This is a genomic window from Martinezella sp. CNPSo 3732 (assembly GCF_057784515.1).
Genome location: NZ_JBXSOO010000015.1, coordinates 1 through 57671 on the forward strand (window position 1 = coordinate 1; position 57671 = coordinate 57671).

Consider the following 57671-nt stretch of genomic DNA (forward strand, 5'->3'; position numbering starts at 1 on the left):
CAAAGTCATAAGACAAGCGGTTTTCCGCCAGGAATTGCGCGAAAACAAAGAGATAGAGCGGTTCAGAGATTCCATGAAAAACTGAACCGCTCTAGCGCATCTGTGTCGGGCTCGTGCCTGTCAGCCGGCGGAACATGGCAATGAAGGCCGACGCGTTGCTGTAACCCAGCTGCGTTGCAATCCGGTGCACGGGCTCTCCGGCCTCGATCATCGACAGTGCAGAAACGAGCTTCAGTCTCTGCCGCCACTCGTTGAAGGAAAGACCGAGATCGTCCTGGCATCGGCGCGACAGCGTGCGCTCGGTCGTCCCCATCCGGCGCGCCCATTCCGCAAGGGAATGCCGGTTACCCGGATCGGCCTGCAAGGCGCTCAATAGCGGGCCGAGCAGCGGATCGCCGGAAAGCGGCAGATAGCTCTCGCAGCGTGGTGCCAGGCGAATCTGATCGACCAGAACCTGTGCAAGCCGTAAGTCCGCAGCCGTTTCCGGCACCGTAACGTCCCGCGCAGCAAAATCCGCCAGGATTGCCTTGAGCAGCGGACTGATGCTGAGCGTCGATGGCTTGTCGGGTAGCTCAGCGCAAAGAGCGCGTTCGACATAGACGGTCGCATAGCGCAGATCGTGCTGGATCGCGGCGCCGTGCATCGTCTGCGGCGGCAACCAGATGGCATAATGTGGCGGCGAGAGATAGCGCATGCCTTCGATATCGAACTCGCAGACGCCGGTAATCGCATAATTGAGCTCGCCCCAGGGCTGGCTCTTTTTTGGGAAAACCGTGCCTGCCCTATAATTCTCGGTTCGGAAGGAAACAGGGTTGGGCGGATCACCCTCGATGCGTGGAGGTCTGCTGGACATGTCCTCATTTCGCTACTGCTTGTCTTATTTTCGCTATATACCAGAATTCGGACAGGCAGTACAAAGTCTTTAGGATGGCGAACCCAATTCGCCCTCCTTCGTTTCGCCCCAAGCCACAAGACGACGAGAGACCACTCACATGAGCACCGAGCAGAATGCCTTCGCATCCATCGTCAGCGCGGCGGGCCTTGCGCCCTTGCTGACGGTGCTGATCTGGTCCGGCAACACCGTCGTCACCAAGGCATCCGCGGGCGTGATTTCGCCGGGCTCGATTTCCTTCTATCGCTGGCTGTTGGCCTTTCTCGTGCTCCTGCCCTTTGTCGGCCGCGCGGCATGGCGCAATCGTTCCCTGCTACAGCAGCACTGGCTGAAACTCGCTATTCTCGGTGCCCTCGGCATGGTGATCTATCAGAGCCTCGCCTACGAGGCGGCCAAGACGACATCGGCCGTCAATATGGGTGTGACGATCGCTCTAATGCCGCTTCTCTCGACGGTGCTAGCCGGCCTGCTGGCGGGCGAAAAGCTCACCGTGGCGAGCCTGACAGGCGGCGCCATCTCGCTGATCGGGCTCGTCTATTTGACATCGCAGGGTGATCCGATGCGCCTTGTGAATGGCGGCGTCCACATTGGCGGCGGCCTGATGATCATCGCCGTTCTCTCCAATGCGCTCTATGGGGTCATGCTGAGACGCTGGGCGATGCCGATTCCCATGTGGCAGCAGCTTTTTTGGCAGATCGGCTTTTCGACCTTGCTGCTGATCCCGATCTTCCTGATGGGCGATATCTCGCCAATCACTACGGCCAACCTGCCGCTGATCCTTTATGCCGCGATCCCGACCTCTCTCCTCGCACCGCTCTGCTGGATGATCGGTATCCAGAGGCTCGGCGCGAGCCGCACCTCGCTGCTGATCAATCTCCTGCCAATCGTCGTTGCAGCGCTGGCCTGGGCGCTGCTTGGAGAACAGCTGCATTCCTATCATGCGATCGGCGGTGCGCTTGCCCTCATCGGCGTTGGGCTCGGCTTACACAAGCCTCGGGCGAAGAATGATCCGGCCGATGACGAAAGCTGGGAAGCCGAAGAAGCCTGACCGCCATTCCGAGAGGCCTCTTTCCTTTCGCCCGCCCTTCGTTCTACCATGAACGAGTCCCGATAAGTGGAGAGGAAGCAAGCGTGCGCATAGCCCTGGAACCGGTGTCCTCCAGAACGACGATCCAGGAGAGCGTCTATCAGCAGCTCCGAAACGCGCTCATGGTAGGCAATTTCGATCCCGGTCAGACGCTGACCATCGCCTCGCTCGCTGAAACCTTCGGAACCAGCAATATGCCCGTCCGCGAGGCTCTGCGCCGCCTCGCGGCTGAAAATGCTTTGGAAGTCGCAGCCAACGGCTCTGCCCGCATCCCGATCGTCACGCTTGCCCGGCTGAACGATCTTTGCCGCGCCCGCATCGCCGTCGAAGGTCTGGCCGCCGAGCTCGGTTTTCCGAACCTTACTGTCAGCGATATAGCGACGCTCGATCGCATCGCCGGGGAGCAGCATGTGATCGGCCGCGGCGCCAATGTCTATGATCTCATGGCCAAGAACCAGCAGTTCCACTTCACCATCTACCGCGCCTCGGGCTCCGAGGTGCTGCTGCAGTTGATCGAGACCCTGTGGCTGCGCTTCGGCCCCTATATGCGCATGCTCTCCGCCTCGGCAGAACCTTTGATGCGCAGCGGCGAACTCGATCCCGCCGGCGAGCATGTTGCCATCGTCAATGCTTTGAAGGCCGGAGACTTCGCCGCCGCCCGCGAGGGTATTGTCGCCGATATCAGCCGCACCCACGAAATCCTGCAGGATTACTGTCCGGCCACGCAGGACGAGCCCCGCAAGGGCTCAAGCTCCAGCCGCCGTTAGCCGCCAGAAAGAGGCCGATGAATTTGGTTGAACCTTAAAGTATTTTGTGATCAAATGATCAAAATAAGATTTCAATCCTAATATTCAGAACGAGATCCCATGAGCTCCGCCGCTTTCGTATCGCAATTCGCCGGCCACAACAGCTTCCCGGTTGACGAGATCCGCGCCATGTTCCCGGCCATCCGGAAGGCTGGCGATTTCGTCTTTCTCGATAATGCCGGCGGCGCGCAGGTGCCGCAGTCGGTCGTCGATGCGGTTGCCAATCACCTCATCGATTTCAACGTCCAGCGCATGGCGAAATACCAGCACAGCCAGGGCGTCGACCGCAATCTGGAAGAAGCCCGCGAAAGCGTCGCGATGCTGGTCAACGCCTATCGCCCGGAGGAAATTTCCTTCGGCCAGAATGCCACCTCCTTCATCCGGCTTGTGAGCCTCGGCATTGGCAAGCTGCTCGGCGAGCGCAATGAAATCATCGTCACCGACATGGATCACGACGCCAACATCGCCACCTGGATGGCGCTGGAAGCCGATGGCGCAAAAATCGTCTGGTGGCGCATGCGCGAGGACGGCACACTGCATGTGGAAGACCTGAAGCCGCTGCTCAACGACAAGACCCGGCTCGTCGCCTGCACCGTCACCGCGCATTCAATCGGCACGATCGTAGATGTCGCCAGCGTCTGCAAACTGGCGCAAGCAGCCGGCGCCGAAACCTTCCTGGATTGCGTCCATTACGGCCCGCATGGCCTGATCGACGTGCAGGCCTGGGGCTGCGACTATCTCGTCTGCTCCGGCTACAAGAATTTCTCGCCGCATATGGGCTTCCTCTGGGGCCGCTACGACGCGCTGGTCAAGCTTCCCACCTTCAAGGAAGACTTCATTCCGGACGTGCCGCCCTACAAGATCGAAGTCGGCACCTTCACCTACGAGAACGTCGCCGGAATGAATGCGGCGGTCAAATATCTCGAAGGCCTCGGCAGCCGTTTCCTGCCTGATGGCAATCATAGCCGCCGCGAGGCGCTTGCCGCCGCCATGGGCGCAATCCGCCAATACGAACTGATGCTGTCGCGCGAGATGATCGCGGTTCTAAAGCGCCACGGCGCCACCATCTACGGCGTCTCCGACGAGAACCGCCTGGAGCAGCGTGTGCCCACGATCTGCTTCAACATGCCAGGCATCACGCCGCAGGAATTCGCCGACGAGATGGGTAAGCAACGCATCGGCCTGCGTGACGGCCACATGTTTGCACCGCGCCTGATGAAGCGCCTTGGCTTGCCCATGGAAACGGGTGCCATCCGCGTGTCGTTGGTGCATTATAACAAGGTCGAGGAGATCGCCCGGTTCGACGCGGTCCTGACCGAGATCATGGCGCGGCGCAAGTAAGCCGTGCCTGTGAGCGGTGGCGGCGCCCGAACAACTCCGCCACCGCAATGCCTCCGTGCCGGTACCAGATCGGCACGGAAAACTGCTCTGAGCACGGAGCAGATTGCCGTTTCGCAGTTGTATCTTTCGACCTACCCCTCGTTGAGAAACCGCTAAAATGAGGATGACGATGAGCGATTTCCGCCGAAACTGTATCGAGCAGAAGCTGCTCGTCGGTACATTTGCGGCCATTCCGCATCCCGTCGCAATCGAAGTCACGGCAGCCTCAGGCGTCGATTTCCTCTGCATCGATTGGGAGCATTCGCAGATCAGCCGCGACCGCATCGAGGATCTGATCCGTGCAGCCGATGTCCATCGCGTTCCAGCCATGGTCCGCGTCCCCGGGCATGCGGCTGAGGATATTGCAGCCGTCTTGGACGCAGGGGCCGCCGGCGTTCTCGTGCCGCGCGTTTCGACGGCGGAGCAGGCGCGCTCAGTCGTGAAGGCCACCCGCTATCCCCCGGTCGGCGCCCGTGGCGTTGGCCCTGGCCGCGCCGCCGCCTATGGCTACCGCATTCCGGATTATCTGGCTAAGGCCAACAAGGAGCTGGTCCTCGCCATCCAGGTGGAGACAGCCGAAGGGCTTGCCAATATCGCCGAGATCGCCGCCGTCGATGGCGTCGACCTCATCTTCATCGGTCCTGGCGATCTCTCTGTTTCGATCGACGCCATGGGTCCTGCTGGCAAGGACAGGCTCGATGCGGCAATCAGAACCATTACGCAAGCGGCTCTGTCCACCGGTCGCGCGGTCGGTATCTTTCGACCTTCGGCAGACGATGTCGGCACATGGTCGGAAGCCGGCATCAGCTTCTTCATACTGGCAAGCGACACGATGTTTCTAGGCACCAGCCTGGCTGCCGGCATCGATGCCGCAAAACAAGGAAAGCATGCGCCAGGGAACAAGGAAAACTGATTTCTACCAGTACGTTACCATTTCAAAGGGCAAAGCGAAATTGAGCGGGAAGGTAGACTTTTTAAGCTTAAAATTTGTCCTTGAAATGCAGTTGTTTTTGGATAACCATTCGAAATTGAGGGGTTGCAAAAGCGAAAGTTGCCGCAGCCGTTTGAACCCCACGATGCAGAATTCCCAGGGGAAATTTCTTGTCTCTTCTACCGCAGCATAACCTGCCGAACGTGATGACGGGCCGCGATGCCCTCGAAGGCATTCGCGCCCAGATCCGCGACATGCGCACCGACAATATCGCCGTGCTTGCCAAGCGCGCCCGCGAACTCGGCGGCGTCATTCCACTCTGGTTCGGCGAAGGGGATGTCGTGACCCCGGAGTTCATCCGGGATGCTGCGAAGAAGGCACTCGACGACGGCGCAACCTTCTACGTCCCGAATATGCGCGGATTGGCGACGCTGAACGAAGCGCTGTCCGACTATCAGACGCACTGGCATAAGCGCCCTATCCCGATCGAGCGCACTACGGTCGCCCCCGGCGGCATGCAGGCGCTTTATATGGCGCTTGAACTGCTCGTCGATGTCGGCACCAATGTTGTCTACGTCGCCCCGCAATGGCCGAATATCCATAACGCCATCCACCTGATCGGCGGCGAGCCGCGCGCCGTGTCACTCGATTTCGATACCGACTGGCGTCTCGACTTCGACAAGCTTTTCGCCCGCTGCGATGCCCGCACCCGAGCCATTTTCCTGTCGACACCCTCCAATCCCACGGGCTGGACCGCCTCGCGCGAAGAGATGCAGGCGCTGCTCGATTTCAGCCGCCGCACCGGCATCTGGATCATCTCCGACGAGGTTTATGCCCGCCTCTATTTCGATGGCGACATCGCCCCGTCGATCCTGCAGGTGGCCGAAGACGGCGATCGCGTGATCGCGATCAACAGCTTCTCGAAAGCCTGGGCAATGACCGGCTGGCGCGTCGGCTGGCTGACGCACCCGTCTGCCGTCGCCGACCAGCTGGGGGCGATGACGCAGTATATCAACAGCGGCACCTCGGCCATGGTTCAGGCCGGCGCGGCGGCGGCTCTGCGCGAAGGCGAGCCGTTGGTTTCAGAAATCCGCGGGCGCATCAAGGCCGGCCTTGATCTCGCCTATGAGAAGCTGCCGAAGATACCGGGCATCATCCTGCCGGAAAAGCCGCGCGGCGGCATGTATGCCTTCTTCGCGCTGCAGGGCGAGCCCGACGCAACGGCGCTGTGCGAGCGCATTCTTGAAACGGCCCGCGTCGGCCTGGCGCCTGGATATCACTTCGGCGAGGCATCCCGGGCCTTCCTGCGCATGTGCACCTTCCGCGAAACCGAACAGATGCGCATCGCACTCGATCGCATGGTCAATGCGATGACATGATACGGCCGCCGGTCGGGCGGACGGAATAGCCCGCGGGTGAGAGGAAAAGCCCGCGGCCATAACCAGAGGGAGACTAAAGAATGTCCATGACTCGTCGCAGTCTGCTGGTCCTCGCGACCGCCGTCGGCCTCGCCGGCGGAAGCCATTTTGCCTATGCCGCCGATGTCTTGAACGTCGGCTCTTATCCCAACAACCCGCCCTTCGAATACAAGACCGCGAATGGCGGCTTCGAGGGCTTTGAGGTCGATATCGTCAACGAAGCGGCCAAGCGCGCCGGCATGACGACCAATATCGCAGACTACGGCTTTCAGGCTCTGTTTGCCGCAACCAGCTCCAAGCGCATCGACGTGGCGATCTCGTCCATCACGATTACGCCGGAACGCCTGAAATCGCAGTCCTTCACGCAGCCCTATTACGATTCCGACATGGGCGTCGCCACGAAGGACGGCAGCTCGATCAAGGCGCTTGCCGATCTCAAGGGCAAAACTATCGGGGTGCTTTCGGGTTCGACGGGTGAAAAATGGGCCAATGACAACAAGGCTGCTCAAGGCTTTGCCGACATCAAGGGCTACAATTCGCAGCAGGATATGTTCCTCGATCTCGGGGCCGGCCGCATCGATGCCGTCGTCAGTGACATCCCCGGCATGCAGTATCTCTTCGTCAAGACCAAGGGCTTTGCCATCAAGGATCGCATCAAGACCGGTGAACAATACGGCCTGATGATGACCAAGGATTCGCCGCTTGTCGCCAAGATCAACGATGCGATCACCGCGATGAAGAAGGACGGCACGCTGGAAAAGATCCACGAGAAGTGGTTCGGCGGCAAGCCGCCGGCAGGCTCCTCCACCGTCACCGAACTGCCTATCCCCAAGGCGTGATCAAAAGATCATTATTGAAATGAACTGCGCCGGTCGCAACGACCGGCGCGGATGCAGGAAACCTCGTCTTCGTTTCGCACGCGGGAGTGCCAATGTCTTTCGTCGACACCTTCCTCAATTCCGACGTCATGATCTCGGCTTTCCCGCAGCTGCTGCGCGGGCTTTGGATGACCATCGCGCTTGGCGTCGTCAGCATCCTGATCGGCGTAACCGGCGGCCTCGTCATCAGCCTGATCCGCCTCTATGCCCCCAAGCCTTTACAGCTCCTGACCATCGCCTACATCGACATCATGCGCGCCATGCCCATGCTGGTCGTGCTGATCCTGATCTATTACGCTTTGCCCTTCGTCGGTATCAGCTTTTCCGCCTGGTGGTCGGCCATCCTCGGATTTTCCATTGTGCTGGCCGCCTATTCGGCCGAAGTCTTTCGCTCGGGCATAGAAAGCGTGCCGCGCGGCCAGTTCGAAGCGGCCGCAGCGCTTGGCATCCCCTTCCTGATCACGCTCTACAAGGTGGTGCTGCCGCAGGCGGTGCGTATCGTCATTCCGCCGACGACGAGCAATTGCGTGTCGATGTTCAAGGATACGTCGCTTGCCTCGACCGTGGCGCTGCCGGAATTACTGAAAGAAGGACAGAACGCGCAAGGCTTCTACGCCAACCCCTCGCCGCTGATCATGGCCGCGCTGATCTATATCATCCTGCTCTGGCCGATGGTCCGCCTCGTCAGCATTCTTGAGAAGAAGTTCAAGGACGAGCGGGCGCGATAGGCAATTCAAGGAAAAGTGTATTAACAGTTTTCCGTTCGGAATTGCTGGAAACAGGCAAACGGCGCATCGATTAGTCGAAATCGGCACCAGAAAGATGATTGCTGACGGATGATTTCACCGCGCCGATATCCCGCCACAGCTCGCTGACGATTGCAGGCTCCACATCCGCCATCAGGTCGCGCAGCCAGCCTTCATGCGCCGCAGCCATGGCGCCGAACTGGGTCTCGCCCTTTTCCGTCAGCTTCGCGACCGTCACACGCCGGTCGCCATCGGGCGTCACGCGCTGCACAAGGCCATCCGCTTCCAGCCGTTCGACCAGCCCGGTGACATTGCCGTTGGTGACCATGGTGCGCTTCGAAAGCTCCCCGAGCCGCAAGCCCTCCCGCTCGCGATAGAGCTGCGCCATCAGGTCGAATTGCGGCAAGGTCGCCCCGAACTTGTTGCGCAGGCGGCGACGGATTTCCTGCGAGATCAGCTTCGTGGTCGACAGCATGCGCAGCCAGAGCCGCAGCTCCAGCTTTTTGCCTTCCTGCGCTCCCTGAACGATGATCTCCAGGTCAACGGTTGCACTCTCGGACTCTGTCATGACGTCGCCTCGGCCTATCATTCCGCATCATTAATCTAAGCGATCTAGGGGACGATATTTGAAATGTCAAAGGTTTGACCGTCAAGTCGCATAACTGTCACTTTGCCAGCATTTTCCCCAACATGAAGCCGGAGCCGGCGCCCGTTCCCGCGCCCGGCCATGTCGAAGCTCCGCACATGTAAAGCGATGTCACGGGCGTCTTGTATCGCGAATAGCCGGCGACGGGGCGGAACAGGAAATTCTGGTCAAGATGATGGCTGCCGGAGAGATTGTCGCCACCGACGAGGTTCGGGTTCTCGCGTTCGAGATCGACCGGCGAAAAGACCGAGCGCCCCAATATCTTGCCGCGCAAGCCGGGCGCATAGCGTTCGACGATATCGAGAACGCGCTCGGCATAGGCATCCTTGATCTCATCCCAGCCCGCGCCGCTGATTTGACCGGCGGCATCACTATGGAATTCCGCCGGTAGGACACGCACCTGTATCCAAAGCACATGCTGCCCGGCTGGCGCGCGTGACGGATCGATGGCCGTCGGTTGTCCGACCACGAGCGCAGGTTCGGTGGGCAGCAGGCCGCCCATAGCCTCGGCATAGACACGCGACATCATTTCGAGATCCGGCGCGATATGCACATAGGCGAAATTCTGCAATGCCTTGCCCGCGGCCCAATCCGGAAGGCCCGACAGCGCCAGATGGATCATCATCGTGCCGGGACCGGCCCGGAAGCGGGATACCTTGCCGTCAAACTCTTGGCGCGCCGGATCCTGATCCAGCAGCTTGCCGAACAGGATCTGCGGATGGACATTGGCAATCACGGCACGTTTCGCCTCGTAGCGGCGTCCATCGGCCAGCACGACACCCGTCGCTTTACCGCCTGCCGTGACGATCTTGTCGACGCGCGTTCCCAGCATCAATTCACCGCCCTTGCTTTTCAGCACGGCAGCCATGGCCTTGATGATGGTATCGGCACCGCCCTTGCCGATCACCATGCCGAATGCCTGATTGGCCATGGATTCGAGATAGGGAAAGAGCGCGCCGCCGGCGACATCCGGTGCAAAATCGAGATGCAGCCCCCAGGCAGCCATCATCGTCTTGAGTTTGGTATTCTGGAAACGGGCATCAAGAAAATCGCGTGGCGAGGCAAAGAGCATGCGCACCGTGTCGTAGACCCAACCCGTCCCCTTCTCGCGCCAGGCTTTCCAGACGACCTTGGCGGCGGCCATCGAAGGCATGGGCGAGCCGAGCAGGCCGAAAATGTGCGGGGCATCCGTCCCGAACGTAGAAAGCATAGTGCGCCATGCTGCGGCATCCTGCGGCGAGATATCGGCGATGGCTCCCGCGGTCTTTTCCAGATCGGTGCTGACACCGAGATAGGCGTTATCGCGAAAGACGCTGGCGAAACAATCCGCTGCAGGTACGAAGCCCAACCCTTCGGCCAAAAGTTCGTTCTTATACTGCGCGAAGAAGGCCGAGCCGGCGAACATGGAGAGGTTCATGGCACAGAGATCATGCCGGAAACCGGGCAGCGTCACCTCGCGGGTCTTGACGGCACCGCCGGGCTCTGCATTTCCCTCGATGACGGCGACCTTCCAGCCCTTCGCGGCCAAATGCACCGCCGCCGCCAGCCCATTGTGACCGGCCCCGACTATGATTGCATCATAGCTCATCGTCTGCCCCTTTTTGGTTTGTGATTATTATTATCACATGCATACATTTTGAGTTTTAAGCTTCAAGTACCTACCGGCGCGAACTTTAGGAAACAAAAGCAACTATTGGTAGCGATCTATCGAATTAACTCGAAGAATGCCGTCTTATTTCAGCAACTTACAAACTCATGACGGCGGCCGATTTTAGGCCAAAATTGGCTCCGCGAACCCGAGCGGAATGCTTGCAATATCATATATTGTGACATAGGCTCCCTTCATTCCGCCGCCGCGCGGATCCGGTGCCAGGAGGAAAGGCACCCCGCGCCGGGCGATACCGACTTCATGCCTGATCCTGAACAAAAGACCCGCAAAAAGGCTCTCTGCATGGGATCATGCGACAACAAGGGGAACTCAAAATATGACCGCTACCACTCTCGCCAGCCTCGCCTCGGCCCTGCTTTCGGGCTCTGTCAAGGTCGTCGATCTCACCGCGCCGCTCGGACCCGACACACCGGTGCTCTACCTGCCGCCGCAGTTCGGCAAGAACACGCCGAACGTCAAGGTCCATACGATCTCCGAATACAATCAGGACGGGCCCTTCTGGGCATGGAACTGGCTGGAACTCGGCGAGCACACTGGCACTCATTTCGATGCGCCCTGCCACTGGATTACCGGCAAGGACAACCCGAACAACACGACGGACACCATACCGCCGCAGAATTTCGTGGCGCCGGTCAATGTCATCGACCGCTCCAAGGAAGCCGCCGCCAATCCCGATTATCTGCTGACGGTCGAGAGCATCAAGGAATGGGAAGCCCAGAACGGCGCGATCGAAGCCGGCAGCTGGGTGCTGCTGCGCACCGATTGGTACAAGCGAAACGGTTCGACGGAAACCTTCCTGAATGCCGATGAAAACGGCCCGCATTCTCCCGGCCCGACGGCCGAGGCGATCGAATATCTGCTGACCAAGGGCATTATCGGCTGGGGTTCGGAAACGATCGGCACCGACGCCGGCTCCGCCGGTGGCATGAACCCGCCCTTCCCGGCGCACAACCTCATGCACAAGGCCAATCGCTATGGTCTGGCGAGCCTCTCGAACCTCGACCAGCTTCCGGCCAAGGGCGCCGTGCTGATCGCCGCGCCGTTGAAGTTCGTCAAGGGCACCGGTTCGCCGGTTCGCGCACTGGCATTGATTGCATGATAGGCTGAAGAGGCGGGAGCCTGGGGCAGGCTCCTCCTTTCTATTCATCTTTAGTGAGGGGCGGCAATGGGCGATCATGACTACATCATCGTCGGCAGCGGCATAAATGCGCTCGTCGCAGCCGCCATGCTCGGCAAAAAGGGCCACAAGGCTCTTGTCCTCGAACGCAACGACCGCATCGGCGGTTGCCTACGCACCGAAGAGATCACCGAGCCCGGCTTCATCCACGACGTCATGGCAACGACCATGGTGCTGTTCCTCACCTCGCCGGCCTATGGCGCCATCGGCAAGGATCTTGAGGCGCGAGGCCTGGAATTCGCCCATGCCGACCTCCCAACGGGCGTGCTCAGGCCTGACGGTTCGCATGTGATCTTTTCGAAGGACCGGCGGCGCAATATCGCCACCTTCGATGAACTGTCGCTCGGCGATGGGCAGACCTTCTCGCGTGAGATGGAAGCGCTGGCCGCAGATGCGCCATTCCTGTTTTCGCTGCTCGGCGGTGCATTGTGGTCGGGATCGATGCTCAAGACCATCGGCAAGCAGGGCTGGAATCGTGGCTTGCGCAAGCTCGCTGCCTGGTTTGGCGATGCTTTGACGCCGGCACGCGGCTATCTCGAAACCAGCTACAGATCCGAGGATATCCATGCGCTCTGGGCGCCGTGGGTGCTTCATTGCGGCCTCGGGCCCGAAAGCGCCTATTCCGCCGAAATGCTGAAAGTGATCGGCTTTGCATTGGAATTGGGCGGCGCGCCGATCGTCAAGGGTGGCGCCGAAAAACTGCTGACGGCCTTCGAACGGCTGATCACCGACAACGGCGGCGAGATTCGCGTGAGTGCCGATGTCGAGGCTATCATTCCGGACGCCAATCGCAGTGCCGATGGCATACGTCTTACGAATGGCGACACCTTGAGAGCAAAGGCCGGCGTGATCTGCTCGGTCACACCCAACCAGCTTTATGAGCGGCTGATGAAGGATTGGCCGGATCCGCTGCCGCCGGAGGTCAAATCAGGCGTTGCCAGCTACCGCTACGGCAAGGGCGATATGCAGATCCACTATGCGCTTTCCGAGCCGCCGCGTTGGAAGGCCAATGCCGAGCTCGGCAAGGTGGCGCTGCTGCACCTCACCTCCGGCCTCGACGGCGTCTCGCGCGCCGCCAACGAATGTGAGCGCGGGCTTCTGCCGGCCGAACCGACGGTCTGCGTCGGGCAGCCTGTCGCGCTCGATCCCAGCCGCGCACCGGAAGGAAAGTCGATCCTCTGGCTGCAGCTTCCCGAAGCGCCGCGCCATATCAAGGGCGATGCCGCCGGCGAGATCGAAACGCCAAACGATGGACGCTGGACGGAAGAGGTGCGCGAGCGCTATGCCGACCGCATCGAGGCGCTTCTATCCAGCCATATCGAGAACTTCTCCGGCATAAAACTCGCGCGCCGCGCCTATTCTCCTGGCGATCTGGAGGCGATGAATATGAACCTTGTCGGCGGCGATCCCTACGGCGGCTATTGCGGCATCGACCAGCTTTTCATCTGGCGTCCTTTCAAGTCATCTGTTAACCACCGCACCCACATATCGGGCCTCTACCACATCGGCGCGTCGGCGCATCCCGGTGCGGGCCTTGGTGGGGGCTCCGGCTTCCTGCTCGCATCATCGCTGAAGTAACACGTTTCCGGAGGAGGAGTTTCGTCGATGGAGGAACGGTTTTCAGGCACCATTTTGAGGCGCAAGCGGGATGAGAACGCAAAGCGCCCGACCATGGGCGAAATCGGCCTCAATCACTTCGCACCCTATCTGATGAATCGGCTGATGGCGCGCTGGAACGCCAACCTTTCGGAGGAGCTGCGCGAATACGACATGACGACCGCCAAGATGCGCGCGCTTGCCGTCCTCAGCGTCTCCTCCAGCGTCACCATCAACGAGCTCTCCGTCTTTGCGGTGACCGAGCAATCGACGATGAGCCGCACCTTGGATTCCCTCGAGCAGCAGGGCTATATCCGCCGCCAGCCCCGCGCCGAAGACATGCGCATCCGCGATGTCTCCATAACCGAGGAAGGCCGCGCCGCCTTCGAGAAGGTCTGGCCGACCATGTACGACCTGTTCCTGCAGATGTTCGACGGTGTCGACGAGGCCGAATACCGCACCTTCATCTCGACACTTCACAAGGTACTGCACAATATCCGCAAGCACGAGATCTGAAGAGATCGGGGTGTCTGTGGCCGCCTCGTCCTTCGAGGCATCTTTCCGCTGCGCTTCAAGATGCACCTCAGGATGAGGCGGAGCGAATTTCGTAACTAGCGCAAACGGTTAGCCCTCATGGTGAGGTGCGGAGGACCGAAGGACCGGAGCCTCGAACCACGAGGGCGAGTGGTTGAAACGACACCATCACAGCGTCTCCACAGTCTTCAACGCTCCATCAAGCGCCATACCTTGCTCATCCAGCAACGCCGCCTGGCGTAGCCGCTTCATCCACGCAGCGCCGTCTTCGCGATCACGCAGCAGTGGTAGCGCCGACATGACGCGGTCGAACTTGGAAAGCCCGCGCGCATGCGTATCGGAATAGCCCTTGACGAGGCGGCGGTTGCCGAGCACTTCGACGGCGAGATCGTAACTCACCGTCAGCAGATTGCACGCCTCCGCCAGCCACGCCTCTCGATGCTCCACCTCGCGTGCATGTCGCAGGGTGCCGCGACGGATGCGGCGCAGCGCCGAGACCATGTAGAGGCCGAGGAACCAGAAGAGCGTCCCGGTCTGAACGCGGCGCCCCTTGTTGACGAAGCGGTCGAGCCGGGCAAACAGGCGCGGCCGGCTTTCGATCCAAAGGCCCATGCCTTTCGGCATCGTGCCGCAGACCTCCTCCATCCGCGGATGCATGTATTCGGTCATGTAGACGATCTGGTCGTCCTTGGCGCCGACCTCCTTGCGAACGCGCTCGAAGCGTGAGCCACGCACCTTCAGATCGGCAACGCGAATGACGTCGTCGTAGGCCATGGCGACTGCGACATATTTTGCCGCCTGCACGGTGAAGGCAAAATCCTTGCTTGCGCCGCTTGCCTTGCGATCAAGCGCATGAAGTGCGGCAACACGGCTCAGATATTCGTCTGCATAGGCCGGGTCCTGATAATCCGTCAGCTTCTTGACACCGGCAAACAATAGCGGCCACGCAATTTCGGGAAATTCGGCGCGAAGACGATTGACCAGTCGGTCGAGTGCAGGATGACCGGCCGTCTCTGGCAGCGCGTCGAAATGCTTCGGCAGCGTTGCGGAAACCGCATCGCGCGGCTTCTCCTTGACGCGGTCGAAGGCAGCGTTGAACGCCTTCAGGCTGGGCTCGATGCCCTTGCCGCCGGCGCGGATCATCGCCTCGAAAGCCTGCTTGCCGAACGGCAGCGCACCGGAACCGGCCAGCGCACCGAACATGGAGGCCGAAATCACGCTGCCGTTCCTGACGGCCATCGTTTCCATATCGAAGGCGATAGTGCGCTTGGCGGCGAAATCCGTAGCATCGACCACCACTTCGGCATTGCCGATGCCATCACCCGGCTTTTCCTTTTCCGCAACCGCAAAGGAACGGTGCGTCGAGGCGATCAGCAACGTCTTGTCCGGCGTGACCAAGCCGCGCAGCACCGAGCGGCCGGCTTCCATCAGTTCGGCGGCCATGACGACATCGACATCGCCAGGCGTCGGCATCAGTGAAAAGATCGGCGCGTGACCATCCTTCGCCGGCAGCATCTCGATATAGTAGATCGTCGCGCCCGTTCGCTGGGCAACGCCGGGCACGGAGGTCGTCTGCGCCATCCAGCCCTCGGCCTCGGCAAGTCCGACGATCCAGTCGGCCAGGACGCCGCCGCCCTGTCCGCCCATGGCGAGGATGGCAAGCGACAGCGGTTTGTCCGTCGAAAGTCTGGCAGCGCCGAGATCACTCATGCTCACATGCTCGTTCATCTCGCCCTCTCAATCCGAAAAGACGATGCGGCCGGCACGGCGGCGCGCCTGCAGCCAACCGATGACGCGGGAACGCAGACCAGCAACGAAGCGATCCCAGCCCGTCGGATTGTGGATGATATCGGCACGGTAGAAGGAGGGACAGAGCACCGCCGCCTCCGAGACCTCGCCGCAATTGCCGCAGCCCACGCAATTATTGTCGATCGCCGCCACCGGATCGTCCTTCAGCGGATCGTCGGTATGTTTGACCGACAGCGAAGGACAGCCGGAAAGGCGGATGCAGGCGTGATCGCCGGTGCAGACATCTTCGTCCACGCCGAAGCGCTCCTTGACCACACGCTTGCCGTCCTTCACCGCCTTGGCGAATTGCGGCTTCACGCGTCGCTGCTTGTTGAGCATGCACTCCGAGGAGGCGACGATGATCTTCGGCCCCGGCTCCCTAGAGGTCAGCGCTTCGCGCAGCGTGTCGCGCATCTTGGCGACATCATAAGTCCGGTCGATCTGGCGCACCCAGGTCGCGCCGATGCCCTTGACCGCATTGACGATGGAATTGTTGGTCTTGCGGCGCGGGTTCTGCGCGCGCGAGGACGGTATGTCCTGCCCGCCGGTCGCCGCCGAATAATAGTTGTCGACGACGAGGATGACGCCGTCCTGCTTGTTGAAGACCGCATTGCCGACTGAAGTAGCAAGGCCGTTGTGCCAGAAGCCGCCATCGCCCATGACCGAAATCACGCGCTTGTCAGCCGCGACATTGAAGGCCGAGGCGGCGGCCGGCCCGAGCCCGTAGCCCATGGTCGTGCTGCCGATATTGAAGGGCGGCAGGATCGAAAAGAGGTGGCAGCCGATATCGCCTGATATGTGATGCTGGCCGAGTTCGCTCTCGACCATCTTCATGGCGGCGAAGATCGGCCGTTCCGGACAGCCGATGCAGAAACCGGGCGGCCGCGGCGGCACCACTTCGGCAAGCGCCTTGATCTTCGGATCGTTGAGGATCGGCGTCGGATCCGGTAGCGGCGGCTGGTTGCCGAGCAGCACGCGCTGGTGAACCTCGAGGAAATTCTTGATGCCCTTCATCAGCACAGGCGCGGTATATTCGCCGCCCATCGGCAGCACGTCCTTGCCCGCGACCTTGGTCTGGATATCGCGGCGGCGCAGGATGGTATTCAGGGACTGCTCGATATACTCAGGCGCCCCCTCCTCCACCATCAGCACCGCCTTCTTGTTGGCGCAGAATTCGGCGATCTGGTCATCCACAAGCGGATAGGCGACGTTTAGGACGTAAAGCGGTACGGCAGAATTGCCGTAGACATCGGCAAGCCCAAGCTGCTGCAGCGCGCGCAGCACGCCATTATACATGCCGCCGAGCAGGATGATGCCGACATCGCCTTCCGAGGGTCCGAAATACTCGTTGAGCTGGCGCTTCCTGATGAAATCGACGGCAGCGGGCCAGCGCTTCTCCAGCTTCTCCTTCTCATGCAGGAAGGATGCCGGCGGCAGCACGATGCGATTGACGTCGCGGACCGGATTTTCAAGCGCCTGCTTCAGCGTATAGGCCGGCCGCTTATTGTCCTTGGCGACGAACTGGCCATGCACATGACAGCTGCGGATGCCCACCTGCAGCATGACGGGCGTGTTCGACACCTCTGAAAGCTCGAACCCTTCCTCGACCGCCTGCACGATCGACGGCAGGTTCGGGCGCGGATTGAGCAGCCACATCTGCGATTTCATCGCATAGGCATGGCTGCGCTCCTGCATGATGGAGGAGCCTTCCCCGTAATCCTCACCGATGATGATCAGTGCGCCGCCGGTGACCCCGCCCGAAGACAGGTTGGAAAGCGCATCGGAAGCGACGTTCGTGCCCGCCGTCGATTTCCAGGTGACGGCGCCGCGCACCGGATACATGACGGAGGCGGACAGCATGGCGGCCGCAGCCGCTTCCGAGGCTGATGTCTCGAAGTGGACACCCAGATCCTGCATCACATCCTTGGCGTCGGCCAATACATCCATGAGATGGGAAATCGGCGAACCCTGATAGCCGCCGACATAGGAGACGCCGGATTGCAGAAGTGCCTTGGTGATCGCGAGAATACCCTCGCCGCGGAAGATGTCGCCTTCCCCGAGCTTCAGATCCTCGACCTCGCGCGCAAACGATCGCTCGGCCATGACGTTACCCCTTTGCCCTTGTGGGCTTGTTTTAAATCATTTGCAAAATCATATTTTGAACTTCCTTGAGCTGTCAACGAACAAATATGAAATCCAGCTCGATGGAGTAAGTTCGAAGCGGCAAGCCATTGCCTTCCTCCTTCCACATCGGAATCTTCGCTCCCTGTGTTGCAGCGCAGATATATGCGTACGCATTTAATATGGATGCCAAAAAAGCATCGGATTCTTTGCAAGCACCAGAGAAAGCGCTTGCCGCTCCAAAATATGTATTTTAAGATTAAAACATTCCGACAATAAATCGCCAGCGGCAGTTGGGCGTCACGCTTTTCTGTCGCTTAACAGGGGAACGGAGTGACCATGACAACGCTTACTCGGCGCGAGGCCCTGAGCCTCGGCGCAGCCGCATTCGTGACTGGGATTCTAGCCGGCAGAACGCCTGTCGAAGCAGCCGAAGCCGGCACGCTGACCATCGCCTTCAACGTCAATTTGCCATCCTTCGATCCGACGACCGGCCCATCCGCCGTCAACCCGACGATCCAGGCGATCTATCGCTCGATCTTCGACCAGTATATCGGCCAGGGACCGGACCTGAAGTTCCAGCCGGGCCTTTTGACGGCCTGGGGCTGGAACGACGACAAGACGAAGGTCTGGATGGATGTCCGCGAGGGTGTCACCTGGCACGATGGCTCCAAGTTTACGCCCGACGACGTCGTCTGGTCTCTGGAGCGCGCCGCGAAGCAGGAAACCGGCAATCCGATCCAGTTCATCTGGTCGACCGCGAACAATTACAAGGTGGAAGGCAACCGCATCACCGGCGATGTCGTTCGCTTCGAACCAACCTATTTCAAATGGATGGCCTTCCTCACCGGCTACGTCCTGCCGAAGGATTATTATACCAAGGTGGGCGCACAAGGCTTCGAGAAGAAGCCGATCGGCACCGGCCCTTATATGGTCGATGCCTATGAGGGCAACTCCTATCTGCGCCTGAAGGCAAACCCGACCTATTTCGGCGGCAAGCCGGCCTTTGACACCGTCATCTTCAAGTTCGTGCCGGACACCACAAGCCGTGTCGCTGAAATCGAATCCGGTTCATCCGACGTGACGCTGGAAATCCCCTATGAGGATTTCGACCGGCTAAAGAAGAAGCCAGGGCTATCAGGCGTCGCCACGCCGATCTCCGACATCGGCATGATCTTCATCAGCAATGTCGACCCGATGCTCGACAAGAACGTCCGCCTTGCCGCCAATATGGCGATCGACAAGGACGCGATCATCAAGCGGCTGCTGCGCGGCTACGGCAAGCCGCTATCGACGCTGGAAGCGCCGGAATATGAAGCCTACGACTCGTCAGTCAAAACGCCTTACGATCCGGAACAGGCCAAGAAGCTTCTGGCCGCCAGCGGCTATTCGCCGGAAAAACCGGTAAAATTCGGCATCAAGACGACCCGCGGCTTCAAGCCGAAGGATTACGAGATGATCCAGGCGATCGTCGGCATGTGGCGCAAGGTCGGCATCGAGGCTGAAATCGAAGTCTACGAAATCGCCAAGCACTACGAGCTGCGTGCCGCCCACCAGCTCGGACCGGCCGCCTTCTACAATTGGGGCAACGCCATCGGCGATCCGACGACCTCGACCGGCTTTGCCATGTTCGGCCCCTCGCCGCACTCCGCCTGGAAGACCAAGGATGTCGACGACATGCTGGGACCGCTCTGGGTGGAAAAGGACGAAGCAAAGCGCATTGCCGGCTGGAAGGCGGCGATCAAATACATCGCCGAACAGGGCTATGTGATCCCGCTGCTGCAATATGCCCAGCCGATCGTCTACAAATCGAGCCTGAAGGTAACGCCAAACGTCTCCGGCGCCCTGCAGCCGACGCTGGTGTCGAAGGCTTGATGCATCAGGCTTTGAGTATGTGGCTGCCCCTCACCCTAGCCCTCTCCCCGTTTTGACGGGGAGAGGGGACGACCCCTGTGCCCTCGTCTGGAAAGACGCTCGGAAGGAAGGCCGCGGGTGCGTCTATCCCCTTCTCCCCGTCAGAACGGGGAGAAGGTGGCCGATAGGCCGGATGAGGGGCCTGTACTCTCCATGTTATAGTCAGCACATGCGATCGGAACTCATAACGCATGATAGCAGTCTCCATATTGAACCGCCTCATCATGGCAGCAATCACCCTCTTCGGAGTGGCGGTGATCGTCTTCGTGCTGTTACGCGTCGTGCCGGGTGATCCGATCGCGATGATGATCTCGCCGGGCGCAAGCCCCGCCGATATCGCAGCACTCCGCGCCCATTACGGCCTCGATGCAAACCTGACCACGCAATTCTGGCTCTGGCTGAAATCGGTTCTGATAGGCGATTTCGGGACATCGATCTCCCTGAAGCGCGATGTGCTCTCCCTGCTCGGCGAGCGCCTCCCGGCAACGCTGGAGCTTGCCTTTGCCGCGTTGGTGCTGGCCATTCTGCTCGGCGGCGCGGTCGCGATCATCGGCACGCTCGCCCGCCGTACGATTTTCGAGCCTTTGATCGACAGCCTCAACGGCCTTTTCCTTGCCGTTCCGGATTTCGTCTGGGCTCTCGCACTTGTTCTTGTCCTTGGCGTTCTCTTTCCGCTTTTCCCACTCTCCGGACGCATCGATCCGAGCATCGACGCACAATTCGCTACCCCTTTCTACCTCATGGAGAGCCTGGTAACGTTTCGCTTCGGTATCTTCGTGGACATCTGCGCCCATATGGTCATGCCGGTCATGGCGCTCGGCCTGCCGCTAGCGGCCATCATCGCCCGCGTGCTGAAGGCAGCGCTCTCCGAGGCCATGGTGCAGGACTATATTCTGCTCGCCAAGCTGAAAGGCATGTCCGAGCTGCGGCTGGTGCTGCAGGAGGCGCTACGCAATGCCGTCGGCCCGACGATCGCGCTGACCGGCGTGCAATTCACCTTCCTGATCGGCGGCACCGTCATCGTCGAACGCATTTTCGCCTATCCCGGCATAGGCAACATGGCGATCGATGCCGTGATCAACCGCGACCTGCCGCTGATACAGGGCCTAGTATTGGTCTTCGGCGCTCTCTTCATTCTCGTCAATCTGGCGGTCGACCTTCTCGTCGCGGCCTTCAATCCGAGGCTCGCCCATGGCTGAAGTCACCTCGCCTGCCATGCCGCGACCATCCTCCAGAATGGCGAAGCGCGTCCGGGCGCTGCTTTCCGAGCCAAAGGTGATCTTCGGCGGCGGTTTCATTCTCATCCTCCTCATCCTCGCGATCTTCGCGCCTTATATTGCGCCGAAGGATCCGCTCGAGCAGGATCTGATGTCCGGCACTCTGCCGCCGGCATGGATCGAGGGGTCCGATCCCGGCTTCCTGCTGGGCACGGACGATCTCGGCCGCGATGTGTTGTCTCGCGCCATCTTCGGTACACGCATCGCGCTCACGGTCGCCTTCGTCGCAGCCGGACTTGCGGCATTGATCGGCACGTTGCTCGGCCTTCTCGCCGGCTGGTATGGCAGCTGGATCGACAAGGTGATCTCCCGCCTCGTCGATATCTGGATGGCCTTCCCGCCGGTGCTACTGTCGATCCTGCTCGTGGCCGTCTTCGGGTCCGGCGTGCACTCGGTCATCGCGGCCATCGTCATCATCGACTGGACACGCTTCTGTCGCGTCGTGCGCTCGGAAACGCAGGCACAGGCGCGGATGGACTATGTGACCGCAGCCCACACCATCGGCTTTTCGCGGGCCAGAATCCTCTTCAGCGAAATCCTGCCCAATGTGACGCCCGTGCTCATCGCCCTTGTCAGCCTGGAAATGGGCATCGCCGTCATCGTCGAAGCCATTCTGTCCTTCGTCGGCCTGTCTGTCGCATCGGACACGCCGACCTGGGGCGGCATGATCGCCGAGGGGCGGCAGATGATCTATCAAGGCTGGTGGGTGCTGGTCGTGCCGCTGATCGCGCTCTTCGCGACGGTGCTTGCCTTCAATCAACTCGGCGACGGCCTGCGCCGCGCCCTCGATCCGGTCATGCGCCGATGACATCTCCGCTTCTCTCCATTGCCGGCCTCAGCGCCATATCCGACCGTGACAGCGGCGCACCGATCCTGCGCGACGTTTCCGTCACCCTGAAGCGTGGCGAAGTGCGCGGGCTCGTCGGCGAAAGCGGCGCTGGAAAATCGACTATCGCCAAAGCCGTACTCGGCATTCTGCCGCGCAGCGTGCGCATCATGAGCGGCTCGATCCTGTTCGAAAGCCGCGACCTGCTCACGCTTTCTGCCCGCGAATTGCGTGGCATCATGGGCAGCGAAATCTCGCTGATCCCGCAGGACCCGCAAACCGCACTCAATCCCGGCCGGCGCATCGAGGCGCAACTGACCGATGGCTTGCGGTTGAAACGGCACATGTCATCAGGCGATGCACGCCGGCGCGCGCTGAAGCTGCTTGAGGAAGTGCATATCCGCGATCCAGAACGCGTGCTGCGCGCCTATCCGCATGAATTGTCTGGCGGCATGCGCCAGCGCATCCTGATCGCCGCCGCTTTCGCGCTGGAGCCGAAGCTGGTCGTCGCCGACGAGCCGACCACAGCGCTCGATGTCACCGTGCAGAAGCAGATCTTGCGGCTGATCCGCGGACTGCAGGAAGCGCATGGCACCGCCGTCATCTTCGTCACGCACGACCTCGGCGTCGTCGCCCAGATCTGCGACAGCGTGACGCTGCTCTACGCCGGCAAGGTGATCGAAGATGGATGCACGAGCGACGTGCTGACGCATCCCAAGCACATCTACACAAAGTCCTTGATATCGGCCGGGCCGCGCTACGACCGGCCGAATGCCGGGCTGACGCCGGTGCCGCAGGCCGTTTTCGAACAATTGCGCCGCGAAATCGGCATTCCGGAGGGCGGCCGATGAGCGTTTCCGACAATCTCCTGTCCGCTAGGGGCATCGAGGTCACCTATGGTGCCAAGCGGCATTTGTTCGGCCCGCCGGGCCTTGGCATCAAGGTACTGCACGGCGTCGATATCGATATCCGCCGCGGCGAAACAGTTGGCATTGTCGGCGAAAGCGGCTCGGGCAAGACGACCCTCGGCCGCGCCCTACTGCGGCTCGTCGATGTGACGGCAGGCAGCATCCATTTCGACGGCAGAGACATCACGCGTCTGCCGGCTACAGACATGCGGCCGCTGCGCCGTCGCATGCAGATGATCTTTCAGGACCCGATGGCCTCGCTCAATCCGCGCCACACGATCCGCCGCATCCTCGTCGAGCCGTTGCTACTCCACAAACTCGCTTCTGATCGGAAAGACGCCGAGCACCAGGTCGCCGAAATCCTTGAGCGGGTGACGCTGCCGCAGGCCTGCCTCGACCGCAATCCGCATGAACTCTCGGGCGGCCAGCGCCAGCGCATCGGCATCGCGCGTGCTGCCCTGCTGAAGCCGGATTTCGTGCTCGCAGACGAAATCGTCTCCGGCCTCGACGTGTCGACCCAGGCGCAGGTTTTGAATCTGCTGAAGGAGCTTTCGCGCGATCTCGGCCTGTCCATGGCCTTCATCAGCCACGATCTCTCCGTCATCCGTGCCGTCTGCGACCGCGTTTACGTCATGCGCCATGGCCGTGTCGACGAGGAAGGCGATTGCGAGCGCGTCTTCACGGCACCGACTTCCGCCTATACACGCATGCTGCTCGACGCCATTCCCCTGCCGGAAATCGATCCGCATTGGCTCGGTCGCGAGACGGACCACGAAAACGCTGCCTGATAAGCACCCGGACGTTCAGTTGCGCAGGCGGAAACGCTGTATCTTGCCCGATTCCGTCTTCGGCAGAGCTTCGACGAAGATGATCGAACGCGGATATTTGTAAGGCGCGATGACCGCCTTCACATGATCCTGTAGCGCCTTGACCAGCAGATCCGATCCGGTGACACCGGGTGCCAGCACCACATGGGCCTGCACGATATGGCCCCGCTCCTCGTCCGGCTTGCCGATCACGGCGCATTCCAGCACCTCGGCATGCGAAAGAAGGGCTGCCTCCACTTCCGGCCCAGCAATATTATAGCCAGCCGAAAGAATGATGTCGTCGGAGCGGGCAGCGAAGTGGAAATAGCTTTCATCGTCCTGAACGAAGCTGTCGCCGGTCACATTCCAGCCATCCCGCACATAATCGGCCTGCCTCTGGTCGGCGAGATAGCGGCAGCCGATCGGCCCACGAACGACGAGTTTGCCGATGGTCCCGCGCGGCACCTCGTTCATCTCGTCATCGACGACGCGAGCCTCATAGCCCCTCAGCGGCTTTCCCGTGCAATTCGGTTTCGCATCGGAGAGATGATTGGAGATGAAGATATGCAGCATCTCGGTCGAACCGATGCCGTCGAGGATCGGTTTGCCGGTCTTGCGCGTCCACTCCTCGAAGATCGGCCCCGGCAGCGTCTCGCCGGCGGAAACCGCGACCCGAAGCGAGGAGAGATCCGCCCCCTCTTCCATCGCCGCCAGCATGGCGCGATAGGCTGTCGGCGCGGTGAAGCTGATGGTCGCGCCGTACTCCTGGATGATCTCGACCATGTTCTTCGGCGAAGCGTTTTCCAGCAGCGCCGTCGATGCACCGAAGCGCAAGGGAAAGACGACCAGACCGCCGAGTCCGAAGGTGAAGGCGATCGGCGGCGAGCCGATAAAGACGTCATCCGGCGTCACCTGCAGGACTTCCTTGGCATAGGCGTCGGCAATGATCAGGATATCGCGATGGAAATGCATCGTCGCCTTCGGCACACCCGTCGAACCCGAGGTGAAACCGAGCAGCGCCACATCGTCCCGCCCGGTCTTGACCGCTTCAAAGCGCACCGGCTTGTTGAGCGCGATGCGGTCAAGTTCCGCGTCGTGGTTGGCGGTGCCGTCGAAGCCCACCACCTGCTTCAGGAAGCGGCTATCCTTGGCCGCGGTGACGAGTTCTTCGAGCAGCCTCGTATCGCAAAGCGCAAGCGAGATTTCCGCCTTGTCGATAATCTTCGAAAGCTCGCCGGCCCGCAGCATCGGCATGGTATTGACCGCGACGGCGCCGACCTTCGTCACCGCCAGCCAGCAGGCGATCATGGCAGGATTGTTGCCGGAGCGGATAAGAACGCGGTTGCCCGGCTTCACGCCGAAATCCTCGATGAGCGCATGCGCAATGCGGTTGGTCCAGTCCGCCAGCTCCTTGTAGGTGCGGCGGCGTCCGTTGCCGATCAGGGCCACGTGATCGGCGAAACCCTTCTCGACCATGCGGTCGCTGAGTTCGAACCCGGCATTCAGCCATTCCGGATAGTCGAAACCCTCCATCCGCAGTTCGGGCCATTCATCGAAGGGCGGCAGATTGTCTCGCGTGAATGTATCGGTATGACCGGTTGGTCCCAGCATTGCCTTGCTCCCGCATTCTTATCGATAAAATCGCCAGCATCGCCGTTTCCCCGCGGCGCATGTGGCATTGCTGAAAAAGATCGCACCGAAGCGCGGAATGTTCAAGCAAGAAATTTTAAGCCTAAACTAGTTTTGAATTCCCATTGATTTGGAAGCGAAATTTCCGATTTGCACAGTAGCGTGACTATCAGCCGTCCGCAGATTTGGGGAGGAAAAGCCTTGACGAATGGCCTCAACAATATATTTTAAACTTAAATTATTTTGAGATCGGCTTCGGCCGAACGAGGAGGGAAAGCGATGCGCATCGTCTGTATCGGCGGCGGCCCCGCAGGGCTTTACTTCGCGCTTCTGATGAAGAAGCTCTATCCCGAACACTCCATCCGCGTCGTCGAGCGCAATCGTCCTTATGACACCTTCGGCTGGGGCGTCGTCTTCTCCGATGCGACCATGGTTTCAATGCGCCAATGGGACCCGGAAAGTGCCGCCGAAATCGAAGATGCCTTCAACCATTGGGACGATATCGAAGTCCTCTTCAAGGGCACCCGCCAGCGCACGTCAGGCCACGGCTTTGTCGGCATCGGCCGCAAGAAGCTTTTGAATATCCTGCAGCGTCGCTGCGAAGCGCTCGGCGTCGAATTGATCTTCGAGACGGACGTCAATTCCGACCTCGATTATCCCGATGCGGATCTGATCATCGGCTCGGACGGCCTCAATTCCAAGATCCGCAATCATTACCCGGAAGTCTTCCAGCCTGACATGATCACCCGGCCGAACCGTTATATCTGGCTCGGCACCAACAAGCTTTTCGACGCCTTCACCTTCGATTTCCGCCGCACCGATCACGGATGGTTCCAGGCGCATATCTACAAGTTCGACGACAAGACCTCGACCTTCATCGTCGAGACGACGGAAGAGGCCTATCTTGCCCATGGCCTCGACAAGATGGACCAGGACGGCTCCATCGCCTTCTGTGAAAACCTGTTTTCCGAAGTGCTCGAAGGCGCTTCGCTGATGACCAATGCGCGGCATATTCGTGGCTCGGCCTGGCTGAATTTCAACCGCCTTATCTGCGGCAAGTGGAGCCATTTCAACGGCAATTCCCATGTCGTGCTGATGGGGGACGCCGCCCACACCGCGCATTTTGCCATCGGCTCGGGCACCAAGCTCGCCATCGATGACGCGATCGAGCTGACGCGGCAGTTCCAGATTCACGGGCAGGAGAAGGACAAGATACCGGCCGTCCTCGAAACCTATGAGGAAATCCGCCGCGTCGATGTCGCCCGAATCCAGAATGCCGCCCGCAATGCGATGGAATGGTTCGAGGTCGTCGGCCACCGCTATGCCGATACGCTCGAGCCGCCGCAATTCATGTATTCGATGCTGACCCGCTCGCAGCGCATCAGCCACGAAAATCTGCGGCTTCGCGACAAGACCTGGCTTGAAGGCTATGAGCGCTGGTTCGCGGAAAAATCCGGCCTTGCCGTCGGTAACGACCGCTGCCTGCCGCCGATGTTCACGCCCTATCGTCTGCGCGAGGTCCAGCTCGTCAACCGTATCGTCGTCTCGCCGATGGCCATGTATTCGGCTGAGAATGGGGTGATGAACGATTTCCACATCGTTCATCTCGGCTCGCGCGCCCTCGGCGGTGCCGGCTTGATCTTTGCAGAAATGACCTGTGTCACCCCGGATGCGCGCATCACGCCGGGTTGCCTCGGTCTGTGGAACGAGGAACAGGCTGCGCAGTGGAAACGGCTCGTCGATTTCGTTCACATGAACAGCGCCGCCAAGGTCGGCATCCAGCTCGGCCATGCCGGCCGCAAGGGTGCGACGAAGCTTGCCTGGGAAGGCATCGACCAGCCGCTCCCCGAAGGCGACTGGCCGCTGATCTCGGCGTCAGCAATTCCCTATCTCAAGAACAGCCAGGTACCGAAGGCCATGGATCGCGTCGATATGGAGCGCGTCAAGGCCGACTTCATCCGTTCGACGGAGCTTGCCATCGAGACCGGCGCCGACTGGCTGGAACTGCATTGCGCTCACGGTTATCTGCTATCGAGCTTCCTGTCGCCGCTCACCAATCTGCGCGAGGACGACTATGGCGGCAGCCATGAAAATCGCGCTCGATACCCGCTGGAAATCTTCCGTGCGATGCGCGCGATCTGGCCGGCGGACAAGCCGATCTCGGTTCGCCTCTCCTGCCATGATTGGACCGACGGCGGCAACACGCCGGAAGATGCGGCGATCTTCGCGCGGATGTTCAAGGAGGCGGGCGCCGACCTGATCGACTGCTCCTCGGGCCAGGTCTCCAAGCAGGAAAAGCCCGTTTACGGCCGCCTGTTCCAGACGCCCTTCTCCGACAAGATCCGCAACGAGATCGGCATCCCGACGATTGCCGTTGGTGCGATCTCGGAAGCCGATCATGCCAATTCGATCATCGCCGCCGGCCGTGCCGATCTCTGCGCCATCGCCCGCCCGCATCTGGCGGACCCGGCGTGGGCGCTGCATGAAGCCGCCAAGATCGGCCTGACTTCCATTCCCTGGCCGAAGCAATATGTTTCCGGCAAGACTCAGTATGAAACCAACCTCGCCCGCGCGGCCACGGCAGCACCGGCGAAATGAGGATCGAATGACGACTTCGGGCAAACTCGCCGGCCGTCACGCCCTCGTCACCGGGGCCGGCAGCGGCATAGGTTCTGCGATCGCCACGGCACTTGCTGCCGAAGGCGCGCGTGTCAGCCTAGCTGGTCGCCGCCGCGAGCCGCTCGAAGCGGTTGCCGCCGAAATCGGCGCTCATGCATTCGTGGTCGATGGCTTCGATGTCACCAGCCCCGACGCCGTTGCCCAGGGTCTTGCCAAGGCACGCGAAAAACTCGGCCCCGTCGATATTCTCGTCAACAATGCCGGCGAAGCACCGAGCGCGCCCTTCGAGAAGACGAGTCTTGAAGCTTGGAATCAGGTCCTCTCAGTCGATCTGACGGGTGTTTTCGTCGTGACGCAAGCAGTTCTGCCTGACCTCAAAGCTCGCGGCTCGGGCGGGCGCATCATCAATATTGCCTCGACGGCCGGCCTGAAAGGCTACGCTTACGTCTCGGCTTACGTCGCCGCCAAGCATGGCGTCGTCGGCCTCACTCGCTCGCTGGCGCTCGAACTGGCAAAAACCGGCATCACGGTCAATGCCGTCTGCCCCGGCTTTACCGATACGCCGATCATCCAGCGCTCGATCGAGACGATCGTTGCCAAGACCGGGCGCACGACCGAGCAGGCGCTTGCCGAGTTCACGAAGTCCAATCCGCAGGGACGTCTCGTCAGGCCGGAAGAGGTCGCCGATACCGTGGTATGGCTGGCCTCTCCGGCCGCGGCATCGATCAATGGACAGGCAATCGCGGTTGCCGGTGGGGAGATTTGAGGGATGAGCGATCGGGACATGACTATGAAGGGACATCTGAAGCCCTTCAAGGATTATAAGCCGGAGCACTTCCTTTGGGATGTCAGCGAAGACGGCCGCGTCGCCACCATCCGCCTCAACCGTCCTGAGCGTAAGAATCCGCTGACCTTCGACAGCTATGCCGAACTGCGCGATCTTTTCCGCGATCTCGTCTATGCATCGGATATCCGCGCCATCGTGCTGACCGGCGCCGGCGGCAATTTCTCCTCCGGCGGTGATGTCTTCGAGATCATCGAGCCGCTGACGCGCATGGCAATGCCCGAGCTTCTGGCCTTCACGCGCATGACCGGCGATCTCGTCAAGGCGATGCGCAAGTGCCCGCAGCCGATCATCTCGGCAGTGGACGGCATCTGCGCCGGCGCCGGTGCCATCCTTGCCATGGCCTCCGATCTGAGGCTCGCGACGCCCGAAGCCAAGACCGCCTTCCTGTTCACCCGCGTCGGTCTTGCCGGTGCGGATATGGGCGCATGCGGCATCCTTCCCCGCATCATCGGCCAGGGCCGCGCCGCCGAACTCCTCTTCACCGGCCGATCGATGACGGCAGCGGAAGGACAGACCTGGGGCTTCTATAATGGCCTGCACGCCGGCGCCGACCTCGAAAGCGAAGCAGTCAAGCTCGCCCGCTCGCTGGCCGACGGCCCATGGTTCGCGCACGGCATGACCAAGACCATGCTGAACCAGGAATGGGCGATGGGCATCGATGAAATGATCGAATCTGAAGCGCAGGCGCAGGCGATCTGCATGGCGACGCAGGATTTCCGCCGCGCCTTCGAGGCTTTCGCCGCCAAGCGCCGGCCGGAATTCCAGGGGGATTGAGGGGATGTCCGCGACAAACAGCCTCCCCGGCCCGACGCGCGATCATCTGGATTGGCCCTTCTTCGAGGAGCGCCATCATCGTTTTGCCGCCGAGGTCGATGCCTTCGTGAAATCCGGCGCGATGACGTCTATCGATCACGCCGATATCGATAGCGCTTGCCGAAAGCTGGTCAAGTCACTGGGCGAAGCCGGGCTTTTGACTGCTGCGACAGGCGCGTCCGACAGCGAGCCGCTGATCGATTCCCGCATGGTCTGCCTCGCCCGCGAAACGCTCGCCTGGCATGACGGCCTTGCCGATTTTGCCTTTGCCATGCAGGGGCTCGGCACCGGAGCCATCGGCCTCTCCGGTTCGCCCGAATTGCGTTCAGCCGTTCTGCCCAAGGTGCGCACGGGTGACTGGCTCGCCGCCTTCGCGCTATCGGAAAAGGATGCCGGCTCCGATGTCGCCGCCATGAGCTGCGCTGCCCGTCTCGATGGCGATCACTATGTGCTCGATGGCGAGAAGACCTGGATTTCCAATGGCGGCATTGCCGACGTCTACACCGTCTTCGCGCGCACCGGCGAAGCGCCGGGAACCCGCGGCATCTCGGCCTTCGTGGTCTTTGCCGACGATCCCGGCTTCTCGATTGCCGAGCGCATCGAAGTGATCGCGCCGCATCCGCTGGCGACGATCCGTTTTGATAATTGCCGCATTCCCGCTTCCCGCCGCCTCGGCGCAGCCGGCGAAGGCTTCAAGATCGCCATGCGCACGCTCGATATCTTCCGCGCCTCGGTCGCCGCTGCCGGCCTCGGCTTTGCTCGCCGCGCGCTCGATGAATCGCTTGCTCACGCACGCACGCGGCCCATGTTCGGCGCCGCCCTTGCCGACCTTCAGTTGACGCAGGCCGCCCTCGGCGATATGGCGACCGGCATCGACGCGGCGGCATTGCTCACCTACCGGGCAGCCTGGCGTCGTGACGTGCAGCGCTTGCCGACGACGCGCGAAGCCGCGATGGCCAAGATGACGGCGACGGAAACCGCCCAAAGCGTCATCGACCGTGCCGTCCAGCTCTTTGGTGGACGCGGCGTGAAATCGGGAGAGATAACGGAAAAACTCTATCGGGAGATCCGCGCGCTTCGCATCTATGAAGGTGCGACCGAAGTTCAGAAACTCATCGTCGCGCGCGAACTTCTGAAGAGCAATTAATGGGAGATTGAGAGCATGAGCCGCGAGATTTTCGACTGGGCCGACCCGTTCCGGCTGACAGAACAGCTGAGCGACGACGAACGCATGGTGCTGGATACTGCACATTCCTACGCGCAGGAAAAGCTCGCGCCCCGCGTCCTCGAAGCGTTCCGCCACGAAAAGACCGATCCGGCGATCTTCCGTGAAATGGGCGAGCTCGGCCTGCTCGGCCCGACGATATCCCCCGAATACGGCGGTGCCGGCCTTAGCTACGTCGCCTACGGCCTGATCGCCCGCGAAGTCGAACGCGTCGACAGTGGCTACCGCTCGATGATGAGCGTGCAGTCCTCGCTCGTCATGGTGCCGATCGAGACATTTGGCTCCGAAGCGCAGAAGCAGAAGTATCTGCCGAAGCTTGCATCAGGCGAATGGATCGGCTGTTTCGGCCTGACCGAGCCGAACCATGGCTCCGATCCCGGCTCGATGGTCACACGCGCGAAGAAGGTCGATGGCGGCTACAGCCTGACTGGCGCTAAGACCTGGATTTCGAATGCGCCGATCGCCGATGTCTTCGTCGTCTGGGCAAAAATCGAGGATGGGCTCATCCGCGGCTTCATCCTCGAAAAGGGCTGGAAGGGCCTGTCGGCGCCCGCCATCCACGGCAAGGTGGGCCTGCGCGCCTCCATAACCGGCGAAGTCGTCATGGATGATGTCTTCGTGCCGGAAGAAAACCTGATGCCGAACGTATCCGGCCTCAAGGGTCCGTTCACCTGCCTCAACTCCGCACGCTTCGGCATCGCCTGGGGTGCGCTCGGCGCGGCGGAAGATTGCTACGCCAAGGCACGCCAGTACGTTCTCGACCGCAAGCAGTTCGGCCGTCCCCTTGCTGCCAACCAGCTGATCCAGAAGAAGCTTGCCGACATGGTGACCGAGATCACGCTCGGCCTGCAGGGCTGCCTGCGCCTCGGCCGCATGAAGGAAGAAGGCCATCCGCCTGTCGAGTTGACTTCCATCCTCAAGCGCAACAGCTGTGGCAAGGCGCTGGATATCGCCCGCGCTGCCCGCGACATGCTGGGTGGTAACGGCATCTCCGATGAGTTCGGCATCGCGCGCCATCTCGTCAACCTCGAAGTGGTCAACACCTATGAGGGCACGCACGACATCCACGCCCTCATCCTCGGCCGCGCCATCACCGGCATCGCCGCCTTTTCGAACTGAGGCCGGCCGTGGCGTTCAGAACCATCAGACCCCTGCGCTTTGGAGATTGCGATCCATCAGGCATCGCCTATTTCCCATCCTATCTAAACATCCTCGTCGGGGTGCTGGAAGACTATTTCGCTTCGATCGGCTTCTCCTGGCGAAAACTGATCGACGACCGCCGCATCGGTGTCCCCACGGTGCGGCTCGATCTGACCTTCATCAAGCCGGGCCTGCAGGGTGACGATCTCGAATTCCTGCTGTCGGTCCATGGTGTCGGCCGCTCCTCGCTCGATCTGCAACATCAGGTCTCGGCGAATGGCCATGTGCTGTGGACGGCCAAACATCGCGTCGTCGCCACCTCGCTCGATACGCACACATCCCTTGAATGGCCGGAGGATATCCGCGCCGCGCTGACCTCTCATCTGGAGACGACCGATGCACACCATCCTGCAACCTGAGGGCTGGGCCAAGCCGATCGGCTATGCCAATGGCATGGCGGCGACGGGCCGCATGGTGTTCGTCGGCGGCCAAGTCGGCTGGAATGCCGCCTGCGAATTCGAAAGCGACGATTTCGTCGAGCAGGTACGCCAGACGCTGAAGAATGTCGTCGCCATTCTTGCAGAAGGCGGCGCCGAACCGAAGCATATCACGTCCATGACCTGGTATTTCACCGACAAGCAGGAGTATCTCGGTAACCTTAAGGGCATCGGCCAGGCCTACCGCGAGATCATCGGCCGGCACTTCCCGGCCATGGCTGCCGTGCAGGTCGTCGCGCTCGTCGAGGATCGCGCCAAGATCGAGATCCAGGCGACAGCCGTCATTCCGGAATAATATCGCACGGAGTAGCAGCTCATGTCGGCACTGCGCTTTTCGGACACTATTTCGGCGGCACTGATCGACGGAATCCTCGTCGTCACCGTAGACAATGCCCCCGTCAACGCTCTTTCCGCCGATGTGAGGAGCGGTCTGATGGCCGCGCTCGAGCATGCCGAGAAAGATGGTGCAGTCGCCGGCGTCGTGCTGACCGGAGCGGGCAACAGTTTCATCGGCGGCGCCGATATCAAGGAATTCGGCAAGCCGCCGGTCCAGCCGCATCTACCTGATGTCATCTCCCGCATCGAATCCTCTCCGAAACCCGTTGTCGCAGCAATCAACGGTGTCGCGCTGGGCGGCGGGCTCGAAGTGGCGTTCGCCTGCCATCGTCGCCTTGCCGCGCCGACCGCGAAGCTCGGCCTTCCCGAAGTTAAGCTCGGCATCGTACCCGGCGCCGGCGGCACGCAGCGCCTGCCGCGTCTAACAGGCATCGCCGCCGCCATCGATATGATCGCCAATGCACACATCGTATCGGCGGCCGAAGCCCTCAAGCTCGGCATTGTCGATGGTATGGCCAAGGGCGAACTGATCGCCGAAGCTATCGCCGACACCAAGACGGCCAACGCCGCTGCGCTGCGCCGCACGGGATCGCTGACGGTTCCTCCAGAAGCTGCAGATGCAATCGACAAGGCGGCATCGGACGCATTGCGCAAGGCACGCGGCCAGCGTGCACCTACCGAAGCTATCCGCCTCGTGCGCCTGGCGGCGACCGTCTCTTTATCAGAAGGACTGGCCGAGGAACGCCGCACATTTATTGCCCTTCGTGACAGCGAAGAGGCCGCAGCGTTGCGTCATGTCTTCTTCGCGGAACGTGCCGCGGGCAAGATCGAGCGACTGGAGGCCGTTGCCCCACGCAAAATCGAAACCATCGGCATTGTCGGCACCGGCCTGATGGGCTCGGGCATTGCCGTCTCGGCTCTCAATGGCGGCTTTCGCGTGATCGGAGTCGAGCAGAATGCCGACGCGGCTGACAAAGGGCGCGAGCGTATCGCCGGCCTCCTCGATAAGGCCGTGCAGTCCGGTCGCCTCGATGCGGCGGGGCGAGAAGATCGCTTAGGCCGGCTGACCGTCACCGCCAATATGCAGCAGCTGGTGCAGGCCGATCTCGTCATCGAAGCTGTCTTCGACGATCTCACCGTTAAGACCGAGCTGTTCCAGCGCCTCGATACGATCGTTCGCGCCGACGCGGTTCTTGCCACCAATACGAGCTATCTCGACCCCGACGTAATCGCCGCCGCAACGCAACGACCAGAGCGCGTCGTCGGCCTGCACTTCTTCTCGCCCGCCAATGTCATGCGGCTCCTGGAAGTGGTGAAGTGCAAGAACACGGCGCCGGATGCGCTGGCGACGGCCCTTGCCCTTGCAAAACGGCTCGGCAAGTTGCCTGTCGTATCGGGGGTCACCGAAGGCTTCATCGGCAACCGCATCTTTTCCGCCTATCGCCGCGAAGCGGAATACATGGTTGAGGACGGCGCCTCGCCGCTGGAGATCGACGCGGCACTGGAGGCCTATGGCTTTCCGATGGGACCTTTTGCCGTGTTCGACATGGCGGGGCTGGAAATCGCCTGGGCACGCCGCAAGCGGCAGGCTGCGACACGCGATCCGGCTGAGCGCTACGTCGTCATCGCCGACCGGCTCTGCGAAGCCGGCCGTTTCGGCCAGAAGACCGGCCGCGGCTGGTATGCCTATCCCAACGGCAAACGGACTGTTGATCCCGAGGTAACGGCCGTGATCGAAGCCGCGCGCGCTGAAAAAGGCATTGTACCAAGGAGCTTCACCGCGGAAGAGATCGTCAGCCGCCTGCTGAAAGCCATGGCCATCGAAGGCGAGGCGCTGCTTGCGGAAAGCATCGCCGCCCGCGCCAGTGATATCGATCTCGTAATGATCAATGGCTATGGCTTCCCGGCAAGCAAGGGCGGCCCGATGTTTGCGGCCGGCCGCCGCTGAAAGCGGTCACGCAGAGGGGTCAGGCCGCCGAAGACAGCAGCGTGAACAATTCCTGCGGCCGCTTGACGCCGCGCAACGCGTAGCGGCCGACGGAAACGAGATCGTTGCTTTGCTGACCCGATAGCGCCTCGATGAAATTCGACGACATCAGGATGTTGCGGTCGGCCGACCGGCACATCGAAGCGATGCGGCTGACTTCGTTGACGGCCGGGCCGATGACGGTGAAATCCAGCCGGTCCATACTGCCGATATTGCCGTAGAAGACATCGCCGATATGCAGACCGAGATAGACGTCCGTTACGGGGCGGCCTTCGATCTGCCGCTGCGAGTTGAGGTCGCGCAACCGCTGGCGCAGCAGCGATTCCGCCATCAGGGCAGCGGCGCAGGCATCGGCGGAATTGCGAGCCTTGAAGATTGCCAGCGTGCCATCGCCGATGAGCTTCAGCACGTTGCCGCCCGCCTCGTGGATCGAGGAGATGACCGCATCGGCATAGGCATTCAGCATCGGTATGATTTCATCCGGCTCGGCCGTATCCGAGATGCGCGTGTAATTGGCGAGATCGGAAAACCAGAGGGCTGCCGAAATCCGCTCGGTCTTGCCTCGGGTAATCTTGCCTTCGAGCACATGCCGCGCTGCGTCCTCGCCGAGATAGACTTCGGCGATAGTGCGGGCGATGCGGCTCATGCCGGTGCATTTGATCGCCAAAGCCAGCGCCGGCGTCAGCTTGCGCAGCACGCGCAGATCTTCCTCCGGAAAGCCGACCTCATGTGCGGTGGCAAAGTTGGAATAGAAGCAATCCATCTCGCCGATCGTGCCGCCCTCTTCGAAACGGTGGATCATGGCGATGTAGTCGGTGTGACCATCGGCTAGCAGCGTATCGAGCCCGTAGAAATCGGTCGGGTCGCCGAAGCCGATACGCCGGCGCACCTCGTCTCCACCCGTCATCAGCATGTGATAGAAGGCGGAACGCTGCCAGTTTTCAGAGGCAATCCCCTGTTGCGTCGGGCCATATTCGAACTCGCGCTCGATGATCTGATTGCCGTCCCAGCGGAAGGCGCGGCCCTCATAGACCGGATGCAGCGTATCCATCAGCGCCATGGCCCGATCGATGTTGAGACCATGCTGACGGCACTGCTCGCAGAAACCCGAGAGGATATCGACTTCCGTCATCCCCTTGAGACCGGCCTGCATGAGCCAGCTGGCAATTTCGCCAATGTCCTTCGCGTCCATGGATATCTCCCGACCCTCTGAAGGAATCGCTTTAGTACGAAACTCCAAGGCTTGGAATGCTGTACAACGCAAAATAGCCCTGATGCACGCAACAGATCGCCGCTTCTGTGGCACAGAAGCGGCGATTTGACACGCTCAAAGGATGATCGCTGGCCTTAGGCCTTTGCATGCGGCTTCAGCAGGTCTTCCAGGCCGATGCGCCGGAAAAGCTCTGCCCGAACCCGATCGGCAACACCGTTGACGATCTCAGCACCATCCTCTGAAGGATCTATATGGGTACGGAACGGCCGCGAACCAAACGGCATGTCGATAATATCCACGATTGCCGTCGCCACCGAAGCGGCATCGGCATCCGCCGGCTCCAGCGACGCAAGCCCCTTCAGCGCCTGATCGGGAACGCCGGCATAGGGGCCGTCATCATATTCGGCGGCGCGAGCCTTGTCGGCTGGGGAACCGGAATGAGCGAAGTGGTTGGTGCCCTTCGTGAAGGCACCCGGCACGATGATAGCGGTTTCGATGCCCCAGCGTGTCAGTTCGGATGCATAGGACACGGCAAGCGAGTCCATGGCGGCCTTGGCTGCGAAATAAGGCGAGAGGTACGGCGGCGTACCGCCGCGCGTGCTCGACGAGGAGACCCAGACGACCAGTCCCTTTCCTTGCCTGCGCATGTAGGGCAGCACGGCGCGATTGACGCGCTGGGTGCTGAGCACGTTGATATCGTACAACTCGGCGAACTGCGCAGGCGTGAAGGCCTCTGCCGGGCCGAAGGACATATGGCCGGCATTATGGATGATGGTATCGATGTGGCCCTGCTCGGCGATGACGGCGGCAATGCCGGCGTCGACGGAAGCATCCGAGGCAACATCGAGTTCGACGGTTCTGAGATCGACGCTGTTTTCTTTGGCGAAAGCCGCTGCTGCCTCGACCTGCGCTGCATTGCGTCCTTTGGTTTCGCGGATTCCTGCATAGACTGTATGGCCTGCCTTGGCGAGCGCGCGTGCCGTCAGAGCGCCGAAGCCGCTCGATGCGCCAGTGATTACGATGACTTGCTTGCTCATGATCCTGTTCCTTCAGAGGATTGGCTGTTGTTGACGATGAAGTGGAGGACGGCAGGCATTGCGCTGCCGCCTAATTGGCTCAGATCATGCCGCCATTGGCGCGCAGCGTCTGGCCGTTGATCCAGCCGCCATCCGGACCGACGAGGAAGGAGACGGCAGCAGCGATATCCTGCGGCGTGCCCAGGCGCTCCAGCGGGTTCATCTTGGCCATGCGGTTGATGAGCTCGTCGCTCTTGCCATTCAGGAAGAGATCGGTGGCCGTCGGGCCGGGCGCGATCGCATTGACCGTGATCGAGCGGCCGCGCAGTTCCTTCGCCATGATGCCGGTCAGAAGCTCGACGCCGGCCTTGGTTGCGGCATAGACGCCGTAGGTTTCGAGCTTCAGGCCGACGATGCTGGTCGAGAAATTGACGATACGGCCGCCGTCACGCAGGCGTTTGCCGGCTTCGCGCAACGTGTTGAACGTGCCCTTGAGGTTGATGGCGATGTGGCGGTCGAAATGCGCGTCATCGGCCTCGGCAATCTTGGCAAGCTGCATGATGCCGGCATTGTTGACGAGGACATCGACACCGCCGAAGGCAGCTTCGGCTGCGTCGAACATGCGGCGCACGGCTTCGACATCGGAAACATCGGCCTTCGTGGTCAGCGCCTTGCCACCCTTTTCCTCGATCTTGCGGGCGAGTTCCTCGGCGGCGGCTTCGCTGCCGGAATAGTTGATGACGACGGTGAAGCCGTCTTCGGCCAGACGCTCGGCGATCGCGGCGCCGATGCCGCGGGATGCGCCGGTGACGATCGCTACTTTATTGGAATTGCTACTCATTTTCCTCATCCTTCGTTGCTTTTGCGCCGTAGCGCGTTTCGATGAGGAGAAGATGCCTCTTTTCATGAGGCGGATAATCAGGCAATAATCGGCATCACTATCCGAAATTTGCGAACAAATAATATGGACAGATTCGATGCCATGCGCGTGTTTTGCCGGGTCGTGGAACGGCGCAGCTTCACACTAGCGGCTGAGGATTCAGGCCTGCCGCGCTCGACGGTGACGGATGCCATTAAGCAGATCGAGACCCGCCTTGGCGTGCGCCTGCTGCAGCGCACGACGCGGCATGTCAGCCCGACGCTCGACGGCGAAGCCTATTACCAGCGCTGCCTGCGCATCCTCTCCGATATCGAAGATGCGGAAGGCGCCTTTGCGGGTGCAAAGCCCAAGGGGGTACTCCGTGTCGATGTGCACGGCACCCTCGCCCGGCACTTCGTCCTGCCGAACCTGCCCTCTTTCCTCGAAACCTATCCCGATATCGAACTGCAGATCACCGAAGGCGACCGGTTCGTCGATCTCATCCGCGAGGGGATAGACTGCGTGCTGCGTGTCGGTACGCTGCAGGATAGTGACATGATCGGCCGCCGCGTCGCGATGCTGGAAGAGGTGACACTTGCGGCACCCGCCTATGTCGAACGTTTCGGCATGCCCGCCCATCCGGAGAAGCTCGACGGCCACCGCATGGTTGGCTTCCGCTCCTCCGCAACGGGCGGATTGCTGCCGCTGGAATTCCAGATCGATGGCGCCGTGCGCGAAATCACCCTGCCGGCCACCATCTCCGTCAACGCGGCCGAGAGCTATTTCGCCGCGGCCAAGCTCGGCCTCGGCATGATCCAGGTTCCGAGCTATCACGCAGAGGAAGCCATGCGATCGGGGGAGCTGCTGCATGTCCTTGAGGACTATCCACCGACCCGAACGCCCGTCTCGATGCTCTATCCGCGCAGCCGCCAGCTTTCGCCACGGGTCCGCGTCTTCATAGATTGGCTTGTGAAGGTTTTTGCCGGGCAGAACAGCCCCGAAGCCGAGGACGGATGAATATTCCGCGAAAGCGATCAAATAAATGAAATCGGCTCTTTGAATGCGCGGCCGGCACGCCTACGTCGTAGTGCATTATCCTGTGGGCGCCGCCGTTACGACGTCATGATAGCCCAGTGATTTTCGAGAGAGAGCCCATGACCGAACAGAAGCAATTGAAGCTGGGCGCCTTCATGCGTCCCGTCAGCCTGCATACCGGTGCCTGGCGTTATCCCGGCGCCTATCCGGACGCCAACTTCAATTTTCAGCACATCAAAAGCTTCGCGCAGGAGCTGGAAAAGGCGAAATTCGACGCCTTCTTCATGGCTGATCACCTGGCGGTCCTCAACATGCCGATCGAGGCTTTGAAGCGCAGCCAGACGGTGACGTCTTTCGAGCCCTTCACCCTGCTTTCGGCGCTCGCCGCCGTGACTGACAGGATCGGCCTCGTCGCCACTGCCTCCACCACCTTTGATCTGCCCTATCACATCGCCCGCCGCTTCGCCTCCCTCGATCACATCAGCGGCGGCCGCGCCGGCTGGAACATCGTCACCACATCCAATCCCGATGCCGCGCTGAACTTCGGCCTCGAAGAGCACATGGAGCATGGCGAGCGCTACCATCGCGCCCGCGAATTCTATGATGTCGTCACCGGCCTCTGGGACAGCTTCGCCGACGACGCCTTCCTCCGCGATCCCGAAAGCGGCATCTTCTTCGATCCCGAGCGGATGCATGTCCTCGGGCATAAGGGCGAGGAATTGAGCGTCCGCGGGCCTCTTAACATCGCGCGGCCGCCGCAGGGCTGGCCCGTCATCGTGCAAGCCGGACAATCCGACGCCGGCCGTCAGCTTGCCGCCGAAACGGCCGAAGCCGTCTTTGCAGCGCCCCGCAACCTCGCCGACGGCAAGTCAATCTTTGCCGATATCAAAGGACGGATGAAGGCCATCGGCCGCAATCCGGATCATCTGAAGATCCTGCCCGCCGCCTTCATCGTCGTCGGCGACACGATCGAGGAAGCAAAGGCGAAGCGGGCAAAGCTAGACAGCCTCGTTCATTACGACAGTGCCATTGCATCCCTGTCGATCGCGCTGGGACATGATGCCTCCAAGTTCGATCCAGACGGCCCGCTGCCGGAGATTCCGGAAACCAACGCGAGCAAGAGCGGCCGCGAGCGCGTCATCGCGCTTGCCGAAACCGAAAAGCTCACCGTGCGCCAGTTGGCTCAGCGCCTCGGTGGCTACGCCGGCCTTGCCTTCGTCGGCACGCCTGAGAGCATCGCCGATGAAATGGAGCAATGGCTGCACGAGGAAGGCTCGGACGGTTTCAACGTCGTCTTCCCCTTCCTGCCCCAGGGCCTGCTTGACGTGACCACCCGCGTCGTTCCAGAGCTTCAGCGCCGCGGCATCTTCCGTCGCGACTACGAAGGCACGACATTGCGCGAACACCTCGGCCTGCCACGGCCGGAAAACCGCTTCTTCAAGGCTGCCGCTGAAGCCGCGCAGTAAGAGAGATGACATGAGCCATATCACGCCGATCGATTACGAGACTGCTTCCGAGGCCGTGCGCGCCGAGCATGATCGCGAAATACAATTGCGTGGCCGCATGACGAATATGAAGCGGACATTGCTGCATTCGCCGGTCGCGCATCGTATCTATGCGGAATGGTTTCCCCTGCGCGAGGAATTGCGTCCCGCGCTGGACGATCGCGCCGTCTGGCTGCTCTGCCATGCCATTGCGATCGAATGCCGCTCGATCATCCCGGTCGGCTTCTTCCGGCGCGCTCTTATCAATGCCGGCCTGACGCTGGAAACGATCATACCGAGCGAAGACGAGGCGCTGCTGATCGAATTCGGCAAGGGGATCGTCAGGGATTCCAACGCCATTCCCGAAGAGATTTGGGCACGGTTGAAAGCGCGCTATGACGAGCCGACGCTTGCCAACCTCGTGGCTTTCGCGGGAATCATGATCGCAACCGCGATCTACAACAATGCCGTGAAGGTGGATATCGACCCGGAGCTCGGGCCTTATCTTGAAGGGTTTGAGTTTCCGGCGAAGTGACGAAATTGCCCCTCACCCTAACCCTCTCCCCGCACGCGGGGAGAGGGAATGACCTCTGTATCCTCGCCCAACTCAGCGCGAGAGAGGAAACGGCGATGGCGCGGCCATCCCTTCTTCCCGTCAAAACGGGGAGAAGGTGCCCGACAGGGCGGATGAGGGGCTTTAGCGACTATCCCGAAATCGTCGTCTCGAACTGCGGATTGCCGCGGATCGTGTTGCTCACGGTGCAGATTTCATCTTCGGCCGCATGCGCGATCGCGTTGCGCACCTCATCACTGAAATCGCCCTTGATCGTGAAGGCGATGTTGAATTTCTCCACGCGGGACAGGCCTTCGGTCGCCTTTTCGCCCGTCACGACGGCTGTGACCTCGGTGAGCTTGTCCAGCACGCCGAGGCTGCTGGCTGCCATGCGGGCGCTCAAGACCAGGCAGGCCGAGAGCGACGAATAGAGCAGATCGAGCGGATTGAAACCCGGCTGCGACGGCGAAGTCACGATGTCGATTTCGCCACCCGTCACCGAGGTCACATGCGGAAAACCGGTGCGGCCGACCGTAGCGGTCGCGCCCGTCTGCCTCGTCTTCACTTTCAGTTCGGCCATGTCGAAAATCCTTGAAATAAAAGCGGGAAACCCTTTCCTTCTACATAGGGATTCATCGCGCGGGACACAATTGCAGTTCGTGGCACTTGCGTCTTCCAGCCAGTTAAGCCACCAAATGGTTACAGGCTCTGAGAAGCAATTTCAGGAAAAATGCGCAGCGGTTTTCCGTCCGGAATTGCGTATAAACGCTCTAGCAAACAGGCAGTTCGACATGACCGTTACCGATCCCCGTACCTTCTTGACCTCGCTGTTCGATGCCGCCGTTCGCGCAGCCGATCCGTTGACCGGCATTCGCACGCATCTGCCGGCCAAACCAAAGGGTCGCACGATCGTCGTCGGCGCCGGTAAGGGATCTGCCCAGATGGCGGCCGCGCTGGAGCAATGCTGGGACGGCCCGCTGGAAGGCCTTGTCGTGACGCGATACGGTTTTTCAGCCCCCTGCCGCCGGATCGAGATCATCGAAGCCGCCCATCCCGTGCCGGACGAAGCAGGCCTCGTCGCTTCCCGCCGGCTTCTGAAACTTGTCGAGGGCCTGACGGAGGACGATCTGGTGATCGCGCTGATATCAGGCGGTGGCTCGGCGCTGCTTCCCTCGCCAGCGGACGGCCTGAGCCTTGCGGACGAAATCGCGGTCAACAAGGCACTGCTCGCCTCCGGCGCGCCGATCTCGGCGATGAATGTCATTCGCAAGCATCTGTCGACCATCAAGGGTGGCCGACTCGCGGCAGCAGCCCATCCCGCCAAGGTTGTCTCGCTCGTCGTCTCGGACATTCCCGGCGACGACCCTGCGCTGGTGGCCTCCGGCCCAACCGTGCCCGGCGCCGGCACGCGCGCGTATGCGCTCGACCTCATCCGCCTCTACCAGATCGAACTGCCACCGGCCGTTCTCGCCCATATCGAGAAGGCGGATGCGGACGCGCCGCGCCCGGACGATCCTCGTTTTACCGGCAATGAAGTCCATGTCATCGCCTCTGCCGGCGTCTCGCTGGAAGCTGCTGCTGAGGTGGCGCGTGCCGTCGGCATCGAAGCGGCCATCCTCTCCGACGCCATCGAAGGCGAGGCCCGCGAAGCTGCGCATGTCCACGCCGCCATCGCCCGCGAAGTGCTTCACCGCAACAGGCCTTTCGCCAAGCCGATCGTACTGCTGTCAGGCGGCGAAACGACTGTAACGCTGAAAGGCAAGGGCAAGGGCGGACGGAACTCGGAATTCCTGCTGTCGCTCGCCATCGATATCGACGCCCACTCCGGCATTCACGCCATGGCCGCTGATACCGATGGCATTGACGGCAGCGAGGACAATGCCGGCGCCTTTGCCGATGCGGCTACGGTGGCGCGTCTGCGCCAGGCTGGACTAGTGCCGGCCGAGATGCTGGCAAACAATGACGCGTGGACAGCTTTCAATGCCATCGGCGATCTCTTCGTCCCCGGCCCCACAGGAACGAACGTCAACGACTTCCGTGCCATCCTGATCGTGTAACCACCGGAACGGGTGTCTTAGACAATTGCGGTGCAATCGTCACAGCGCCAATAGGCGGCTGCAGTCGATGTCCATCGGAAGAAGTGCCGGCTGCAATGGTCGCACTCGATTTCCACGACGTGTGTCCTCTCGCCAACGATGAATGGCCTGGTCTTACTCCTGCGCTCGCTCTTCCATTGCTCGAGCTTCGTCACGGCCATAATTACCCTCCACGCAATACTCGCCTCGACAAGCAACAATCTAAAATAGGCTCAACTAATAAAAGAAATATTGCAAGTGCGAAGCGATTTTCCGCGCGAAAGGAGGACCAAAATTATCCGTAGTAGTGCATGAAAGACATAGTGCGCCGGCTTCCGGCCGCGGCGGGATCGCTCCATTAGAGCCGGATGATTTTAGGTCGGGTCGACCTAAAATCTGAATCCGCTCTACAATCAAAGAAATAGAGCGTGATGTCGTCCGAAAACCGCATACACTTTTCGGCATCACGCTCTAAAAAATTGTGACAGCGGATATCGCCATTTTCGCGCGCGACGCCATGTCATTCGTTGGCGATTTTCCATCAAGATAACAATGGGAGGCATATTCATCATGCGCCACTTCCGCCAGCGGGCGATTTCGTCGATAACCCTGGTCACATTTGCTCTCTTTTCCGTCACCGCCAGAGCTGCCGCGCCGCCACCGGTCGAGGCGGAGCATGGCATGGTGGTCACCGCTCAACACCTCGCCACCGATGTCGGCGTCGAAGTGCTGAAGAATGGCGGCAATGCCGTCGATGCTGCGGTTGCGGTCGGCTATGCACTGGCCGTGGTCTACCCGACCGCCGGCAATATCGGCGGCGGTGGCTTCATGACCATCCGCATGCGCGACGGCAAGACGACCTTCCTCGATTTTCGCGAACGCGCACCCTTGGCGGCGACCAAAGGCATGTATCTCGACGACAAGGGCAATATCGTCAAAGGCGCCAGCACCGATGGCTATCTCGCCGTCGGCGTCCCCGGCTCGGTCATGGGCTTCGAGACAGCCCGCGAGAAATACGGCACCAAGTCCCGCCAGGATCTGATTGCGCCGGCCATTCGTTATGCCAAGGAAGGCTTCACGCTGAACCAGGCCGATGCTGCCGAACTGAATGAGGGCAAGGCGTGGCTGTCGCGCGACCCGGCCACCGCCGCGATCTTCACCAAGTCCGACGGCAAGCCCTTCGCAACAGGCGACAAGCTGGTCCAGCCGGATCTCGCCAATGCCCTATCCGGCATTTCCGATCAGGGGCCGGATGGCTTTTACAAGGGGCCGGTCGCCAACGCCATCGTCAAGGCAAGCCAGGACAAGGGCGGCATTCTCGCAAACCAGGATTTCGAACAATATAAGGTCCGCGAGCTCGAGCCCGTGAAGTGCAACTATCGCGGCTATGAGATCATTTCCTCGCCGCCGCCCTCCTCCGGCGGCGTCATCATCTGCGAAATCCTCAATGTGCTGGAAGGCTACCCGCTCTCCTATACCGGTTACGCCTCGGCCGACACGGTCCATTATATGGTCGAAGCCATGCGCTATGCCTATGTCGACCGCAACTCGGCACTCGGCGATCCCGACTTCGTCGACAACCCCGTCAGCAAGCTGCTGGATAAAGCCTATGCCCAGAAGATCCGCGACGGCATCTCGCCCTATAAGGCTGGCATCTCCAAGGACCTGATGCCGAAAGGCCTCGGCGAAAGCCACGAAACAACGCATTATTCGATCATCGACAATGACGGCAATGCTGTCGCCGTCACCTATACGCTGAACGGCTCCTTCGGCGCCGGCGTCGTTGCACCCGGCACAGGCATCCTCTTGAACAACGAGATGGACGACTTCACCTCCAAGCCCGGCGTGCCCAACCTTTATGGCCTGGTGCAGGGCGAGGCCAATGCCATCCAGCCGAAGAAGACGCCACTCTCCTCCATGAGCCCGACGATAGTCACCAAGGACGGCAAGCCCTTCATGGTGATCGGCAGCCCCGGCGGCTCGCGCATTATCACCATCACGCTGGAAGCAATCATCAACGTCATCGATTTCGGCATGAACATTCAGGAGGCGATCGATGCTCCGCGCATTCATCACCAATGGCTACCGGACAAGGTCTACATGGAGCCGCGTGCGCTTTCGCCCGATACGATCAAGCTTCTGACCGGCATGGGCTACACGGTTCAGGTCGACAATAGCTGGCCGATCTGGGGTCAGGCCGCTGGCATCCTTGTCGGCGGCAAGAGCCTCAGCGACATCGCCAAGGGCGGTGGCGCCCGCTACAACGGCGCCGTAGACAGTCGCGCCGGCTCGGGACTTGCCGAAGGCTACTGATCACCTCGGTGCCTGCTGAAAACGACGACTCGGACCGGTGCCACCACCAATTGGCACCGGTCTTTCTGCCTATGGCATCCGGCCAAACGAGCACATTATCTTACGCGAAAAAACCAAGCGTGAGCATTTCGACGCGATATCGCGCCTATCCATTCACCTCACGTTCATTTGATGCCGTTTGTCCCTGCATGTGCGTCATTTTTTTCATCCCATGAATGGGATTTGCGATTTCTGATATAGCAATCGCGTGCAAGCAGGAGTATACAAACCGCCGTTCAAATAGGCCTTCGCGCCATGACCAGACTTGCGGTTCTGTCTTCGGACCCCACCGCACCATCGAGAGCGATCCCCGACAATGTCGGATCAGATATTCCAGGCCGCCCCCGTCCGGCGGGCCGCACCGAATTTTCGTGTAGTAGCACTTATCGTAGCAAGTGCGATGTTCATGGAACAGCTCGACGCGACCGTGCTCGCAACAGCCCTTCCGACCATGGCGAGAGACTTCGGCGTCAGCGCGCCGGCCATGAGTATCTCGCTGACTTCATACCTTCTCAGCCTGGCGATCTTCATTCCCGCCAGCGGCGCCATCGCCGACCGCTTCGGGTCACGCACAGTCTTCCGCTCCGCCATCGCGGTCTTTGTTGTCGGCTCGCTTCTCTGCGCGCAGGCGCCGAACCTGTTCTTCCTCGTGATCGCGCGTCTCCTTCAGGGTCTCGGCGGCGCTATGATGCTGCCCGTCGGCCGTCTGGTGCTGATGCGCAGCGTCGCCCGCAAGGACATGGTCAACGCCATGTCCTGGCTGTTGATCCCGGCGCTGGTCGGCCCCATTCTCGGCCCACCGGTCGGCGGTTTGTTCGTCACCTATCTCGACTGGCGCTGGATTTTCTATATCAATGTGCCGATCGGTATCATCGGCTTCATCCTGGTGACCATGTTCATCGAGGAAGTAAAAGGCCCGCGCACCGGCCGTTTCGATCTCTCCGGCTTTATCCTCTCGGGCATTTCGCTGGGATCGCTGCTCTTCGGCTTCGAAATGTCGAGCCGCGAGGGCGAAGGCTATCTCGCTGTCTTCCTCATCTCCGTCGGCCTGCTCTTCGGCATCGCCTATCTACGCCATGCCCGCAAGCATCCCTCGCCGATCATGGATTTCTCCTTGATGAAGGTGCCGACCTTTCGCACTTCGGTCATCGCCGGTTCGCTGACGCGCATCAGTCAGGGCGCCCATCCCTTCCTGATCCCGCTGATGCTGCAGCTCGGTTTCGGCCTTTCGGCGGCCGCCGCCGGCCAGATCGCCATCGCGACCGCGCTCGGCTCCATGGCCATGAAGCCGCTGCAGGTCCGCATCCTTCGGACGCTCGGCTTCCGCACGGCGTTGATCGTCTTCGGCCTGATCGGCACGCTCGGCTATGGCATGTGCGCGCTTTTCAAGCCGGATTGGCCGCTGCCCGTCATCTTCGTGATCCTGTTCTTCTGCGGCTTCTTCATGTCGTTCCAGTTCACGGCCTACAACACGATCGCCTATGACGAGATCGAGCGCGACCGCATGAGCATTGCGACGAGCTTCTACTCGACCTTCCAACAGCTGATGCTGTCCCTCGGCATCTGCGTCGCCGCCTTGGCCCTGCATGGTTCGATGCAGTTCCGCGGAGAGACAAAGGCCAAGATGATCGACTTCTCCGTCGCCTTCATCGTTGTGACAGCCATTGCGCTGCTTGCGGTGATCTGGAACGCCAGCTTCTCGCGGACCGCCGGTTCGGAAATCAGCGGCCACCGCCGCAGATCGCCGGAAGACAGCCTTGGCGAGCACTGATGCTCGCCTCCCGCCCACTCCTGCAATAGCGACTTTTGTGAACAGTGCCTTCACGAGCAGCACATTGCATTGAACAATGACCTCGACCTAAATAGCGACCAGAACGAAGTAACAGTCTGGAGCATCCCATGGTCGCCGGCATCCATCACATCACGCTGATCACGCGCAAGGTCCAGGCGAATGTCGATTTCTACGTCGGCTTCCTCGGCCTGCGCCTCGTCAAGCGCACCGGCGGCTTCGAGGACGCCACGCAGCTTCATCTCCTCTATGGCGACGCCAAGGGCTCTCCCGGCTCGCTGATTACCTTTCTGGTTTGGGAGGATGGTTCTCCCGGCCGCGCCGGCGTCGGCCAGATCGGCGAAATCTCGCTCGCCATCGATCCGGCAAGCATCGGTTTCTGGCTGACGCGCGCCCTGAGCGCCGGCCTCAAACCGGAAGGCCCATCGGAGGAATTCGGCGAGCCGGTCCTGAGGCTGAAGGATCCTGATGGCGTCATCGTCAAGCTCGTCGGGACCAATGCCCTCCAAGCAACGGCGCCGTGGACGAGCGATGCCATTCCGCAGGAGCATGCGATCCGCCGCATCCGCGGCGCAACGCTGTTCACCGAAACGCCCGAGGAGACGCAGGCTATTTTGGTCGACCATTTCGACTACCGGCCGTTTACTACCAGCGGGGCGATCAGCCGGCTTGTCTCGGAGCCTGGCGATATCCTCGACATCCGAGATGCCCGCGGCTTCTGGGCGAGCGCCCCGGGTACGGGTACGGTCGATCATGTCGCCTTTCGCGCCGCCGATGATGCGGAATTGCAGTCGGTCCACAGCGCACTGCAGGCGATCAATTCTGGCCCGACGACGATGCATGACCGCAAATATTTCCGCTCGCTCTATGTCCGCGAACCTGGCCAGATCCTGTTCGAACTCGCGACGGATGCGCCTGGCATGTTGATCGACGAGGATGAAGCAGCACTTGGCACGCGCCTCTTCGCTCCCGGCGACAGTCCGAAGCTTTTGGCAAAGCTGAACGTGATCCTGCCGCAGTTCTCCATGCCCGGAGAGCCGCGCGTCATCTATCGTGACCTGCCCTTCATCCATCGCTTCTTCACGCCCGATGAGCCGAACGGCAATGTCTTCATTCTGCTGCACGGTTCCGGCGCCAACGAAACGACGATGCTGCCGCTTGGTCACGAGATCGATCCCAATGCGACCTTGCTCACCGTGCGCGGCCGGGCGCTTGAAGAAGGTGCGCCACGCTGGTTCCGTCGCAACGGGCCGATGAGCTTCGATCAGGCCGACATCGCCAGCGAGGCCGAAGCCCTTGCTGCCTTCATCGACGGCGCGGTCCATGCCTATAGGCTCGATCCGGACCGCATCGTCTATATTGGCTACTCGAACGGCGCCAACATGCTGAACGCCATGCTGTCGCTATACCCGCATCTGATCCGCCGCGCAGTGCTGCTGCGCTCCATGACCGTACTCGAAAATCCGCCAGCGGCTGATATGTCGGATGCCGATGTGCTGGTGGTCGCAGGCGAGAAGGATTTGTATGGCCCCTATGCCCAACCGCTGACCGAACGCCTGCGCGCTGGCGGCGCAAAGGTCGAACTTGCGACCGTTCCCGGCGGTCATGAGTTTGACGATGCCGACGTGCCGGTCGTTCAGGAGTGGTTGGACAAGAACATGTAAGGCGGATCTTCCAAGCATGAACGACAGGAGCCAGCCAAATGGCATGGTGCAACCGCATGTGAGGCGAGATCATTGTGGCACAATCCCTTCTCCCCTCGGGGAGAAGGTGCCGATAGGCGGATGAGGGGAAGGTGCCAGGAACACGAAAGCTCGGGAATTCAAAGCAACACACCCCCTCATCCGACCCTTCGGGCCACCTTCTCCCCGAGGGGAGAAGGAAATTACGGCTGCACTCACCCCTTGAACGTATATTCCGCGATCGATTCCGGCTTCATCTCGATCGAGAAGCCCGGCAGGCTCGGCGGCATATAGGCCGCGTCGCGGATGATGCAGGGGTCGATGAAATGCTCGTGCAGGTGATCGACATATTCGATGACGCGGCCGTCCTTGGTGCCGGATACGGCGATATAATCGATCATCGACAGGTGCTGCACATATTCGCAAAGCCCGACGCCGCCGGCATGCGGCCAGACCGGCAATCCATACTTGGCAGCGATCAGCAGCACCGCCAGCACTTCATTGAGGCCGCCCATGCGGCAGGAATCGATCTGCACGATGTCGATCGCACCCTCGGCGATGAACTGCTTGAACATGATGCGGTTCTGACACATCTCGCCCGTCGCGACCTTCACCGGGCCGATGGCCTGGCGGATCTTGCGGTGTCCGGCAACATCGTCAGGGCTTGTGGGTTCTTCGATGAAGAAGGGTTTGGCGAAGGCGAGCTTCTTCACCCAGTCGATCGCCTGATTGACCTCCCAAACCTGATTGGCGTCGATCATCAGATAGCGGTCCGGACCGATCACTTCGCGGGCGATGGTCAGGCGGCGAATATCGTCCTCGAGATCACGGCCGACCTTCATCTTCACATGGTTGAAGCCGGCATCGATCGCCTCCTGGCACAGGCGGCGCAGCTTAGCATCGTCGTAACCGAGCCAGCCGGCCGAGGTCGTGTAGCAGGCATAGCCCTCGCGCTCGAGCGTGGCGATGCGGTCGGCCTTGCCGGCCTCCGCCTTCTTCAGGATGGCGACGGCGTCGTCGCGGGTCAGCACATCGGTCAGGTAACGATAGTCTACGATATCGGCGATCTGCTCGGCGTCCATCTCAGCCACCAGCCGCCAGACCGGCTTGCCGGCTTCCTTGGCCAGCAGATCCCAGACAGCGTTGACGACGGCGCCGGTTGCCAGATGCATCGCGCCCTTCTCCGGGCCGATCCAGCGTAGCTGGCTGTCGCTGGTCAGATGCCGCCAGTATTTGCCTGGGTTTTCCAGAACCGTCGCAAGCTCCGTTCCCACGACCAGATGCCGCATCGCCTCGATCGCCATGCAGCAAATGTCATTGCCGCGGCCGATGGTGAAGGTCAGGCCATGGCCGGCAAGGCCCGGCTTATCGGTCTCGAGGATGACATAGGCTGCCGAATAGTCCGGATCCGGATTCATCGCATCCGAACCGTCGAGGCTCTGCGATGTCGGGAAGCGCAAATCGAAAACGCGAAGATTGGTGATGCGCGTCATTGGAAAACTCCTTCTAAATCCATCGCGACCTCTCGACCCCTTCAGCCAAGGTCGAACTCCTCCCAGAGCGCCGCATTATGCTCGCCAACGTGCGGGGCCGCACGCTCGAATTTCGGTCGCCGCCCATCGATGCGAATGGGCGAACGGGTTGTCTGCAAGCTGACGCCATCATCGCGCCCGACCGTCTGCAGCATGTCGAGAACGCGAAAACCTTCGCTGTCCAGAAGCTCCGGCCAGTTCAACACTTTTGCGCACCAGATGTCGGCAGGTTCGAGTATCGCAAGCCAATCGTCAACGTTGCGGCTGGCGATGCGCGCAGCGATCAGCGCCTTGATTTCATCGCGTGCTGTGAACCAGCTTTTGGGGTCATCACGATAGGGCGCAAGCTCGTCCATGCCGAGCAGATCGGCGAGCTTGGAAATCGGCGCCATGGCGATGGCGAGATAGCCGTCGGCGGCGGGGTAGACGCCATAGGGCGCGGAAAGATAGGCATGCGCACTGCGGACATGAGAGCGCTCCGGCAGCTTATTGCCGTTGTTCATGTGCACGCTCAGCACCTCGACCTGCAGATCGACCAGGGCTTCCAACAGGCTGGTCTCCACCAGTCCGCCCTCACCCGTCACGCCGCGCCGTACCAGCGCCGCCAGAATGCCCTGGGCCGCAGCTGCACCGGCCAGCATATCGCCGATCGCCAGGCCGAAAGGCACCGGTCCCTGTCCCTCGTCGCCGTTCAGCCACATGACCCCGGAGCGCGATTGCGCTAGAAGATCCTGCCCCGGCCGCGCGACCCATGGCCCCTCTTCGCCGTAACCGCTGATCGAGCAATAGACGAGACGGGGATTGAGCTTGCTTGCGGCCTCGTAATCCAGCCCCAGTCGCTCGATCACGCCGGGGCGAAAATTCTGTACGAGCACATCCGCCTTGGAGACGAGCCTGCGAAGCGCACTCATATCGCGCTCGTTCTTCAGGTCCATCGCCAGGCTTTCCTTGGAACGGTTGATGGCATGGAAAATCGTCGAATCACCGCTCTCATCGTCGCTGAGATAAAGCCCGCGCGAAAGATCGCCGCCACCGGGGCGCTCGATCTTGATGACCCTCGCGCCGAGGTCCATCAGCCGCAGCGAACAATAAGGACCCGACAGAAACTGGCTCATGTCGACAACGACAAGTCCGGCCAGCGGCAAGTCCTTCTTCAGCGCCATTGTTATTCCCGCTCCCCTGACTTCACCTCGGCTCAAGGTGCCTCTCCGCCTTGAGGACTATCCTCGTCACCGGTTCCTGCGTCAGCCTCAATCTTCTTATGTGAATAGTATTTTCACATATGGATGATTTTTGCAAACGAAAAGAGGGCGGATAATGGAAGCTCCGCTTACCCATGTCGTCAGGAAATACAGTATGGTTCCACGTAGTGAGAGTTGCTGGAAAGAAAGGAAGATAAGGAATGGCGACGGTCAAATTGCTCGATGATGCGGAAGCCGAGGCAATTCCGGCGGTGAAGGCTGTGTTCGACGACATTCGCGCGGTGAGAAAATCCGATTTCGTCAATAATTTCTGGCGTGGCCTCGCCAATGATCCTGCATTGCTCAAACGCACCTGGGAAGGCCTGAAAGCGGTCATGGTGGCGGAAGGCGCACTTGATCCGCTCGTGCGCGAGATGATCTACATAGCCGTCTCCACGGCCAACGGCTGCACCTATTGCGTCCATTCGCATACCGCCGCCGCCAGGGCGAAGGGCATGACTGACGCCCAGCATGGGGAGTTGCTGGCGGTTATCGGGCTGGCCGGTCAAACCAATCACCTCGTGACGGCGATGCAGATCCCCGTAGATCCGGAATTCGATGTCAGCGACCGATGAAACGCAAAAGGCCCGCGGGCACACGCCGGCGGGCCTTCCATAAACAATCTTCGCTATCAGCGATCCGACGTTTCCGCTGCCTGGGTGTCTGCCGCAATGGCAGCGACGTTGACGCCGTTGTTCACGACCAGCAGCCTTTTGCGAACCAGAACGCCCATCACGCGGGCGGCGGTCGAAAAGGTCATCGTGTCGAGCGGGCCCTCGCCTTCCCAAGGCTTGGTCAGCCGCTCGGTCACGGCCGAGACGATATTGTTGGGCACGATATCAGTGCATTCGCGCATGGCTTCGAACACGACGCTGATGGGATGGATGCGTCCTTCGAACGTCACGATCGGTTCGGTTACTTCGCTTTCCCATTCCTCGAAGGCATAGAGCGCTTCGCGGAAAAGCTGCTGCAGAGTGATAGGGGCATGACCCTCATGAAGGGGCGGCAAGGCATTCGACATGTCTGTCTCCTTTCAATTGGAAGTCCGGCGCATATATGAAAGTGGATGGTCTCTCCTCCGAGACCCAAGCGCTGCTTCTTCAGCTTGGCGCGCCTTAATTGGGGGAGCGGCGCGGCAAACCATCTTGCGACCGGCGCAACGCGGGATGCACACGAAATGTTTCCCACCGGTCATCTAACTTGATCAAGTCTATAGATTAATCTCGACTTGAAAAGCCTCTTTAAGAATTTTCTGTAATTCTCTTTATTTTTGAATGGCTTCGCGTAGTATGAAATTGCCATGTGCCGACGAAAGGTGCGCGAATCTCCCCCAAGAGCAAAGGGAACGCCATGTGCGGCGATCATGAACTCAGCATCACGACGAGCACGATCACGACTATCAGCCCGTCGATTGGCGCGAACACGGCATCAAGATCATTCCCGGTAATGCGCTTGATCCGAATACCGCACAAACCCCCGGCATGAACCGCGCGACGGCCATCAGCAAGGCTCGCGCCGGCGCCGAGAATATCTGGGCCGGGACCGTGACGATTCACGCCAATGCCAAGACCGGCGCTCACCATCACGGCGACCTCGAAAGCATCATCTATGTCGTCAAGGGCAAGGCCCGGATGCGCTGGGGTGATAACCTGGAATTCGTCGCCGAAGCCGGTCCCGGCGACTTCATCTTCGTACCGCCCTATGTGCCGCATCAGGAAATCAACGCCAGCCGTGACGAGACGCTGGAATGCGTACGGGTCCGCTCCGGCCAGGAACCAGTCGTCGTCAATCTCGATATCGAGCCGGTGGAAAAACCGGAAGAGGTGCTCTGGATCGACCCAATCCATCGTTAATTTGCACATTTTTTAGGCAAAATCTCATTTGCCGCATAAATAATCTACAATATTTATAGAAAATTAGTTTCCGCTTTGCACCGCACTGAAAAGAGTTTTTCAGAAGTGCGGCGCACAACGCATGATCCTGCTTGGCGATGCGAACACGCGTCTGAGATGATTAAGTCGTCAACGAGATATTGATCTCGATCATCTGGAACAGGATTTCCCATGACTGAAAAGCTTTCTAGAGGTTTCGACGCGCTGCGCCTTTCCCGCCGCGCCGGCCTTGCCGCCATCCTTGCCTCCGCTGTCGCCGTTTTCGGCTGGACGGCAACCGCTACGCCGTCTTTCGCGGCAGACAAGACGGTCAAGGTCGGCATCATCAGCGGTGAAGACGAAGATGTCTGGCGTGTCGTGACCGCTGAAGCCGCCAAGAAAGGGTTGAAGATCGAGACGGTCGTCTTCAACGACTACACCCAGCCGAACGAAGCCCTCGAGCGCGGCGAAATCGATGCCAACGCTTTCCAGCACAAGCCTTACCTCGACAACCAGATCAAGCAGCACGGCTACCACATCGTCAGCGTCGGCTATACCGGCGTCTGGCCGATCGGCCTCTACACCAAGAAATACAAGACCGTGGCAGAGCTTCCGAAGGGTGCGGTCATCGGCGTACCGAACGATCCGTCCAACGAGGGCCGTGCACTGCGCGTGCTGCAGAACGAGGGCGTGATCAAGCTCAAGGACGGCACCGGCATTCTCGCCACGACCGCCGACATCGTTGAAAACCCCAAGAAGGTCGAGATCAAGGAACTGGACGCCGGCATCGTCGGCCGCTCGATCGACGACCTGGACGCAGCCGTCGTCAACACCGACTGGGCGCTGAAGAGCGGCTTGACCCCGAAGGATCGCATTGCGCAGGAGCCGATTGACGGCAACCCGTACCGCAACTTCATCGCCGTCAAGCAGGGCAGCGAGAACGAGGCCTGGGTGAAGACGCTGGTTGCGGCTTACCAGAACGACACCGTCAAGGCCGAATTCGACAAGGTCTACAAGGGTACCGGCCAGAGCGCCTATTAATACCGAAGGGCGCGGGGGACAGCGCTGAGCGGCAGGGCGGCCAGGGCATCTTGCCCGGGCCGCCTTTGGTGTTTAAAGCCCACGCTCAACCCGCGCCGAACGCAAAAAGAAGATTGGGAAGCAGACATGAATTCCTTCATCCCAGCAACATCGATCGACGGACAGGCGCCGCCCGAACGAGCGGCGAGCGACGAAATCGTCCGCCTGGTTGATGTCCGACGCCGGTTCGGCGGCACGCCGGCACTGGACGGTATTTCGCTGACCGCGCGCCGTGGCGAGATCGTCGGCATCATCGGCCGCAGCGGCGCCGGCAAATCGACGCTGATCCGTTGCCTGAACGGGCTGGAGCGCGCCGATAGCGGCGAGATTCATATCGAAGGCCGCGATATTGCCCGCCTCTCGGAAAAGGAACTCCAGCCGCTGCGCCGCCGCATCGGCATGGTCTTCCAGCATTTCAACCTGCTGTCCGCAAAGACCGTCGAAGAGAATATCGCCCTGCCGCTGAAAATCGAGGGCGTCGCCAAGGCCGAGCGGCTGCGGCGCGCACGCGAATTGCTCGAACTCGTCGGCCTCGCCGACAAGGCCAAAGCCTATCCAGCCGCCCTTTCCGGCGGTCAGAAGCAGCGCGTCGGCATCGCCCGCGCCCTTGCCGCCCGGCCTGCATTGCTCCTGTCGGATGAAGCGACGTCGGCGCTCGACCCGGAAACCACCCGATCCATCCTCGCACTGCTGAAGGATATCAACCGCAAACTCGGCCTGACCATCCTGCTCATCACGCACGAGATGGAGGTGGTGCGCTCCATCGCCGATCGCGTCGCCGTCATCGATGCAGGCCGGATCGTCGAGGAGGGTTCCGTCTGGTCGGTCTTCGCCAATCCACAAACGGAGATCACGGCAAGCTTGCTTGGCGGCATCCGGCCGCAATTGCCGGAACATATCGCCACGCGCCTCTCCCCGACTTCTGGTATCGAGGCCATCCTCAGCGTCGATCTCGCAGGTCCGGCCGCACAGGGCGCGCTCTTTGCGGAGCTTTCGGCTGCCCTGCCGCGCTCTTTCCGCCTGGTTCACGGCGGCATCGACCACATCCAGAACCAACCCGTTGCCCGTTTCTTCGTCGCCGTCCCGACGCGCGATCCGGACCTGCCGGCGCAGGTCAGCGATTTTCTGAAAGCCCGCTCCGCCCGGGTGGAGGTTTTAGGCTATGACAACTGATGTGATCCTCGGCCTGCTCTGGCGCTCCTTCTGGGAGACGATTTGGATGACGGCTGCGTCCGGCCTCCTCTCCCTGGTCATCGGCCTGCCGCTCGGCCTCGCCCTCGTCGTCACCGGTCGCGGCGGCATTGCCGAACAGCCTGCGATCAACAGCGTCCTTGCAGCGCTCGTCAACGGCTTCCGCGCCGTGCCTTTCGTGATCCTGCTGATTGCCCTCATCCCGCTGACACGCCTGATCGTCGGCACCGCGCTCGGCACAACGGCCGCGATCGTGCCGCTGACCATCGCCGCGATCCCTTATTATGCCCGTATCGCCGAGGTCTCCCTGCGTGAAGTCGACCGCGGCCTGATCGATGCGGTGCGCGCCATGGGCGGCAATCGCTGGACGATCATCCGCGAAGTGCTGGTGCCCGAGGCCATGCCCGGCATCGTCGCCGGCTTCACCGTGACGCTGGTGACGCTGATCGGGGCTTCGGCGATGGCAGGCACCATCGGCGGCGGCGGCCTCGGCGACCTTGCGATCCGCTACGGCTACCAGCGCTTCGAAACCGGCGTCATGATCGCCGTCGTCATCGTGCTGATCATTCTGGTCTGCGGCATGCAATGGCTGGGCGATCGCTTAGCCAACCGGCTCGACCGCCGCTAGCTCCACCGATACAAATCCACTCCCGGCGCGGGGAAACACTGTGCCGGGAGTGGAGCATCATGATCAGTTGCGCGTCACCGGCTTCGAGCGCATGCGCGACACGCTCTCCCGCTCGGCGCGCTTGCAGCGCATCGGCGGCAGGCCGCGATCCATCAGATCCATATCCTCCAGCACCATGTCGCCCATCTTCTTGAAGGCGCTGTCGAGTGCGCCGGCGCGATGAGCCGAGCGGAGGAAGCCCTTGAGCTTGCGCACGGGATGATCGAGGCCGAGCGGCTCTTCGGGATAGACATCGCTTGCCGCCACGATATGACCGGAAGCGACTGCTGCCATCAGCGCATCGAAATCGACGACGTCGGCGCGGCTGAGCAGAATGAAGGCCGCTCCCTTGCGCATTTTCGCGAAAGCCTCCGCACCGAGAAAACCCTTGTTCTCGCTGGTGACCGATGCGACCACGAAGACGAAATCGCTGCTGGACAACACCTCGTCCAGCGTAACGGGCTGCACGCCATGCTCCTTGAGGATCGATGGCGGCATCCAGGGATCGAACACTTTGATATCGGCGCGGAAGCCGGAGAGCACGCGGTTCAGCGCCTTGCCGAGATCTCCGAAGCCGACAATGCCGATATCGCTGCCCGAAAGCAGCCGGGCGCTGCCGTTGCCGTCACCGCCCCAAAGTTCCCTGCCCTCGCGGAAATCGAGATCGGCATCGGCGATGCCGCGCGCCAGGCTCAGAGCAAACCCAAGGCCGATCTCGGCGACCGGTTCGGCAAAAACGAGGCCTGTGGTCACGACGTGGATGCCGCGCTCGAAAAGCACTTCATAGGGCATGTTATTGATGAGATTGCTCTCGACATTCAGGATACAGCGCAGTTGCGGCATGCGATCCAGCGTTTCCTTCAACAGCGGCGGCTGGCCGATGATGTAGCGCGCCTCAGCGAGCACCTCGTCGCCCAGTCCGGCGATATTGTCCGGGTCTGCCTCGACGAGGCGGTATTTCGAGTGAAGGAGCGACAGCGCATCCCCGGTGAAGATAAGCTCGAGCGAGCGCGGCTCCGGTGCGCTGATGGCCAAGGGTCTGCTATCGTTCGTCATTCTGCTCCTCCAATCTCGCGACGCGATCCAACATCATTCGATGGATGAGATCAATCAGGCCTCGTCCTCTTCTCCCGGCATTCCGACGGAGAAGGCGCAGATGCGCGAGAGATAGGTGAGTGGCAGGCCCGTCTCTGCGTGCCAGGCATTAAACTGATCCTGGATCAACCGCAGGTCCTTCTTGGTCGGCTTGCTTTCGGAAATCGGCAAGCCGGCAAGCCGGAGGCAGACGAGAACGTCATGGCTCATGACGAAGCTGTCGCGGCCGATCGCCCGCAGGAGATATTGCCCCGTCATGCCGCCGAGCCGGTTCGCCTTCTTGTCCAAGAGGGCAAGCAAACCGGTCTGATCCTCCAGCGGCCAATCGGCGAAGAAATGGCCGGCGCTGCCGTGCTCATCGGCAATCGCGCGGACAAATTGCGCATTGGCCCTGACCGACATGATCTTGGCGCCGTTGCGGATGACCCGTGCGTCCGAGGTCA

At 60.9% G+C, this 57671-nt stretch carries 50 protein-coding genes (1 of these 50 running past the window's edge); 35 read left to right on the forward strand and 15 right to left on the reverse strand.

The genetic code is table 11. The features are described from left to right. Positions 1-91 precede the first annotated feature (91 nt). Positions 92-853: an AraC family transcriptional regulator gene (locus AC13RM_RS21755; RefSeq protein ID WP_440478785.1), complete on the reverse strand. Its 762-nt coding sequence runs from the start codon at positions 851-853 to the stop codon at positions 92-94. A 139-nt stretch (positions 854-992) separates the two neighbouring features. Here AC13RM_RS21755 and AC13RM_RS21760 point away from each other — a divergent pair, with 139 nt between their 5' ends. From AC13RM_RS21760 to AC13RM_RS21790, 7 genes are all read left to right on the forward strand, one after another. Continuing rightward, on the forward strand, positions 993-1940 hold the full coding sequence (locus tag AC13RM_RS21760) for a DMT family transporter (protein ID WP_440478784.1): 948 nt from the start codon (positions 993-995) through the stop codon (positions 1938-1940). Between the two features lie 83 nt (positions 1941-2023). Further along, positions 2024-2746, forward strand: coding sequence for a GntR family transcriptional regulator (locus tag AC13RM_RS21765; protein ID WP_440478783.1), 723 nt, complete (start codon positions 2024-2026; stop codon positions 2744-2746). A gap of 99 nt (positions 2747-2845) precedes the next feature. Next, positions 2846-4126: a cysteine desulfurase-like protein gene (locus tag AC13RM_RS21770; protein WP_440478782.1), complete on the forward strand. Its 1281-nt coding sequence runs from the start codon at positions 2846-2848 to the stop codon at positions 4124-4126. A gap of 169 nt (positions 4127-4295) precedes the next feature. Then, positions 4296-5078, forward strand: coding sequence for an HpcH/HpaI aldolase family protein (locus AC13RM_RS21775; RefSeq protein ID WP_440478781.1), 783 nt, complete (start codon positions 4296-4298; stop codon positions 5076-5078). Between the two features lie 188 nt (positions 5079-5266). Beyond that, the gene (locus AC13RM_RS21780) at positions 5267-6475 is read left to right on the forward strand and encodes a pyridoxal phosphate-dependent aminotransferase (protein ID WP_374816278.1); all 1209 of its coding nucleotides are present in this window, start codon (positions 5267-5269) and stop codon (positions 6473-6475) included. An 80-nt stretch (positions 6476-6555) separates the two neighbouring features. Continuing rightward, positions 6556-7353 (forward strand): ABC transporter substrate-binding protein, encoded by a 798-nt coding sequence (locus AC13RM_RS21785; RefSeq protein ID WP_374816280.1) that lies wholly within the window; start codon positions 6556-6558, stop codon positions 7351-7353. Between the two features lie 92 nt (positions 7354-7445). Further along, the gene (locus tag AC13RM_RS21790) at positions 7446-8120 is read left to right on the forward strand and encodes an amino acid ABC transporter permease (protein WP_113231760.1); all 675 of its coding nucleotides are present in this window, start codon (positions 7446-7448) and stop codon (positions 8118-8120) included. Between the two features lie 70 nt (positions 8121-8190). On the opposite strand, the gene AC13RM_RS21795 is transcribed toward AC13RM_RS21790, so the two are convergent. Beyond that, positions 8191-8706 (reverse strand): MarR family winged helix-turn-helix transcriptional regulator, encoded by a 516-nt coding sequence (locus AC13RM_RS21795; protein WP_374816282.1) that lies wholly within the window; start codon positions 8704-8706, stop codon positions 8191-8193. A gap of 97 nt (positions 8707-8803) precedes the next feature. Further along, a complete protein-coding gene (locus tag AC13RM_RS21800; protein WP_113231759.1) occupies positions 8804-10372 on the reverse strand; it encodes a phytoene desaturase family protein in 1569 nt (522 codons plus the stop codon). A 397-nt stretch (positions 10373-10769) separates the two neighbouring features. On the opposite strand from AC13RM_RS21800, the gene AC13RM_RS21805 reads away from it, so the two are divergent. The 3 genes from AC13RM_RS21805 (at position 10770) to AC13RM_RS21815 (ending at position 13742) form a co-directional block, all read left to right on the forward strand. Then, on the forward strand, positions 10770-11552 hold the full coding sequence (locus tag AC13RM_RS21805; RefSeq protein ID WP_113231758.1) for a cyclase family protein: 783 nt from the start codon (positions 10770-10772) through the stop codon (positions 11550-11552). A 66-nt stretch (positions 11553-11618) separates the two neighbouring features. Then, positions 11619-13208 (forward strand): phytoene desaturase family protein, encoded by a 1590-nt coding sequence (locus AC13RM_RS21810; protein WP_113231757.1) that lies wholly within the window; start codon positions 11619-11621, stop codon positions 13206-13208. Positions 13209-13235: 27 nt separating this feature from the next. Continuing rightward, entirely contained in the window at positions 13236-13742 is a 507-nt protein-coding gene (locus AC13RM_RS21815; RefSeq protein ID WP_113231756.1) for a MarR family winged helix-turn-helix transcriptional regulator, read from the forward strand. A gap of 186 nt (positions 13743-13928) precedes the next feature. Here the strand turns inward: AC13RM_RS21815 and AC13RM_RS21820 are convergent, their stop codons facing one another. Then, positions 13929-15488 carry an indolepyruvate oxidoreductase subunit beta family protein gene (locus AC13RM_RS21820; protein WP_113231755.1) on the reverse strand — a complete coding sequence of 520 codons (1560 nt, stop codon included), beginning with the start codon at positions 15486-15488 and terminating at the stop codon, positions 13929-13931. Positions 15489-15497: 9 nt separating this feature from the next. Next, a complete protein-coding gene (locus tag AC13RM_RS21825) occupies positions 15498-17651 on the reverse strand; it encodes a thiamine pyrophosphate-dependent enzyme (RefSeq protein ID WP_374816286.1) in 2154 nt (717 codons plus the stop codon). 357 nt (positions 17652-18008) lie between these two features. On the opposite strand from AC13RM_RS21825, the gene AC13RM_RS21830 reads away from it, so the two are divergent. From AC13RM_RS21830 to AC13RM_RS21850, 5 genes are all read left to right on the forward strand, one after another. Then, complete coding sequence (locus AC13RM_RS21830; RefSeq protein WP_374816288.1) at positions 18009-19544, forward strand: ABC transporter substrate-binding protein; 1536 nt, start codon at positions 18009-18011, stop codon at positions 19542-19544. Between the two features lie 230 nt (positions 19545-19774). After that, positions 19775-20782 carry an ABC transporter permease gene (locus AC13RM_RS21835; protein WP_374816291.1) on the forward strand — a complete coding sequence of 336 codons (1008 nt, stop codon included), beginning with the start codon at positions 19775-19777 and terminating at the stop codon, positions 20780-20782. Continuing rightward, positions 20775-21668, forward strand: a complete 894-nt coding sequence (locus AC13RM_RS21840; RefSeq protein ID WP_113231751.1) for an ABC transporter permease — start codon at positions 20775-20777, stop codon at positions 21666-21668. Before AC13RM_RS21835 ends, AC13RM_RS21840 begins: the two co-directional genes overlap by 8 nt. Beyond that, complete coding sequence (locus AC13RM_RS21845; protein ID WP_374816294.1) at positions 21665-22537, forward strand: ABC transporter ATP-binding protein; 873 nt, start codon at positions 21665-21667, stop codon at positions 22535-22537. The genes AC13RM_RS21840 and AC13RM_RS21845 overlap by 4 nt, the downstream gene beginning before the upstream one ends. Further along, positions 22534-23382, forward strand: a complete 849-nt coding sequence (locus AC13RM_RS21850; protein WP_374816297.1) for an ATP-binding cassette domain-containing protein — start codon at positions 22534-22536, stop codon at positions 23380-23382. The genes AC13RM_RS21845 and AC13RM_RS21850 overlap by 4 nt, the downstream gene beginning before the upstream one ends. 15 nt (positions 23383-23397) lie before the next feature. Here AC13RM_RS21850 and AC13RM_RS21855 read toward each other — a convergent pair whose 3' ends face one another. Beyond that, positions 23398-25011 (reverse strand): AMP-binding protein, encoded by a 1614-nt coding sequence (locus AC13RM_RS21855; RefSeq protein ID WP_113231748.1) that lies wholly within the window; start codon positions 25009-25011, stop codon positions 23398-23400. A 297-nt stretch (positions 25012-25308) separates the two neighbouring features. On the opposite strand from AC13RM_RS21855, the gene AC13RM_RS21860 reads away from it, so the two are divergent. From AC13RM_RS21860 to AC13RM_RS21895, 8 genes are read left to right on the forward strand one after another with little or no spacing between them, the layout of a single operon-like run. Beyond that, on the forward strand, positions 25309-27627 hold the full coding sequence (locus tag AC13RM_RS21860) for a bifunctional salicylyl-CoA 5-hydroxylase/oxidoreductase (protein ID WP_374816299.1): 2319 nt from the start codon (positions 25309-25311) through the stop codon (positions 27625-27627). A 7-nt stretch (positions 27628-27634) separates the two neighbouring features. Next, entirely contained in the window at positions 27635-28414 is a 780-nt protein-coding gene (locus tag AC13RM_RS21865; RefSeq protein ID WP_374816301.1) for an SDR family NAD(P)-dependent oxidoreductase, read from the forward strand. A 3-nt stretch (positions 28415-28417) separates the two neighbouring features. After that, positions 28418-29269, forward strand: coding sequence for an enoyl-CoA hydratase family protein (locus AC13RM_RS21870; protein ID WP_374816303.1), 852 nt, complete (start codon positions 28418-28420; stop codon positions 29267-29269). A gap of 4 nt (positions 29270-29273) precedes the next feature. Beyond that, on the forward strand, positions 29274-30455 hold the full coding sequence (locus AC13RM_RS21875; protein ID WP_374816305.1) for an acyl-CoA dehydrogenase family protein: 1182 nt from the start codon (positions 29274-29276) through the stop codon (positions 30453-30455). Between the two features lie 15 nt (positions 30456-30470). Then, positions 30471-31652 carry an acyl-CoA dehydrogenase gene (locus AC13RM_RS21880; protein ID WP_374816307.1) on the forward strand — a complete coding sequence of 394 codons (1182 nt, stop codon included), beginning with the start codon at positions 30471-30473 and terminating at the stop codon, positions 31650-31652. A gap of 8 nt (positions 31653-31660) precedes the next feature. Continuing rightward, the gene (locus AC13RM_RS21885; protein WP_113231743.1) at positions 31661-32092 is read left to right on the forward strand and encodes an acyl-CoA thioesterase; all 432 of its coding nucleotides are present in this window, start codon (positions 31661-31663) and stop codon (positions 32090-32092) included. Beyond that, a complete protein-coding gene (locus AC13RM_RS21890; RefSeq protein ID WP_069611780.1) occupies positions 32070-32465 on the forward strand; it encodes a RidA family protein in 396 nt (131 codons plus the stop codon). Before AC13RM_RS21885 ends, AC13RM_RS21890 begins: the two co-directional genes overlap by 23 nt. Before the next feature lie 21 nt (positions 32466-32486). Next, the gene (locus tag AC13RM_RS21895; RefSeq protein ID WP_488555541.1) at positions 32487-34454 is read left to right on the forward strand and encodes a 3-hydroxyacyl-CoA dehydrogenase NAD-binding domain-containing protein; all 1968 of its coding nucleotides are present in this window, start codon (positions 32487-32489) and stop codon (positions 34452-34454) included. A gap of 19 nt (positions 34455-34473) precedes the next feature. Here the strand turns inward: AC13RM_RS21895 and AC13RM_RS21900 are convergent, their stop codons facing one another. From AC13RM_RS21900 to AC13RM_RS21910, 3 genes are all read right to left on the reverse strand, one after another. Continuing rightward, positions 34474-35685 carry an adenylate/guanylate cyclase domain-containing protein gene (locus tag AC13RM_RS21900; RefSeq protein WP_285172864.1) on the reverse strand — a complete coding sequence of 404 codons (1212 nt, stop codon included), beginning with the start codon at positions 35683-35685 and terminating at the stop codon, positions 34474-34476. Positions 35686-35840: 155 nt separating this feature from the next. Beyond that, positions 35841-36743: an SDR family oxidoreductase gene (locus AC13RM_RS21905; RefSeq protein ID WP_488555542.1), complete on the reverse strand. Its 903-nt coding sequence runs from the start codon at positions 36741-36743 to the stop codon at positions 35841-35843. Positions 36744-36822: 79 nt separating this feature from the next. Then, a complete protein-coding gene (locus tag AC13RM_RS21910) occupies positions 36823-37563 on the reverse strand; it encodes an SDR family oxidoreductase (RefSeq protein WP_488555543.1) in 741 nt (246 codons plus the stop codon). 123 nt (positions 37564-37686) lie between these two features. Here AC13RM_RS21910 and AC13RM_RS21915 point away from each other — a divergent pair, with 123 nt between their 5' ends. The 3 genes from AC13RM_RS21915 to AC13RM_RS21925 all read left to right on the forward strand — a co-directional run bounded on the left by AC13RM_RS21915 (position 37687) and on the right by AC13RM_RS21925 (position 40635). Continuing rightward, on the forward strand, positions 37687-38598 hold the full coding sequence (locus AC13RM_RS21915) for a LysR family transcriptional regulator (protein WP_488555544.1): 912 nt from the start codon (positions 37687-37689) through the stop codon (positions 38596-38598). A 137-nt stretch (positions 38599-38735) separates the two neighbouring features. Next, complete coding sequence (locus tag AC13RM_RS21920) at positions 38736-40082, forward strand: LLM class flavin-dependent oxidoreductase (RefSeq protein WP_488555545.1); 1347 nt, start codon at positions 38736-38738, stop codon at positions 40080-40082. 10 nt (positions 40083-40092) lie between these two features. After that, positions 40093-40635 (forward strand): carboxymuconolactone decarboxylase family protein, encoded by a 543-nt coding sequence (locus tag AC13RM_RS21925; RefSeq protein ID WP_488555546.1) that lies wholly within the window; start codon positions 40093-40095, stop codon positions 40633-40635. Positions 40636-40804: 169 nt separating this feature from the next. On the opposite strand, the gene AC13RM_RS21930 is transcribed toward AC13RM_RS21925, so the two are convergent. Next, positions 40805-41233, reverse strand: coding sequence for an OsmC family protein (locus AC13RM_RS21930; RefSeq protein WP_285172870.1), 429 nt, complete (start codon positions 41231-41233; stop codon positions 40805-40807). Positions 41234-41444: 211 nt separating this feature from the next. Here AC13RM_RS21930 and AC13RM_RS21935 point away from each other — a divergent pair, with 211 nt between their 5' ends. The 4 genes from AC13RM_RS21935 (at position 41445) to AC13RM_RS21950 (ending at position 48533) form a co-directional block, all read left to right on the forward strand. Further along, positions 41445-42710, forward strand: a complete 1266-nt coding sequence (locus AC13RM_RS21935; protein WP_374816323.1) for a glycerate kinase type-2 family protein — start codon at positions 41445-41447, stop codon at positions 42708-42710. A 588-nt stretch (positions 42711-43298) separates the two neighbouring features. Then, the gene (ggt, locus tag AC13RM_RS21940) at positions 43299-45041 is read left to right on the forward strand and encodes a gamma-glutamyltransferase (protein WP_374816325.1); all 1743 of its coding nucleotides are present in this window, start codon (positions 43299-43301) and stop codon (positions 45039-45041) included. A gap of 355 nt (positions 45042-45396) precedes the next feature. Continuing rightward, positions 45397-46851, forward strand: a complete 1455-nt coding sequence (locus AC13RM_RS21945; RefSeq protein WP_440479357.1) for an MFS transporter — start codon at positions 45397-45399, stop codon at positions 46849-46851. 128 nt (positions 46852-46979) lie between these two features. After that, positions 46980-48533 carry an alpha/beta fold hydrolase gene (locus AC13RM_RS21950; protein ID WP_374816329.1) on the forward strand — a complete coding sequence of 518 codons (1554 nt, stop codon included), beginning with the start codon at positions 46980-46982 and terminating at the stop codon, positions 48531-48533. 233 nt (positions 48534-48766) lie between these two features. Here the strand turns inward: AC13RM_RS21950 and AC13RM_RS21955 are convergent, their stop codons facing one another. After that, positions 48767-50044, reverse strand: coding sequence for an L-fuconate dehydratase (locus tag AC13RM_RS21955; protein ID WP_488555547.1), 1278 nt, complete (start codon positions 50042-50044; stop codon positions 48767-48769). A 41-nt stretch (positions 50045-50085) separates the two neighbouring features. After that, entirely contained in the window at positions 50086-51246 is a 1161-nt protein-coding gene (locus tag AC13RM_RS21960) for a CaiB/BaiF CoA transferase family protein (RefSeq protein WP_488555548.1), read from the reverse strand. A 239-nt stretch (positions 51247-51485) separates the two neighbouring features. On the opposite strand from AC13RM_RS21960, the gene AC13RM_RS21965 reads away from it, so the two are divergent. Beyond that, positions 51486-51899, forward strand: a complete 414-nt coding sequence (locus AC13RM_RS21965) for a carboxymuconolactone decarboxylase family protein (RefSeq protein ID WP_488555549.1) — start codon at positions 51486-51488, stop codon at positions 51897-51899. A gap of 56 nt (positions 51900-51955) precedes the next feature. Here the strand turns inward: AC13RM_RS21965 and AC13RM_RS21970 are convergent, their stop codons facing one another. Then, positions 51956-52345: a BRA0787 family protein gene (locus AC13RM_RS21970; protein ID WP_488555550.1), complete on the reverse strand. Its 390-nt coding sequence runs from the start codon at positions 52343-52345 to the stop codon at positions 51956-51958. A gap of 406 nt (positions 52346-52751) precedes the next feature. On the opposite strand from AC13RM_RS21970, the gene AC13RM_RS21975 reads away from it, so the two are divergent. The 4 genes from AC13RM_RS21975 to AC13RM_RS21990 all read left to right on the forward strand — a co-directional run bounded on the left by AC13RM_RS21975 (position 52752) and on the right by AC13RM_RS21990 (position 56094). Continuing rightward, the gene (locus tag AC13RM_RS21975) at positions 52752-53177 is read left to right on the forward strand and encodes a cupin domain-containing protein (protein ID WP_488555576.1); all 426 of its coding nucleotides are present in this window, start codon (positions 52752-52754) and stop codon (positions 53175-53177) included. A gap of 210 nt (positions 53178-53387) precedes the next feature. Further along, positions 53388-54236: a MetQ/NlpA family lipoprotein gene (locus tag AC13RM_RS21980; RefSeq protein WP_488555551.1), complete on the forward strand. Its 849-nt coding sequence runs from the start codon at positions 53388-53390 to the stop codon at positions 54234-54236. A 126-nt stretch (positions 54237-54362) separates the two neighbouring features. Then, the gene (locus AC13RM_RS21985; RefSeq protein ID WP_488555552.1) at positions 54363-55448 is read left to right on the forward strand and encodes a methionine ABC transporter ATP-binding protein; all 1086 of its coding nucleotides are present in this window, start codon (positions 54363-54365) and stop codon (positions 55446-55448) included. Further along, on the forward strand, positions 55438-56094 hold the full coding sequence (locus AC13RM_RS21990; RefSeq protein ID WP_015340947.1) for a methionine ABC transporter permease: 657 nt from the start codon (positions 55438-55440) through the stop codon (positions 56092-56094). Before AC13RM_RS21985 ends, AC13RM_RS21990 begins: the two co-directional genes overlap by 11 nt. A 63-nt stretch (positions 56095-56157) precedes the next feature. Here the strand turns inward: AC13RM_RS21990 and AC13RM_RS21995 are convergent, their stop codons facing one another. Both AC13RM_RS21995 and AC13RM_RS22000 read right to left on the reverse strand, forming a co-directional pair. Then, positions 56158-57189: a hydroxyacid dehydrogenase gene (locus tag AC13RM_RS21995; protein WP_488555553.1), complete on the reverse strand. Its 1032-nt coding sequence runs from the start codon at positions 57187-57189 to the stop codon at positions 56158-56160. Between the two features lie 54 nt (positions 57190-57243). Continuing rightward, positions 57244-57671, reverse strand: partial view of a DNA-3-methyladenine glycosylase I gene (locus AC13RM_RS22000; RefSeq protein WP_113231722.1) — the 3' portion only. Its footprint extends 268 nt past the window's final position; 428 of the gene's 696 nt are visible here — the last part of the coding sequence; its start codon lies off the right edge, out of view; the stop codon is at positions 57244-57246.

Bases quoted from the DNA above. Each gene is read 5' to 3' on its own strand.
- AC13RM_RS21755 (WP_440478785.1), bottom strand. From the start codon at position 853: ATGTCCAGCAGACCTCCACGCATCGAGGGTGATCCGCCCAACCCTGTT.
- AC13RM_RS21760 (WP_440478784.1), top strand. From the start codon at position 993: ATGAGCACCGAGCAGAATGCCTTCGCATCCATCGTCAGCGCGGCGGGC.
- AC13RM_RS21770 (WP_440478782.1), top strand. From the start codon at position 2,846: ATGAGCTCCGCCGCTTTCGTATCGCAATTCGCCGGCCACAACAGCTTC.
- AC13RM_RS21775 (WP_440478781.1), top strand. From the start codon at position 4,296: ATGAGCGATTTCCGCCGAAACTGTATCGAGCAGAAGCTGCTCGTCGGT.
- AC13RM_RS21785 (WP_374816280.1), top strand. From the start codon at position 6,556: ATGTCCATGACTCGTCGCAGTCTGCTGGTCCTCGCGACCGCCGTCGGC.
- AC13RM_RS21790 (WP_113231760.1), top strand. From the start codon at position 7,446: ATGTCTTTCGTCGACACCTTCCTCAATTCCGACGTCATGATCTCGGCT.
- AC13RM_RS21795 (WP_374816282.1), bottom strand. From the start codon at position 8,706: ATGACAGAGTCCGAGAGTGCAACCGTTGACCTGGAGATCATCGTTCAG.
- AC13RM_RS21800 (WP_113231759.1), bottom strand. From the start codon at position 10,372: ATGAGCTATGATGCAATCATAGTCGGGGCCGGTCACAATGGGCTGGCG.
- AC13RM_RS21805 (WP_113231758.1), top strand. From the start codon at position 10,770: ATGACCGCTACCACTCTCGCCAGCCTCGCCTCGGCCCTGCTTTCGGGC.
- AC13RM_RS21810 (WP_113231757.1), top strand. From the start codon at position 11,619: ATGGGCGATCATGACTACATCATCGTCGGCAGCGGCATAAATGCGCTC.
- AC13RM_RS21815 (WP_113231756.1), top strand. From the start codon at position 13,236: ATGGAGGAACGGTTTTCAGGCACCATTTTGAGGCGCAAGCGGGATGAG.
- AC13RM_RS21820 (WP_113231755.1), bottom strand. From the start codon at position 15,488: ATGAACGAGCATGTGAGCATGAGTGATCTCGGCGCTGCCAGACTTTCG.
- AC13RM_RS21825 (WP_374816286.1), bottom strand. From the start codon at position 17,651: ATGGCCGAGCGATCGTTTGCGCGCGAGGTCGAGGATCTGAAGCTCGGG.
- AC13RM_RS21830 (WP_374816288.1), top strand. From the start codon at position 18,009: ATGACAACGCTTACTCGGCGCGAGGCCCTGAGCCTCGGCGCAGCCGCA.
- AC13RM_RS21835 (WP_374816291.1), top strand. From the start codon at position 19,775: ATGATAGCAGTCTCCATATTGAACCGCCTCATCATGGCAGCAATCACC.
- AC13RM_RS21840 (WP_113231751.1), top strand. From the start codon at position 20,775: ATGGCTGAAGTCACCTCGCCTGCCATGCCGCGACCATCCTCCAGAATG.
- AC13RM_RS21845 (WP_374816294.1), top strand. From the start codon at position 21,665: ATGACATCTCCGCTTCTCTCCATTGCCGGCCTCAGCGCCATATCCGAC.
- AC13RM_RS21850 (WP_374816297.1), top strand. From the start codon at position 22,534: ATGAGCGTTTCCGACAATCTCCTGTCCGCTAGGGGCATCGAGGTCACC.
- AC13RM_RS21855 (WP_113231748.1), bottom strand. From the start codon at position 25,011: ATGCTGGGACCAACCGGTCATACCGATACATTCACGCGAGACAATCTG.
- AC13RM_RS21860 (WP_374816299.1), top strand. From the start codon at position 25,309: ATGCGCATCGTCTGTATCGGCGGCGGCCCCGCAGGGCTTTACTTCGCG.
- AC13RM_RS21865 (WP_374816301.1), top strand. From the start codon at position 27,635: ATGACGACTTCGGGCAAACTCGCCGGCCGTCACGCCCTCGTCACCGGG.
- AC13RM_RS21870 (WP_374816303.1), top strand. From the start codon at position 28,418: ATGAGCGATCGGGACATGACTATGAAGGGACATCTGAAGCCCTTCAAG.
- AC13RM_RS21875 (WP_374816305.1), top strand. From the start codon at position 29,274: ATGTCCGCGACAAACAGCCTCCCCGGCCCGACGCGCGATCATCTGGAT.
- AC13RM_RS21880 (WP_374816307.1), top strand. From the start codon at position 30,471: ATGAGCCGCGAGATTTTCGACTGGGCCGACCCGTTCCGGCTGACAGAA.
- AC13RM_RS21890 (WP_069611780.1), top strand. From the start codon at position 32,070: ATGCACACCATCCTGCAACCTGAGGGCTGGGCCAAGCCGATCGGCTAT.
- AC13RM_RS21895 (WP_488555541.1), top strand. From the start codon at position 32,487: ATGTCGGCACTGCGCTTTTCGGACACTATTTCGGCGGCACTGATCGAC.
- AC13RM_RS21900 (WP_285172864.1), bottom strand. From the start codon at position 35,685: ATGGACGCGAAGGACATTGGCGAAATTGCCAGCTGGCTCATGCAGGCC.
- AC13RM_RS21905 (WP_488555542.1), bottom strand. From the start codon at position 36,743: ATGAGCAAGCAAGTCATCGTAATCACTGGCGCATCGAGCGGCTTCGGC.
- AC13RM_RS21910 (WP_488555543.1), bottom strand. From the start codon at position 37,563: ATGAGTAGCAATTCCAATAAAGTAGCGATCGTCACCGGCGCATCCCGC.
- AC13RM_RS21915 (WP_488555544.1), top strand. From the start codon at position 37,687: ATGGACAGATTCGATGCCATGCGCGTGTTTTGCCGGGTCGTGGAACGG.
- AC13RM_RS21920 (WP_488555545.1), top strand. From the start codon at position 38,736: ATGACCGAACAGAAGCAATTGAAGCTGGGCGCCTTCATGCGTCCCGTC.
- AC13RM_RS21925 (WP_488555546.1), top strand. From the start codon at position 40,093: ATGAGCCATATCACGCCGATCGATTACGAGACTGCTTCCGAGGCCGTG.
- AC13RM_RS21930 (WP_285172870.1), bottom strand. From the start codon at position 41,233: ATGGCCGAACTGAAAGTGAAGACGAGGCAGACGGGCGCGACCGCTACG.
- AC13RM_RS21935 (WP_374816323.1), top strand. From the start codon at position 41,445: ATGACCGTTACCGATCCCCGTACCTTCTTGACCTCGCTGTTCGATGCC.
- ggt (WP_374816325.1), top strand. From the start codon at position 43,299: ATGCGCCACTTCCGCCAGCGGGCGATTTCGTCGATAACCCTGGTCACA.
- AC13RM_RS21945 (WP_440479357.1), top strand. From the start codon at position 45,397: ATGTCGGATCAGATATTCCAGGCCGCCCCCGTCCGGCGGGCCGCACCG.
- AC13RM_RS21950 (WP_374816329.1), top strand. From the start codon at position 46,980: ATGGTCGCCGGCATCCATCACATCACGCTGATCACGCGCAAGGTCCAG.
- AC13RM_RS21955 (WP_488555547.1), bottom strand. From the start codon at position 50,044: ATGACGCGCATCACCAATCTTCGCGTTTTCGATTTGCGCTTCCCGACA.
- AC13RM_RS21960 (WP_488555548.1), bottom strand. From the start codon at position 51,246: ATGGCGCTGAAGAAGGACTTGCCGCTGGCCGGACTTGTCGTTGTCGAC.
- AC13RM_RS21965 (WP_488555549.1), top strand. From the start codon at position 51,486: ATGGCGACGGTCAAATTGCTCGATGATGCGGAAGCCGAGGCAATTCCG.
- AC13RM_RS21970 (WP_488555550.1), bottom strand. From the start codon at position 52,345: ATGTCGAATGCCTTGCCGCCCCTTCATGAGGGTCATGCCCCTATCACT.
- AC13RM_RS21980 (WP_488555551.1), top strand. From the start codon at position 53,388: ATGACTGAAAAGCTTTCTAGAGGTTTCGACGCGCTGCGCCTTTCCCGC.
- AC13RM_RS21985 (WP_488555552.1), top strand. From the start codon at position 54,363: ATGAATTCCTTCATCCCAGCAACATCGATCGACGGACAGGCGCCGCCC.
- AC13RM_RS21990 (WP_015340947.1), top strand. From the start codon at position 55,438: ATGACAACTGATGTGATCCTCGGCCTGCTCTGGCGCTCCTTCTGGGAG.
- AC13RM_RS21995 (WP_488555553.1), bottom strand. From the start codon at position 57,189: ATGACGAACGATAGCAGACCCTTGGCCATCAGCGCACCGGAGCCGCGC.